At 71.0% G+C, this 43561-nt stretch carries 35 protein-coding genes and 2 pseudogenes (1 of these 37 only partly in view); 12 read left to right on the top strand and 25 right to left on the bottom strand.

What is annotated here, in order from left to right:
• Positions 1-188, bottom strand: a pseudogene (locus ABZY45_RS11970) (methylmalonyl-CoA carboxyltransferase); the annotation flags it as partial.
• Between the two features lie 657 nt (positions 189-845).
• On the opposite strand from ABZY45_RS11970, the gene ABZY45_RS11965 reads away from it, so the two are divergent.
• Together ABZY45_RS11965 and ABZY45_RS11960 are read left to right on the top strand one after the other, a co-directional pair.
• Complete coding sequence (locus ABZY45_RS11965) at positions 846-2057, top strand: glycoside hydrolase family 64 protein (protein ID WP_356738797.1); 1212 nt, start codon at positions 846-848, stop codon at positions 2055-2057.
• Between the two features lie 476 nt (positions 2058-2533).
• Positions 2534-4282 (top strand): amidohydrolase, encoded by a 1749-nt coding sequence (locus tag ABZY45_RS11960; protein ID WP_356738678.1) that lies wholly within the window; start codon positions 2534-2536, stop codon positions 4280-4282.
• Positions 4283-4369: 87 nt separating this feature from the next.
• Here the strand turns inward: ABZY45_RS11960 and ABZY45_RS11955 are convergent, their stop codons facing one another.
• Positions 4370-4894, bottom strand: a complete 525-nt coding sequence (locus ABZY45_RS11955) for a hypothetical protein (protein WP_356738676.1) — start codon at positions 4892-4894, stop codon at positions 4370-4372.
• A 240-nt stretch (positions 4895-5134) separates the two neighbouring features.
• Between ABZY45_RS11955 and ABZY45_RS11950 the strand changes: the two genes are divergently transcribed.
• Complete coding sequence (locus tag ABZY45_RS11950) at positions 5135-5749, top strand: YceI family protein (RefSeq protein WP_356738674.1); 615 nt, start codon at positions 5135-5137, stop codon at positions 5747-5749.
• Positions 5750-5884: 135 nt separating this feature from the next.
• Here ABZY45_RS11950 and ABZY45_RS11945 read toward each other — a convergent pair whose 3' ends face one another.
• From ABZY45_RS11945 to ABZY45_RS11935, 3 genes are read right to left on the bottom strand one after another with little or no spacing between them, the layout of a single operon-like run.
• The gene (locus tag ABZY45_RS11945; protein WP_356738672.1) at positions 5885-6520 is read right to left on the bottom strand and encodes a class I SAM-dependent methyltransferase; all 636 of its coding nucleotides are present in this window, start codon (positions 6518-6520) and stop codon (positions 5885-5887) included.
• A complete protein-coding gene (locus ABZY45_RS11940; RefSeq protein ID WP_356738670.1) occupies positions 6517-7554 on the bottom strand; it encodes an NAD(P)/FAD-dependent oxidoreductase in 1038 nt (345 codons plus the stop codon). Before ABZY45_RS11940 ends, ABZY45_RS11945 begins: the two co-directional genes overlap by 4 nt.
• Positions 7555-7569: 15 nt before the next feature.
• On the bottom strand, positions 7570-8016 hold the full coding sequence (locus ABZY45_RS11935) for an ATP-binding protein (RefSeq protein ID WP_356738668.1): 447 nt from the start codon (positions 8014-8016) through the stop codon (positions 7570-7572).
• A 112-nt stretch (positions 8017-8128) separates the two neighbouring features.
• Between ABZY45_RS11935 and ABZY45_RS11930 the strand changes: the two genes are divergently transcribed.
• From ABZY45_RS11930 to ABZY45_RS11905, 6 genes are all read left to right on the top strand, one after another.
• Positions 8129-8950 (top strand): helix-turn-helix transcriptional regulator, encoded by an 822-nt coding sequence (locus tag ABZY45_RS11930; protein ID WP_356738666.1) that lies wholly within the window; start codon positions 8129-8131, stop codon positions 8948-8950.
• Positions 8947-9198 carry a DUF397 domain-containing protein gene (locus ABZY45_RS11925; protein ID WP_356738664.1) on the top strand — a complete coding sequence of 84 codons (252 nt, stop codon included), beginning with the start codon at positions 8947-8949 and terminating at the stop codon, positions 9196-9198. Before ABZY45_RS11930 ends, ABZY45_RS11925 begins: the two co-directional genes overlap by 4 nt.
• 10 nt (positions 9199-9208) lie before the next feature.
• Positions 9209-10051 (top strand): SMI1/KNR4 family protein, encoded by an 843-nt coding sequence (locus ABZY45_RS11920; RefSeq protein WP_356738662.1) that lies wholly within the window; start codon positions 9209-9211, stop codon positions 10049-10051.
• 187 nt (positions 10052-10238) lie between these two features.
• A complete protein-coding gene (locus ABZY45_RS11915) occupies positions 10239-11612 on the top strand; it encodes a cellulase family glycosylhydrolase (RefSeq protein WP_356738660.1) in 1374 nt (457 codons plus the stop codon).
• 161 nt (positions 11613-11773) lie between these two features.
• Positions 11774-12904 (top strand): cellulose binding domain-containing protein, encoded by a 1131-nt coding sequence (locus ABZY45_RS11910; RefSeq protein ID WP_356738795.1) that lies wholly within the window; start codon positions 11774-11776, stop codon positions 12902-12904.
• Positions 12905-13259: 355 nt separating this feature from the next.
• Positions 13260-14018, top strand: coding sequence for a DUF4097 family beta strand repeat-containing protein (locus ABZY45_RS11905; RefSeq protein ID WP_356738658.1), 759 nt, complete (start codon positions 13260-13262; stop codon positions 14016-14018).
• Positions 14019-14024: 6 nt separating this feature from the next.
• Here ABZY45_RS11905 and ppk2 read toward each other — a convergent pair whose 3' ends face one another.
• The 5 genes from ppk2 to ABZY45_RS11880 form a co-directional block, all read right to left on the bottom strand.
• Complete coding sequence (gene ppk2, locus ABZY45_RS11900) at positions 14025-14975, bottom strand: polyphosphate kinase 2 (RefSeq protein WP_356738656.1); 951 nt, start codon at positions 14973-14975, stop codon at positions 14025-14027.
• A 71-nt stretch (positions 14976-15046) separates the two neighbouring features.
• Positions 15047-16069, bottom strand: coding sequence for an iron-siderophore ABC transporter substrate-binding protein (locus ABZY45_RS11895; protein ID WP_356738653.1), 1023 nt, complete (start codon positions 16067-16069; stop codon positions 15047-15049).
• 25 nt (positions 16070-16094) lie between these two features.
• Positions 16095-16922, bottom strand: coding sequence for an ABC transporter ATP-binding protein (locus ABZY45_RS11890; RefSeq protein ID WP_356738651.1), 828 nt, complete (start codon positions 16920-16922; stop codon positions 16095-16097).
• A gap of 58 nt (positions 16923-16980) precedes the next feature.
• Positions 16981-18057 carry an iron chelate uptake ABC transporter family permease subunit gene (locus tag ABZY45_RS11885; RefSeq protein ID WP_356738649.1) on the bottom strand — a complete coding sequence of 359 codons (1077 nt, stop codon included), beginning with the start codon at positions 18055-18057 and terminating at the stop codon, positions 16981-16983.
• Complete coding sequence (locus ABZY45_RS11880; protein ID WP_356738647.1) at positions 18054-19121, bottom strand: iron ABC transporter permease; 1068 nt, start codon at positions 19119-19121, stop codon at positions 18054-18056. The genes ABZY45_RS11885 and ABZY45_RS11880 overlap by 4 nt, the downstream gene beginning before the upstream one ends.
• 176 nt (positions 19122-19297) lie before the next feature.
• Between ABZY45_RS11880 and ABZY45_RS11875 the strand changes: the two genes are divergently transcribed.
• On the top strand, positions 19298-19885 hold the full coding sequence (locus ABZY45_RS11875; RefSeq protein WP_356738793.1) for an MSMEG_1061 family FMN-dependent PPOX-type flavoprotein: 588 nt from the start codon (positions 19298-19300) through the stop codon (positions 19883-19885).
• Here ABZY45_RS11875 and ABZY45_RS11870 read toward each other — a convergent pair.
• The 9 genes and pseudogenes from ABZY45_RS11870 to ABZY45_RS11830 form a co-directional block, all read right to left on the bottom strand.
• Positions 19882-21276, bottom strand: coding sequence for a hypothetical protein (locus tag ABZY45_RS11870; RefSeq protein ID WP_356738645.1), 1395 nt, complete (start codon positions 21274-21276; stop codon positions 19882-19884). The two genes, ABZY45_RS11875 and ABZY45_RS11870, sit on opposite strands and share 4 nt — an antisense overlap.
• Before the next feature lie 61 nt (positions 21277-21337).
• Positions 21338-24424: a glycoside hydrolase family 3 N-terminal domain-containing protein gene (locus ABZY45_RS11865; protein WP_356738643.1), complete on the bottom strand. Its 3087-nt coding sequence runs from the start codon at positions 24422-24424 to the stop codon at positions 21338-21340.
• 99 nt (positions 24425-24523) lie between these two features.
• Positions 24524-25945, bottom strand: a complete 1422-nt coding sequence (locus tag ABZY45_RS11860) for a GH1 family beta-glucosidase (protein ID WP_356738641.1) — start codon at positions 25943-25945, stop codon at positions 24524-24526.
• Positions 25946-25997: 52 nt separating this feature from the next.
• The gene (locus ABZY45_RS11855) at positions 25998-26993 is read right to left on the bottom strand and encodes an ABC transporter ATP-binding protein (protein ID WP_356738639.1); all 996 of its coding nucleotides are present in this window, start codon (positions 26991-26993) and stop codon (positions 25998-26000) included.
• Positions 26994-27172: 179 nt separating this feature from the next.
• Positions 27173-28111, bottom strand: a pseudogene (locus ABZY45_RS11850) (ABC transporter permease); the annotation flags it as partial.
• Between the two features lie 5 nt (positions 28112-28116).
• Complete coding sequence (locus tag ABZY45_RS11845; protein ID WP_356738637.1) at positions 28117-29097, bottom strand: ABC transporter permease; 981 nt, start codon at positions 29095-29097, stop codon at positions 28117-28119.
• Positions 29094-30149: an ABC transporter ATP-binding protein gene (locus tag ABZY45_RS11840; protein ID WP_356738635.1), complete on the bottom strand. Its 1056-nt coding sequence runs from the start codon at positions 30147-30149 to the stop codon at positions 29094-29096. Before ABZY45_RS11840 ends, ABZY45_RS11845 begins: the two co-directional genes overlap by 4 nt.
• Positions 30150-30168: 19 nt before the next feature.
• Positions 30169-31848, bottom strand: a complete 1680-nt coding sequence (locus ABZY45_RS11835) for an ABC transporter substrate-binding protein (RefSeq protein ID WP_356738633.1) — start codon at positions 31846-31848, stop codon at positions 30169-30171.
• A 290-nt stretch (positions 31849-32138) separates the two neighbouring features.
• Positions 32139-33113 (bottom strand): LacI family DNA-binding transcriptional regulator, encoded by a 975-nt coding sequence (locus ABZY45_RS11830; protein ID WP_356738631.1) that lies wholly within the window; start codon positions 33111-33113, stop codon positions 32139-32141.
• Positions 33114-33405: 292 nt separating this feature from the next.
• Between ABZY45_RS11830 and ABZY45_RS11825 the strand changes: the two genes are divergently transcribed.
• Together ABZY45_RS11825 and ABZY45_RS11820 are read left to right on the top strand one after the other, a co-directional pair.
• Positions 33406-35274 carry a ricin-type beta-trefoil lectin domain protein gene (locus ABZY45_RS11825; protein WP_356738629.1) on the top strand — a complete coding sequence of 623 codons (1869 nt, stop codon included), beginning with the start codon at positions 33406-33408 and terminating at the stop codon, positions 35272-35274.
• A gap of 264 nt (positions 35275-35538) precedes the next feature.
• The gene (locus tag ABZY45_RS11820) at positions 35539-36231 is read left to right on the top strand and encodes a hypothetical protein (RefSeq protein WP_356738627.1); all 693 of its coding nucleotides are present in this window, start codon (positions 35539-35541) and stop codon (positions 36229-36231) included.
• A 125-nt stretch (positions 36232-36356) separates the two neighbouring features.
• On the opposite strand, the gene cimA is transcribed toward ABZY45_RS11820, so the two are convergent.
• The 6 genes from cimA to ABZY45_RS11790 form a co-directional block, all read right to left on the bottom strand.
• The gene (gene cimA / locus ABZY45_RS11815; protein ID WP_356738625.1) at positions 36357-37964 is read right to left on the bottom strand and encodes a citramalate synthase; all 1608 of its coding nucleotides are present in this window, start codon (positions 37962-37964) and stop codon (positions 36357-36359) included.
• Positions 37965-38242: 278 nt separating this feature from the next.
• Entirely contained in the window at positions 38243-38923 is a 681-nt protein-coding gene (locus ABZY45_RS11810; RefSeq protein ID WP_356738623.1) for a TetR/AcrR family transcriptional regulator, read from the bottom strand.
• Positions 38924-38928: 5 nt separating this feature from the next.
• Complete coding sequence (locus ABZY45_RS11805) at positions 38929-39945, bottom strand: agmatine deiminase family protein (protein ID WP_356738621.1); 1017 nt, start codon at positions 39943-39945, stop codon at positions 38929-38931.
• A gap of 9 nt (positions 39946-39954) precedes the next feature.
• Positions 39955-41640, bottom strand: a complete 1686-nt coding sequence (locus tag ABZY45_RS11800) for an urease subunit alpha (RefSeq protein WP_356738619.1) — start codon at positions 41638-41640, stop codon at positions 39955-39957.
• Positions 41637-42323 (bottom strand): urease subunit gamma, encoded by a 687-nt coding sequence (ureA, locus tag ABZY45_RS11795; RefSeq protein WP_356738617.1) that lies wholly within the window; start codon positions 42321-42323, stop codon positions 41637-41639. Before ureA ends, ABZY45_RS11800 begins: the two co-directional genes overlap by 4 nt.
• A 266-nt stretch (positions 42324-42589) precedes the next feature.
• Positions 42590-43561 carry the 3' portion of a branched-chain amino acid aminotransferase gene (locus tag ABZY45_RS11790; RefSeq protein ID WP_356738615.1) on the bottom strand. 132 nt of this gene lie beyond the right edge of the window, so 972 of the gene's 1104 nt are visible here — the last part of the coding sequence; its start codon lies beyond the right edge, outside the window; its stop codon occupies positions 42590-42592.

Below are 43561 nucleotides of genomic sequence, written 5' to 3'. Positions count from 1 at the left end.
TCCTTGAACGAACCCGGATCCAGCAACAGCTCGATACGCTCCCGCGCCGTCAGCTTGCCCTTCGCATGCTGCGCCTCGGTCGCCCGGTCACTCGGTCCACGCCGGGCCTGCTCACGCAGAGCCAGCAGTTCGGCCACCCGCCCACGCGTGTCGCTGGGCTCGCCCGGGATTTCGTCCACAACGGTCATGCGTCGACCCTACGAACCCGACCGAGGAAACCTCGCCGTTCACTCCGGACAGTCTCCTGCCCGGTTTCCTGGTGGCACCCGACAGAACCGGGGCGCCGGGCATCCCATCTGCCAGCTCACGTGGCTTCCGCGTTGTAGAGCCCCCACAAAGGGCCCTCTGTGGCCTCGACCACACACAACGGCGCGCGCCACGCCGCGGAGCCACCGGGGCGGGGTATCCGGCAGGCCTCAATGGCGGGGGGCACACATGGGCGCTGCTCACGCGCCGGGCGTACGCCTTCACCGACGGCGAGCCACGGCCTGTCGGCGTCCGCGCGGTTGTGCGGGAGGCGCGCCCTTCCCTCCCCTCAGCATGCACACCCCGTCACGGACGGTTCGCACCGGCCCCCGCGGAGTCAGCCGGCACCTGCGCCCGGACTCGTTCACCCGGCGCACACGGCGTCCCACCACGCGTGGCCAAAAACCGTCCTGTGGCGTCGAGTTGTGAAGAACAGGGCCTCTTTGAGAGCGCTCTCAGTCATAACTCTTGACGGTCGCGGGAGGCATCGCGAGAGTGTTGCGCACCGCAGACGGCCCCACCGTTCCGCTTCCCCACGCCCCCCATGCCCCTGTCTGCGACCCCCACACTCCGGGAGTTCCTTCGTGATTTCGCGCAGAATGTTCCTGACGGGCGCCGCCGCCTCCGCGACCGCGCTCAGCTATCCCCTCTGGGGCAGCGCCCTGAGCCCGCGCACGTCGGCCGCCGCGGCCACGTGCGAACTGGCGCTGGAGAACAAGTCGCTGCCCGGCACCGTGCACGCCTACGTCACCGGCCACGAGCAGGGCACCGACCGCTGGGTGCTCCTCCGCGCCGACGGCAGCGTCTACCGCCCCGACTCCCCCGGCGCCCCGCAGACCCCGCTCCCGGTGGACTGCGCCATCCCGCTGAGGGGCGCGGGCGCCGGCCCCGTCGTGCTGACCCTGCCGCAGATGTACGGGGCCCGGGTCTACTTCGTACGCGACGACAAGCTGGACTTCTACCTCAACCCGGGCCCCTCGCTGGTCGAACCCGCCTTCGCGACCCCGGCCGACCCGAACTACGGCCGGACCTGGTCCTTCTGCGAGTTCACCTTCAACCCGCAGCAGCTGTACGCGAACATCAGCTACGTCGACCTCGTGACGGCGCTGCCGATCGGCCTGACCCTGGAGGGCGACGCCACGCACACGGTGGCACCGCTGCCGGACGGCGCGGTCCAGCGCATCGCGGACGACCTCACGGCCCAGGCCGCCGCGGACGGGCAGCCCTGGGACAAGCTGATCACCCGCGGGGCGGACGGGAAGGTCCTGAGGGTGGTCTCGCCGCAGAACCTGATGGCTCCGTTCTTCGACCGGCCGAACGAGATGCCGTTCCGGGACCTGTTCACGGCGCAGATCGACGAGGTCTGGGAGAAGTACCGCTCCACCGACCTGCGCATCGACCTTCAGGGCGGCCGGGGCACGCTGACGGGGCGCGTCAGCGGCGACACGCTGACCTTCGAGGGCGGCCACACATTCACCAAGCCGACGTCGAAGGACATCTTCACGTGCAATCACGGCCCCTTCACCAACAACCCGGCCGACTCCGACGACAAGAAGGCGCTGCTGGCCAGGATTGCGGCGGGCTTCAACCGCTCGATCATGCTCAGCCACCCGCAGCAGCCCAACGGCACCTCGGTCGCGGACTACTACAAGGGCGCGGTGACGAACCACTGGTCGCGCGTCGTCCACGCGAACTCCCCGATCGGTTACGCGTTCCCCTACGACGACGTGCGCCCGGACGGCGAGCCGGACGTCTCGGGGGCGGCCCACGACGGCAACCCGCGCCGCTTCACGGTGAGTGTGGGCTCCTGACGCCCGCATGACGCGGCAGGGCCGCCCGCCGCCCGGCCGGGGCGCGGGCGGCCCTGCCGCGTCCGGCGCCCGCGCGGCCCGGTCCGGCCCGCACCCCCGGCCCGCGGGACGGATCGTCGGCAGAGGTCCGCCCTCGGCGCGAGTCCCGTCGGCAGGCAGGACCGCCGTCGACCGCGCGGGGGTCCTCGGCGAGGGCGTCCTGCCCGCACTCTGCCCCTGAGCCGACGCTCCGGCCGTGGCGGATGTACGACCCGGCCGGTACGCGGCCCGTCCCTGCCGTGGCGGAGTGCGCCGCTCCCCCGGACGATGGCCCCTCCCGCCCGTAACGGAACAGGCGGCTCCGCCGGCGCGCGGCTCCTGGTCGGCCGTAGCGGAGTGCGTAACTCCGCGGACACGCAGACCTCTTGACTTCGCAACATCCGGAATGGAGAGTGCCGGGCACTGTACTTGTACACACCATCGGCCCGGAGGCGCCTGTGTGCGATCTGCACGACCCCAGCGACCACGACCACGCGGTACAGACAGGTGACGGGCTCAGCCGCCGCCGGATCATGCAGATGCTCGGAGCAGCCGGGATAGCCACCACGGCGATCACCGCGACGGCGGACCCGGCCATGGCGGCGGCCTCCGACGAGGCGGCCGGACTCGCCGCGGAGGACGCCGCCGCCTACACCGCGCCCGAAGGGCTCGCCGAGGACTCGGCGGCGAAGCGGACGGCGCTCGGCTGGATCGAGAAGAACGCGTCCCGGATCACCGGGCTGAACGACGAGATCTGGGAGCACGCGGAACTGAGCCTGCGGGAGTGGAACTCCTCCCTGGCCCAGGCCGACTTCCTGCGCAAGGCGGGCTTCGACGTCCGGTTCGGGACGGCGGGCTTCCCGACCGCCTTCACCGCCACGTACACCCGCGGCAAGGGCGGCCCGGTCATCGGATTCAGCGGTGAATACGACGCTCTGCCCGGCCTGTCCCAGAACAAGGGCGTGGGCGAGCACGACCCGAAGGAGTACATCCACGATCCGTTCGCCCCGGGCTACGGGAGCGGCCACGGCTGCGGTCACTGCGCGCTGGGGGCGGCTGCCGCGGCGGCTGCGGCAGCGGTCGCGGAGGCGTCCCGGCGCCACAAGCTCGATGTGACCGTGAAGTTCTTCGGCTCGACTGCCGAGGAGCAGCTGATCGGCAAGACGTACGCCGTCAGCAAGGGCGTCTACGACGGGCTCGACGCCTTCCTCGACTGGCACCCCTCGACCGGCAACGCCACCGGCTGGGGCACGTCCAACGCGATGACAGCCGTCACCTTCACCTTCCTCGGCGTCGCCGGCCACGGCGGCACCCCGCTGGGCAACAAGAGCGCGCTGGACGCGGCCGTGATGATGGCGACCATGTCGGAGTTCCTCCGCGAGGAGAGCATGGGCCCGTCCGCCCGGCTGCACTGGGTGATCAACAACGGCGGGGACATCCCCAATGTGACACCGGAGATCGCGGAGATCTCCTACTACGTCCGCGAGGGCAGCGTCGCGCGCGTCGCCTCGCTGCTGGACAAGGTCATCGCCGTGTCGGAGGCCGCGGCGACCGCGAGCCGCACCTCGGTCCGGCACCGGATCACCTCCGCGTGCTGGAACCAGCTCCCGTCGAAGGCGTTCGCCGAGCTGATGTACGACAACATGCGCCAGATCGGGCCGCCGGTGTTCTCGGCGGACGCCCAGCGTCTGGCCAAGGAGCTCCAGAGCTCGCTGGGGCTCCCGGAGAGCGGCCTGCACGACAAGATCGGCGCCCTGTCCCCGCCCAATCCGGTCTTCCTGGGCGGCGGTTCCACCGATGTGGCCGACATCAGCTGGCAGGTGCCGACCGTCTCGATGGGCGCCGCGCTCGCCCCCATCGGATCGAAGATGCACACCTGGTCGACCGCCTCGTGCGCGGGATCGGCGCCGGGCCACGCAGCGATCAGGGCCGCGGCCGCCTATCTGGCCGCCACCGCGGTGGACCTTCTGGTGAAGCCGGAGCTGCTGGCCGGGATCAAGGAGGAGTTCCGGAAGCGGACCGAGGGCCTGACCTGGAAGACCGCGCTGCCGGAGGGGTACGAGCCCCCGATGTACGAGCCGCCCGCCTGGTTCCTCAAGAAGACGGGCCAGAGCTGGCCGCCGGAGAACATCACCTGGCCGCCGCGCCGGGTGGTCAGCAAGGAGAAGTTCGCCTCGCTCGGACCCGCGCTGGAGCCGCAGGTCTGACGCGGCGCCCGCCATGACGAAGCGGTGCCCCCGCCCGGCCTCGGAGACGGCCGGACGGGGGCACCGCCATGTGTGCGGTGGACGCGGTCAGCAGCCGCCGCAGTTGTAGTACGTCACGTCCCAGTGGTTGCCCTCGTCGGCGTAGACGTTGCCCGAGCCCGACTTGTACTGCGGGGCGCCGTCGCCGCGCAGGCCGATGTAACTGAACACGCCCTTCACGTAGTTGGTGAGGCAGGTGCTCTTGCTGAAGTCGAGCTTGTAGCCGTTCCAGTGCGAGTACGTGCCACTGGCGTGCCCGGTCTCCGTGCCCCCGGTGATGTTGAGCGCGCAGCCCGTGGCGCTCTTGAGCGTCTGGGCCCCCTGGGCGCTGGTCAGGTTGAGCTGTTCGAAGGAGGTGCAGGTGGAGACGTTCCGGTTGGAACAGCCGCCGGAGGACGACCAGGTGATCCCGGACGAGGTGAAGCGGGAGGTCGCCTGGGAGTGGGTCAGCTTGGTGACGGCGTGCGCCTCGGTGGCTCCGCCCCCGAGGACTCCGATCCCGGGCGCGAAGAGCGCGCCGAGGACGAGAGCGAGGGCGGTGAGGGCGGAGCGGAGTCTGGGGCGGATCGGCATGGGGGGAGTCCTCCTGCTCATGACAATTACGGGCAGGGAGATAGTGCCGTAGTTCTACGCGCGTCCGCCAGAGGGTCGAGCGACGCGATCCGACGCCCGGCGCGATTTCCGGAAGGGCCTGGACCCTTGATGTTGAACTTTGAACAAAAGAGGTCTACAGTCAATCTCGTTGAAGGTTAAACCAAACGTTCGGCGGTCTGGTCCCCAGAGCGCGCCGGAACACGTCCCCGAGGAGGAGCCATGGCTCTGTTCAACCGCAAGAACACCGCCCCGTCCACCACCGCGACCCTCGCTGTGGACCCCGCGCTGGCGGCCCTGACCGGCACCTACACGATCGACCCGGCCCACAGCAGCATCGGTTTCACCGTGCGCCACGCCATGGTCACGAACGTCCGCGGCTCGTTCGGTGAGCACGAGGGCACCCTCACGCTGGACGGCACGAACCCCGGCGCCTCCACCGCCTCGATCGACGTCAAGATCGCCAGCGTCGACACCGGCATCGCCGACCGCGACGGCCACCTGGTCAGCGCCGACTTCTTCGACGCCGAGAAGTTCCCGAGGATGACGTTCCGCTCCACGCAGGCCGAGCAGCTCGGCGGCGACGCGTACCGCGTCACCGGCGACCTCACGATCAAGGACGTCACCCGCCCGCTCTCCATCGACCTGGAGTTCAACGGCTCCGCCACCGACGTGTACGGCAACGAGCGCGTGGGCTTCGAGGGCAGCGCCGACATCCTCCGCTCCGACTGGGGCCTGACCTGGAACGCCGCCCTGGAGACCGGCGGTGTGATGGTCAGCGACAAGGTCAAGCTGAACTTCGACATCTCCGCGATCAAGGCCGCCCCGCAGGCCTGACCACCACGGAGCGAGCGCGCCCGCCGGCTCTCCCCCTTCCGGGGAGGGCGGCGGGCGCTCGCCGTTTCCGGAGCGGCGAACCCGGCGGTCCGGCGCCGGACCGCCGGTGCGGCGCCCGCCCCGCGGCCCGGCCGGTCAGCCCTTGCGGCGCACCTTCAGCGCGTTGTCGGTGCGGGTGGTGGGACGGCCCTCGGGGTCGTTCTGGATCCGCTCGTGCTCCTCGCTGAGCAGCACCTCCCACTCCCCCTCGGGGAGTTCGAGGGACGCCAGCACCTCGTCCGGGGTCGGGAACACCATCTCGGGGTGCGGGTTCTCCTCCCAGGAGGGGAACCCGGCGTGCCCGACGACCAGGAGTACGCCGCCGGGGGCCACCGCCCGGGCCGCGCGGCGCAGGATCTGCTCGCGGGGCAGGTCGCCCATCGAGTGCAGGAACTGGGCGGAGACCAGGTCGTACTCCCCTTCGGGGAAGTCGGCCCCCAGATCGGTGCGCAACCAGTCGATCCGGTCCGCCACCCCGGCCTCGGCCGCGTGTCCGGCCGCCCGGTCCAGGGCGACCCGCGAGATGTCCGTGGCGGTGACCTTCCAGCCCTCCCGGGCGAGCCAGACGGCGTCGGCGCCCTCGCCGCACCCCAGGTCGAGCGCCCGCCCGGGCTTCAGCCCCTCCACCTCGCGGACCAGGACGACATTGGGGTTCCCGCTCCAGATCCGGTGGCTCTCGCGGTACCGGTCGTCCCACATCTCGGCGTCGGTCCGGCTGCTGTCGGTGGTCATCGTGCCTCCTGAAGTCCATGACGGCGGTCCCCGAGCACCCGCTCGGTCACCTGGCGCTCGGCCTCGGCCGAGAAGGGTGCGCGGCGTGCCTCGACCGCGCGGCGGGTGTCCTCGTCGACGAGGTCCATGTTGATCATCGACGCCGCCTTGAGTCCTGCGGCGGCGGCCCCGACGACCTGCTCCATGAGGTTGGCGACGTTACCGGCCACCCACACACCGGGCACCTCGGTCGCCCCGGCGGGGTCGGCCGCGATGTACGTACCGACCACGTGGCCGCCGACCTCCAGCTCGGTGGGCCGCAGGCCGAGGCCCTCCAGGACCGCGGAGCGGGCCGTGAAGCGCGGCTGGACGACGAGCGCCTCGCGCGGGATCACCCTGCCTCCGGCCAGCCGCACCCCGGTGAACCGGTCGTCGGCGATCTCCAGCCCGGCCACCTCTCCGTCCACCACGGCGATGCCCCGGGCGGCGAGCCGCTCGTAGTCCTCGTCGCCGAAGTCCGCCTGGCCGTGCCGGAACAGCACCACGTCGTCGGTCCACTGCCGCCAGAGCAGTGCCTGGTGCACGGCCATGGGGCTGACGGCCAGAATGCCCACCGCCCGGTCCCGTACCTCCCAGCCGTGGCAGTAGGGGCAGTGCAGCACCTCGCGGCCCCAGCGCTCGGCCAGGCCCTCCACCGCCGGCAGCTCGTCGACGAGTCCGGTGGTCACGAGGAGCCGGCGCGCCTCGACCGCGCTCCCGTCCTCCCGCACGACCCGGAAGCCGTCGGACAGCTTCTCCGCCTCGACGACCTCGCCCTGGACGATCTCGGCGCCGTACGCAGCGGCCTCGGCGCGGCCCACGGACAGCAGCTCCGAGGGCGGGGTGCCCTCGCGGCCCAGGTAGTTGTGCACGTGGGACGCGGGCGCGTTGCGCGGTCTGCCCCCGTCGATCACGAGCACGGAACGCCGGGCCCGGGACAGGGCGAGCGCCCCGCTCAGCCCGGCAGCCCCGCCGCCTATCACCACGGTGTCGTAACGCTGATTCATCTCGCTCATCCGGAACACCTCCAATTACGGGAGATGGTGCGCCCGTGAGTCCGATCCGACAAACTTGCTTGCCGAAGTGGCAAACTCGCACCAGACGGTCTTCCCCGGCTGCCGCTCCCCCACCCCCCACGCGTCGGCGAGCGCCCCGACGAGCACGAGCCCCCGCCCCCACTCCGCCTCGGGAGCGGGCCCCTCGACCTCCCGGACCCGGCCGTCGCCGCTGTCGTGCACCTCGATCCGCAGGACGTGCCCCCAGGTGACGTGGACCCGGAAACCCCGGCCGGGCGGGACGCCGTGGATCAGCGCGTTGGTGGCCAGCTCGCTCACGCAGAGCAGCACGTCGTCGACGTCCACCTCGCACGCCCAGTCGAGCAGCGCTTCCCGTACGAACTTCCGCACGAGGGGGACGGACCTGCGCTCACGGCGGTAGAACGCCTCACGGAAGGAGGCGAGTTGTGTTGTCTCATTCACGGGACGACTGTCACAGACCGTGACTACTGTGGGGCACCGCGTCAGGTCGTACACCGCGTTTGTACGAGTGCTGACGGGTCGCGCGGGGCTCGGGTACGGGGAAGGGCACGTCATGCACTCGGTGAAGAGGAACAAGCGGGTCACGTCCTGGCATGTCATCGGCGCGCAGCTCGCCGCGTTCCGGCGCTCGGCGGGGCTGACACAGACGGCACTGGCCGACCGGTTCTGCGTGGGCGAGGACACGATCGCGTCGATCGAGCAGGGCCGCCGGCCGCTCCAGGCGGACTTCGCGACACAGCTGGACGAACTGCTGGACACGAAGGGGGTGCTGGGGGTCGCAGTGGCGAAGGTGCCGCAGAAGGAGCGGTTCCCGGCGTTCGTGCAGGACTTCGTGGAGTACGAGCAGGAGGCGGTGACGCTGCTGTGGTACGAGAACCAGGTGGTCCCGGGCCTTTTGCAGACGGAGGAGTACGCCCGGGCCGTGTTCGCGAGCCTCTACCCGCCCCTGGAGGACGGCGAACTGGAGGAGCGCGTCGCAGCTCGCCTCGACCGGCAGCGGGTCTTCGAGCGCAAGCCCCGGCTGATGGCCAACTTCCTGATCGAGGAAAGCATTCTGACGCGGCCCCTCGGGGGCCGGACGGTGTTGCGCGAGCAGATCCTTCATCTGCGACGCTGCGCCGAACTTCCTTTCCTGGGGCTCCAGATCATGCCGACGAACCGAGAGACGCACGCCGCGCTCGACGGGCCGATGGTGCTGCTGGAGACCCCTGACCACGATCAGCTGGCCTACATCGAGGGGCAGCGCGTCAGCGTCCTGATCGACGACCTCGACGAGGTCAGTGTGCTGCACCAGAAATATGGGATGCTGCGTTCGCAGGCGATTTCCCCCGAGGAAAGCATGCGCCTACTGGACGACCTGCTGGGAGAGTCATGACGCGCGCAGCACACGACACAGACCGCACCTGGTTCAAGTCGAGCTACAGCGGCAGCGAAGGTGGCGCCTGTCTCGAAATCGCCTACGCCTGGCACAAGTCCAGCTACAGCGGCAGTGAGGGTGGCAACTGCGTCGAGGTCGCCTCCCACCCCGCCGCCGTGCACATCCGCGACTCCAAGGTCACCGACGGCCCGGTCCTCACCGTGCCCCCGGCCGCGTGGGCCGCCTTCGTCGCCTCCGCTGTCTGAAGGTGCGCCCGTGACCGACACCCTCGCCCGGATCGCCGAACGCGTGCGACCGCCCGCCGTGGTGGTCGACGGCCAGGGTGACTGGGCAGAGGCCGAGCGTGCGCTGGGCACCCGCCTGCCCGATGACTACAAGCAGCTGGTCGCGACCTACGGGCGCGGGGACTTCTGGGGCGCGCTGTGCCTCTGCACCCCTTTCGGCGAGGACAACCCCGTACCGCTCACGGCGGACCTGCTGGAGGACTACGGACCGTTGCGCGAGGACGCTCCCGAGAACTACCCCTACCCTCTCTTCCCGGAGCCCGGCGGCCTGCTCGCCTGGGCGGTGACGGAGAGCGCGGCGCACGTCTGCTGGCTGACCGAAGGGCCTCCCGAGGCCTGGCCCGTGGTGATCTGGTCACGGGACGACGACTACGAGCGGTTCGACTGCGGAGCCGGCGCGTTCCTCGACGGTCTGACGAGCCGCCGCATCACCTCTCACCTCCTGCACCACGCACCGGAGTTCACCCCCTGGTTCGACCCCGCGGTCGAGATGGACCACGTGTACGTGAAGCTGGGAGACGGAGCGCGCCCCTACTCCGAGCGGCTGGGAATCCTGCGCAAGGCGCTGGGCCCCACGTCGGACCGTGGCGGATACGAGCACCTCGGGCTGCGGCAGGACCATTTCGCCGTGGACGGCGCCGGCTGGCTCCTGACGTACGAGTCCGCCTACGGCCATCAGCTCCGGGTCGCGTTCCCGCCCTGCGACAGCGAGGCGGCCCGGCGGGCCGTGCTGGCGGCGTTGGAGCTCATCGGGTGCCCCGTGCTGTCGGCCGACACCGTGCACGGCACGTCGTCCTGGGCATCAGCCACTTGACCAGGCCATGACTGACGCGGCCCTCCGCGGGCCGCCTTTTCCCGGTACCGGCCTTCCGGTTCCGCTTTTCACCGAAGCCCGTCAGATGTCTGTACGCACATCGGCGTACCGGTGTACGGTCTCGGCCGGATGGGCGTTGGGAGCGCTCCCATCACGTTGTTTCCACCCCACATGAGGAGGAATCACCATGAAACGCCTGTTCGCCTTACTCGCCGCCTTCGCGACCGTCCTGGGTCTCACGGCCGCCTTCAGTTCTCCGGCGGCGGCCGCCACCGGCTGCAAGGTCGACTACACGGTCACCAGCCAGTGGACGGGCGGCTTCCAGGCCGGGGTGAAGATCACCAATCTGGGTGCCCCCGTCAACGGATGGACGCTCGCGTTCACCATGCCGGCATCGGGACAGAAGGTCACCCAGGGCTGGAACGCCACCTGGTCGCAGTCGGGTTCGGCGGTCACCGTCGTCGGTGTCGACTGGAACCGGTCGCTGGCCACCGGCGGCTCGGCGGACGTCGGATTCACGGGCACCTTCACGGGCGCCAACCCGAAGCCCACGGCTTTCACGCTGAACGGCGTGGCCTGTACGGGCTCGACCGGGGAGGAGCCCCCTCCCGGCCCGGTCGACGGCACCCCCGTGGACATCAACGGCCCGCTCCACGTCTGCGGCGTGAACCTGTGCAACCAGTACAACCGCCCCGTCCAGCTGCGAGGCATGAGCACGCACGGCATCCAGTGGTTCGACGCCTGCTACAACACCGCCTCCCTGGACGCGCTGGCCAACGACTGGAAGTCGGACCTGCTGCGCATCTCCATGTACGTGCAGGAGGACGGCTACGAGACCGATCCGGCGGGCTTCACCAACCGCGTGAACCGCCTCGTGGACATGGCCGAGGCACGCGGCATGTACGCGCTGATCGACTTCCACACCCTGACGCCCGGTGACCCGAACTACAACCTGGAGCGCGCCAAGACCTTCTTCGCCTCCGTCGCCGCACGTAACGCGGGCAAGAAGAACGTGATCTACGAGATCGCCAACGAGCCCAACGGCGTGAGCTGGTCCGGCATCAAGAACTACGCCGAACAGGTCATCCCGGTGGTCCGGGCCGCCGACCCGGACGCGGTCGTCATCGTCGGCACCCGTGGCTGGTCCTCGCTGGGCGTCTCGGACGGCTCCAGCGAGAGCGAGGTCGTCAACAACCCGGTGAACGCGACCAACATCATGTACGCGTTCCACTTCTACGCCGCGAGTCACAAGGACAACTACCGCGCCACTCTGAGCCGGGCGGCTTCCCGACTGCCGCTGTTCGTCACGGAGTTCGGCACGGTGAGCGCCACCGGCGGCGGGGCGATGGACCGGTCGAGCACCACAGCCTGGCTGGACCTGCTCGATCAGCTGAAGATCAGCTACGCGAACTGGACCTATTCCGACGCCGACGAGAGCAGCGCGGCGTTCCGGCCGGGCACCTGCGCGGGCAGCGACTACAGCAGCAGTGGTGTGCTGACCGAGTCCGGTGCACTGCTCAAGAGCCGGATCAGCACCGCGGACAGCTTCCCCACCAGCTGACGTGAGGCGGGGCTCCGGCCCGGCCGGGGCCCCGCCTTCCACGACGGGACCGCTCCCGTCCCCGTTCCGCACTCCCTCACTCCCCCACCTCGGAGGCACACGTGCGCGTCCTTCTCCCCCGATTACCGCGCCGGTCATGGACGGCGGTCCTCACCGCCCTCGTGCTGCTGGCGTCCGGCCTCGCCGCGCTGACCGGCCTCACGGCGACGTCCGCCGTCGGCGCGGCGGCCGGCTGCCGGGTCGATCACACGGTGAACAAGTGGACCGGCGGCTACGTCGCCCAGTTCAAGGTCACCAATCTCGGCCCGGCGATCGACGGCTGGCGCCTGACCTGGACGTACACCGGCGACCAGCAGGTGACGTCGGCGTGGAACGCGACCGTCACCCAGACCGGCGGCTCCGTGATCGCCGAACACACGAGCGCGAACCGCGCTCTCGCCAGTGGCGGCACCGTCGACTTCGGCCTGCAAGGGACCTGGCGGTCGGCCGACCCCGCTCCGGTCGGCTTCGCCCTGAACGGCGTTTCCTGCGGCGGTGACGGCACCACGCCGCCGACCACACCACCTCCGACCACACCACCCCCCACGACACCTCCGTCCGGTGCGGACTGCGGCGACGCGGTGATCTGCTCGGACTTCGAGGACCAGACAGGCCCCGCCCCTTCGGGCGCCTGGAGGTTCACCGCACCCGACTGCCAGGGAACCGGTACGGCCGCTGTGGACACCACGGTGGCGCACAGCGGCAGCAGATCGCTGCGGATCGACGGCGGGGCCGGTTACTGCAACCACGCCTTCGTCGCCTCCACCGCCGACCTGTCCTCGGTCGGTCCGGTGATGTACGTACGCATGTGGGTGCGGCACACCACCGCGCTCCCCTCCGCCCACGTCACCTTCGTCTCTCTGCCCGACACCTCACAGAGCGGCCGGAGCCTGCGCGTCGGGGGCCAGAACGGCGCCCTGCAGTGGAACCGGGAGATCGACGACGCCACCCTGCCGGCCCAGAGCCCGGCCGGAGTGGCGCTGAGCAGGCCGCTGCCCACGGACACCTGGCAGTGCCTGCGGTTCGCGATCGACACGACGGCCCCCGGCCTCGACACCTGGCTCGGCGGCGAGCAGATTCCCGGGCTGCACGCCGACGGCACTCCCACGCAGGACATCGACCAGCAGTGGCTGGCCCGGACCACCCCGCCCCGGCCCACCGCGCTGCGACTGGGCTGGGAGAGCTACGGGACGGGCGACGACACCCTGTGGTTCGACGATGTGACCGTCGGCTCGGCACCCCTCACCTGCTGACAGCTCGCCGGCCCCGCGGGCTCCGCCACATGCGCTCCCCCATCACACGGAGGAAGCCGGGCTCGCCCTCCGCCGGCCCGAACTGGTCCTCGGCCCGGGCAGCCGGCGGCCCTCGTCCTCGCGGGCGCCCTTCATCACGGACAGCGGACGCAGCACCTTCGTCCCCTCCAGTTGTGCCGAGCCGGAGTGGGACGAGGACTTCCCCGGCGACGTCAACCCGTTCCTGCCCAGGGAGCGTGGCCGTCGCCGGTGACGTGCGGACGGCGCCCCGGACCTGCCGGCCAACGCTTCGCGGAGCATGAGCAGTTCACCGCTAGCTGCCATGGCGCGGCCCGCGCGGGGAAGGCGAGCAAGCATGAACATCACGCTTCTCACGCGCGGACGGCGGTGGGCCGCACTGCTGGCGGCCGGGCCCCTCGTAGCGGCGTGCGGCGGGCATGCGGATCCCGGCGCACCCGCGGACGGGGCCCCGCCGGTGCTGCGGCCGGGTGCGCACCTGGTGATCACGACCGGCAACGGCGTGCGTCTGCGGCCGGCCGACGGCGAACGGGCGGTCACGGAGGCCCGGATCGGCAGCGGCTGGTCCCACCGCGACGGCGACTGGGTCCTCGACCTGTCCTGCCCGCCGGACGATGGTCACGAGGACGGACGGTGCCCCCGTATGCCCGCGGTCGGCGTTCCGGCCGGAGTCTCCGTCACGGTCACCGCCAGGAACGCGGGCATCGACGCGACGGGCATCGCGGCGGGGCTGGACCTGACCACCGTCAACGGGGACGTGACGGTCACCCGGTCCGGCGAGGCGGACGCCACCGTCCGCCTGGTGACCCGCAACGGCTCGGTGCGCACCGGCACTCTGCGTGCGGCGGGCGTGCACGCCCAGACCGTGAACGGGGACGTGACGCTCGCCAGCGCCACCTCGCCGGCCCGCGTCACCGCGGCCACGACCAACGGATCGGTGCGGGTGTCGCTGCCCCACGGCGCGCCCGCCTACGACGTCGCCGCCACCACCCGGAACGGCCGGACCTCCGTCGCCGTCCCCGCCGCCACGCGGAGGAACGGCCACGAGATGCGGCTGGCCACCTTCAACGGTGACGTCACCGCCGTGCGTGGCTGAGGCCTCTCAGGGGTGCTCACCCGGCCCCTCGGTGTACGGGGCGAGGCGGGTGGGCGAGAGGGCGGTGTCCTCCTCGCCCGGCTCCAGCAGGGTGGCCGCGGCGCCCACGATGAGCGGGTCGGGCTTGCCGACCGCCTCAGCACTCTTCGCCGTGTAGTCGACGCGGGCGAGCAGGCTGCGCATGGCTTCGAGGCGGGCCCGGCGCTTGTCGTTGCTCTTCACGACGGTCCACGGCGCGTGCTCGGTGTCGGTGGCGCGGAACATGTCGATCTTCGCCGTCGTGTAGGCGTCCCAGCGGTCGAGGGAGTCGATGTCCGTGGGCGAGAGCTTCCACTGACGTACGGGGTCGACCTGGCGGATGGCGAAACGCGTTCGCTGCTCGGCGCGGGAGACGGAGAACCAGAACTTGACGACGATGATGCCGTCGTCGACGAGCATCTGCTCGAAGGCAGGGCACTGCTGGAGGAAGAGTTCGTACTCGGGCTGGGTGCAGAAGCCCATGACGCGTTCGACGCCGGCCCGGTTGTACCAGGAGCGGTCGAAGAAGACGAGCTCGCCGGGCGCGGGGAGGTGGGCCACGTAACGCTGGAAGTACCACTGGCCCCGCTCGCGGTCCGTGGGCTTGTCGAGGGCCACGATCCGCGCGCCACGGGGGTTGAGCCGCTCGGTGAAGCGCTGGATGGTCCCGCCCTTGCCGGCGGCGTCACGCCCCTCGCACACCACGACGACCCGCGCACCGGTGTCCTTCGTCCACCGCTGCAGTTTGAGCATCTCGATCTGCAGGATGCGCTTGATCCGCTCGTACTCCTGGCGACGGATCTTGCGGTCGTACGGGTAGTTCTCCCGCCAGGTCTTGATCGGCCTGCCCGCCTCGTCGAGCAGAATCGGCTGCTCCGGCCTGCTGGTGTCCACGGTCAGACCGTCCAGCAGCTGCTTCTCCACCTCGTCGCGCTCCATCAGGCCTAGCGTGGCATCCGATCGGGCCCCGCGCCACCAGGTGGCGCGGAACCCGCGGTGGACGGCGCGTCCTACTTCATCTTCTCCGCGAAGAGCGGGACGACCTTCTCCAGCGCGTAGGAGGTCGACAGGATCGAGTCGGTGGCGAACGCCGTGCTGATGCCCTTGTCGTCGAAGACGAGGGAGTGGCCGGCCTTCACCGACGGCACCGCCTTGAAGAGCGGGTCGCCGCTGATGTCGCTCGCCGGGATGCCGATGGGCGCCATGACGGTCAGGTCGGCGTCGAGGAGGTCGAGGTTCTCCTTGGAGACGGAGATCGAGAAGCCCTCGCCGGCCTCGGCCTCCACGGCCGGGTTGTTCTCGAAGCCCAGGCGCTCGACGAAGTCGACGCGGCCGGTGCCGGAGACGTAGGCGCCGTATCCCTCGGAGGTGCGGGAGCCGAGCGTGATCGTGCTGCCCTCGAACTCGGGGTGCGCCTCGACGGCTTCGGCGAACTTCGCCTCGGTGTCGGCGATCAGCTTCTCGCCCTTCTCCGGGACGCCCATGGCGGCGGCGACCATCTCGGTCTGCTTCTCCCAGGAGAGCTTGTACTGGTCGCCTCCCTCAGGCACGCCGACGGTCGGGGCGATCTTGCTGAGGGTGTCGTAACGCGTCCGGTCGCCGCTGGACTTGGTGTCCAGGATGAGGTCGGGCTGGAGGGCCGCGATCTTCTCGAACTCAGGCTCCAGCGTGCCGATCATCTGCGGGCTCTTGTCGTACCTGCCCTTGGCCCACGGTCCGACGCCCTCGCCGCCGAAGGCCAGCCAGTCGCTCGCGCCGACGGGCTGACCGCCGAGCGCGAGAACAGTCTCCGCGTCGCCCCAGCCGAGCGCCACGATGCGCTTCGGTGCCTTGTCGACGGTGATCTCGCCGAACTTCGTCGCGACCTTCGCGGGAAAGGCACCCGTGGCCGCCCCGTCGGAGGCGGAGGCGGAGGCGGAGGTTTCGTCGGATGAGCCGCATGCGGCCAGGCCGACGAGGAGGGCCGCGACGGCGCCTGCCATCAGGACCGGGGTGCGTCGCGCACGGCGGACGCAGGGAGCGGAATCGTTCATGCCGCTTAGGCTAGCCTAACCTAAATCAGAATCGTGACGCGGGTATGCCCGCGCTGCCCCGCACGTGGTGGCGGCCCAGCGGCACCACCATCGGCGTCGCTGACGCGGGGTCGTCCATCACGGAGCAGCGCATCCCGAAGACCTCGCCGACCAGCTCCTCCGTCACGATGTCGGCCGGTCTCCCCTCCGCGACGATCCGCCCGTCCTTCATGGCGATCATGTGGTCCGCGTACCGGCAGGCGAGATTCAGATCGTGCAGCACGGCGACCATGGTGACCCCGTGCTCGTGGTTCAGATCGGTGAGGAGGTCGAGGACGTCCAGCTGGTGGCTGGCGTCCAGGAAGGTGGTGGGCTCGTCCAGGAGCAGGATGTCCGTGTGCTGCGAGAGCGCCATCGCGATCCACACGCGCTGGCGCTGTCCGCCGGAGAGCTCGTCCACCGGGCGCTCGGCGAGTTCCAGGGTGCCGGTCGAGAGCAGCGCCTGGGCGACCGCCTCGTCGTCCCCGGGCCCCCAGCGTCGGAACCAGCCCTGGTGCGGGTAACGGCCGCGCCCCACGAGGTCGGAGACGGTGATCCCCTCCGGCGCGGACGGGCTCTGCGGAAGGATGCCGAGCACGGCGGCGACCTCCTTCGTCGGCATCTCGTGGACGCTCCGCCCGTCCAGGAGCACCGCACCCCGCGAGGGTGCCAGCAGGCGCGCCATCGCCCGCAGCAGGGTGGACTTCCCGCAGGCGTTCGGGCCGACGATGACGGTGATCCGCCCCGGAGGGACGTCCACGCTCAGCCCGGAGACGATCTCCCGGTCGCCGTAGCCGAGACGGACGTCCTGGGCTCGAAGGGTGTGCTGGGCCACGGCGTGCTCACGCCTTTCCTCGTTGTCCGTATCGGATGAACGCGCGTCGGTCCCTGGCTCAGCCACCGCTGCCCCCACGATTGGCGCGGGCCAGGAGCAGCAGCAGGTAGGGGGCGCCGATGATGCTGGTCACCACACCCACCGGGAGCTGCACCGACGGCAGCAGGTGCTGGGCGCCGAAGTCGGCGACCAGGACGATCAGGGCCCCGGTCAGCGCGGCGTGCGGCAGCGCCGCACCCTGGCCCGGGACCAGTCGGCGGGCGATCGGCCCGGCCACGAAGGCCACGAAGTTGACCGGCCCCGCAGCGGCGGTCGCGACGCCCGCGAGGGCGGTGGCACAGCCCAGCAGCGCCAGCCGGCCGGGCTCGACACGGGCACCGAGACCTGCCGCTGTGTCGTCCCCCAGCTGGAGCGGGCCGAGCGCGCGGGCGGCGAGGACGGTGAGCGGCACGATGACGGCGAGGGCGGTCAGCAGCGGCCACACCTGCCCCCAGGAGCGTCCGTTGAGGGTGCCGGTCAGCCAGAGGAACGCCTCCTGCGCGTCCGCGGTGTCGGAGCGGGCCATGACGTACCAGACCACGCTGCTCAGCCCGGTGCCGAAGCCCACGCCGATCAGGACGAGGCGCTGGCCCACGACGCCCTGGCGCCAGGCGAGGAGGTAGATGGCCGCACCGGCGGCCACCGAGCCGATCAGGGCGCTCCCGGACAGGGCGAGTCCGCTGACCTGGAAGAGCAGCGAGGCGGTGACGGCGACCGCGCTCGCCCCGGCGCTGATGCCGATGACGTCCGGGCTGGCCAGCGGGTTGCGCAGCACGGACTGGAAGACGGCTCCGGAGAGCCCGAATCCGATGCCGACGAGGACCGCGAGCAGGGCCCGGGGCAACCGCAGCTCCAGGACCACGAACCGGGAGCCGCCGTCGCCGCCCCCGAACAGGGTCTCGACGACCTTGCCGAGCGGCATCACCATGTCGCCGTAGCTCAGCGAGACGGCGAACATCGCACAGACGCACACCAGCAGAGCGAGCGCCACCAGCACGGAGCGACGTCGTCCCCGGCTCCGCACCAGGGCGACGGTGCGTACGGCGTCCGGGAGACGGGCACCGGGTGTCTCCTCCAGGAGGTGGGTCCCGGTCACAGCTCGACCTGCTTCCTGCGGCGCACGAGCCAGATGAAGGGGACGCATCCGATCGCGGCGGTGACCACGCCCACCTGGACCTCGCCCGGCGGGGCGACGACCCGGCCCACGATGTCGGCGACGAGCAGCATGACCGGGGCGAGCACCATGCTGTACGGGAGCACCCAGCGGTAGTCGGGGCCGGTGATGAGCCGGGCGGCGTGCGGCACAGCGAGACCGACGAAGCCGATCGGGCCGGCGACGACCGTCGCCGCGCCGCACAGCAGCACCACGGCGAGTGCCGAGACCAGCCGGGCGATACCCACCCGCTGGCCGAGACCGCGGGCGAGGTCGTCGCCCAGCGACAGGGCGTTGAGTTGCGGGCCGAGCAGCAGCGCGAGCAGGGTGCCGGCCGCGACGAACGGGGAGACCTGCCACAGCACGTCGGCGTCCCGGGCGGTGAGCGCGCCGAGCTGCCAGAAGCGGAAGCGGTCGTAGCTGTCGCGGTCCTGGAGCAGGACCGCACTGGTCACGGAGGTGAGTACGGCGCTCGTCGCCGCGCCGGCCAGCGCGAGCTTCACCGGGGTGGCGCCCTCCCGGCCGAGCGAGCCGACGCCGTACACGAGGAGGGCGGCGAGCAGGGCGCCGAGGAAGCCGAACCAGATGTACTGCGTGGCGAGGGTGAATCCGAAGAAGCTGATCGAGCACACCACGGCCACGGAGGCGCCCGCGTTGACGCCGAGCAGCTGCGGATCGGCGAGCGGATTACGGGCGACGCCCTGCATCACCGTGCCCGCGAGGCCCAGTGCCGCGCCCGCCAGCAGCCCGGCCACCGTCCGGGGGATCCGGACCTCCTGGACGATCAACTGGCCCTTGACGTCGAGGTCCGGTTCGAGCACCCCGTCCACCACGTCGCGGAAGGACACGTCCCCCGATCCGACGGCGAGACTCGCCATCACGGTCAGCAGCAGGAGGGCCACGGCGCCGAGCAGACCGAGGGCGAGCACGGGCCGGCTGCGCGCGCGGCGCCGCTCGGTGGTGCCGGCCTTACGTTCCTGGACGTCCTGGAGGACCGGGCCGCTCACAGCCGGTACACCCGGGGCTGCGGCATGCGGTTGCGCACTGTTCCTCACCATCGCTCCGCGCCCCCGGGACGGGGAGCGCCCGCGAGCTTAAGTAAGGTGAGCCTAACAGTGCCAGTCAGCGATCCGCTGGTATGCCCCTCTGAGGTCCGGAGAACCCCTTGTCGAATGCCGCGCCCATGGCCCCGGGCACCCTCCCCGCCCCCGTCGGCGACCCTCTGGCCGGAGCCGTGCCGCTGGAGTCGGCCGAGCAGCTGCGCGAGATCCTGGGCGAACCGTGGCCGATCGTCATCGACAAGGTCCACGGCGAACTCACCGAGGCCGACCTGGACCTGCTGGCCAGGGCGCCGTTCTGCGCCGTCTCGACCTCCGACGCCGAAGGCAACTGCGACACCTCGCCGCGCGGGGGCGAGCCGGGCTTCACCCGGGTCCTGGACCCGCGCACCCTCGTGCTGCCCGACCTGCCGGGCAACCGGCGCGGCGACAGCTTCCACAACATCCTGTCCAACCCGCACGTGGGTCTGCTCTACCTGATACCCGGCGTCATGACGGTCCTGCGGATCAACGGGCGGGCGCGCATCCTCACCGACGCCCCCGTGTTCGACGAGATGACGGTCAAGGGCCGGCGCCCCGACCTCGCACTGGTCGTGGACATCGACGAGATATACCTGCACTGTCCGGCCTCGCTGAAGCGCTCCGGGGTCTGGGCCCCGGACACGTGGGAGGAGCAGCCGACGAAGACGCCGGGAGCGCGGACGGCGCGCTAGAACCCGCCGCCGTCGAACCCTCCGCCGCCTCCGAAGCCACCGCCGTCCCCGAACCCGCCTCCGTCGCCGAAGCCACCGAAACCGGAGGAGTCGAAGTCGGAGCCCGAGACGTCGCCCCCGCTCCAGTCACCGCCTCCGCCGCCGAAGTCACCGCCGCCGTACTCCGCCGCGTACGCCGGAGTGGAGAGCATCGAGCCGAGCATGGTGCCGACCAGCAGGCCGGGGAGCAGGCCGCCGCCGAAGTAGCCGCCGGCCCAGGGACCGTAGGCCGGGCCCGCCTCCCAGTAGGGACGCCGTCGGCCCTCGCCCACGTCGACCGTGCGGCTCATGGGGTCCTCGCCCTCGCGCAGCCGGACCTCGTCGGCGCCGCAGACCGGGACCTCGCGTGCGGCGCCGCCCGAGGGGGTCCACAGGACGTCGGCGACCGAGGGGCCGTGGCGCGGGTCGAAGAAGCAGGGCGGTCTGCGGGCGGGGAGCGGCCGGCCCTTGCGCCGGGCCTCCAGGACGGCGAGGGAGAAGCGGCCGTCCTCCAGAGCCTGGGTGACCCCTCGTACGTCGGAGGGGTGCTGGGCGCCGCCCATGCGGGACTTGGCGTCCTCGTAGGAGTCGAGCGCACGCTCGTACTCGATGCGCATCGCGTCGTCGGCGCCCTTCTCGGCGGGATGGAAGTCCAGCCGGTCCAGGGTCTCCCCGTACGCGGTGATGTCCTCGTCCACGACGACCCGGAGCTTCTCCAGAGCCGCCCGCTCCTCTTCCTCCTTGCGCTTCCTGTTGCGGCGGACGACCGCGAAAGCGGTACCTCCGCCCACCAGGACCACGCCGCCGAGGACGACCAGGCCGGCCACCGGGGCGCCGTTCCCGGCCCCGTCGTCCGCACCGCCACCGCCGGACCAGGAGGCGGGGGCGCTGCCCCTGGCCTCGTCGAGGGCCCGGTCGACGAAGGCGTTGAGCTGGGTCGCGGCGTCGGTGTCCGTGCCGGGCGCCTTCACGGCGCTGGTGAGGTTGTCCACGGCCCGGGTCGGCATCACCTGCGGGTCGGCGCCCGCGTCGAAGCCGTCGCCGAGGCGGACCGCGTAGACACCGGTGACTCCGGTGTCGGTGCGCAGATTCTGCAGGAGGTTCCGGGGCGGGTACTCGGACGTCGCGGGCAGGACGGCCACGAAGACGGGTTTGTCGGCGTCCTTGATCTTCTTCTCCAGGGCGGCCTCCTGGGCCGCCGAGAGCTGACCGGACGCCGCCGGGTCGACGTAGACGGGGCCCTGGCGCAGGGCGCTCGCCGCTTCGTCGATCGTGGAGGGGGCGGCCTGGGCAGCGGGGGTCATGGCCAGCACAGCCGCCGTGAGTATCAGCAGCAGGCAGGCCCACAGGGGAGCGAACAGCCTCTTCCGCATACTCCGAAAGTAACCCGAACGGGCGACAAACGCGTCGCCCGCCCGGGTTCCTTTCGTGCGCTTACGCGGCGCGGTACGCCGTGCGCAGCTTCGCCACCGCTCCGGTCAGGTCACCGGTGAGCAGCAGGTGGTCGGCCTCGGCGAACGGCTTGGACACCGCCGCTGTCAGCTTTCCGCCGGTCTTCTGCTGGACCAGGAGCCTCGCCCGGTCCACGATCTCCTTGCCCGCCGTGGTCTTCCCGAGGCCGGCCCGCTCGGCGAGCGAGGCGGCGACGGCGAGGCCGGTGAGGGTGGCTTCGCCGCCCGTGGGGGCCTTCTTCAGGGTGGTGAGACCCCAGCCGTACGGGAACTGCGGGTCGTACGCCGCGTCGCCCACGTTGACCGGCAGCTGCGACTCGGACCTGGGCCAGGTCACCGGAAGCTGTCCGGTGAAGGCCCGCTTGCCGTAGAGGACATCGGCGACGCCGTCGCCCTCGGTGCCCGGCAGCCAGGAGGCGACCACGGCGTCGATGCCGTCGAGCTGGTCGCCGACGAGCTGCGGACGGCCCGAGACGATCAGGACGGCGCACTTCATGGCGGCGCAGACCGTGTCGATCGCCTTCTTGTCGGCGGCGGTGAGCTCCAGGTCGTGGCCGTTGCCGACGTCCCCGATGCCCTCGGCGTACGGCTTCTCGCCGACGACCACGACTCCGACGTCGTATCCCTCGGTCGGGGCGGAGGCGTCCTGGGAGAAGGTGGCCGCCGAGGTGTTCTTCTCGATGCCCTTCAGGATCGTCGTGCCCGTGGTGGTGGCCCCGGAGGCGCCCTGCCAGCTGATGGTCCAGCCGCCGGCCTGGTTGCCGAGGTCGTCGGCGTTGGAGCCGGCGACGTAGACCTTCTGCGAGGCCTTGAGCGGGAGCACGGCGCCGTCGTTCTTCAGCAGCACCTGGGACTTGGCGGCTGCCTCGCGGGCGACCGCGCGGTGCCCGGCCGAGCCGACCTCGTCCAGGTTCGACGTGTCCGCGTACGGCTTCTCGAACAGGCCGAGGCGGAACTTCTGGGTCAGGATCCGGGCTACGGCGTCGTCGATCCGGGCCTCGCTGATCCGGCCTGCCGTGACCTCCGCCTGGAGCGTCCGCGTGAAGTCCTGGTAGGCGGTCGGGACCATGATCATGTCCAGCCCGGCGTTGACCGAGGTGCGCACGTCGCTCGCGTAGTCACCGGGGATCTGGTCGATGGCCTGCCAGTCGCTGATGACGAAGCCCTCGAAGCCCATACGGTCCTTGAGCACGCCGTTGATCATCTCGGCGTTGGCGTGCATCTTCACCGGGCCGGCGTCGTCGCCGATGATGTCCAGCGAGGAGTAGGAGGGCATGACCGTGCCCACGCCGCGCTTCACGGACTCGGTGAACGGCGCGAGGTGCACCGCTTCGAGCTCCTCGCGCGTGACCTTGGTGACGCCCTGGTCGATGGTGTACGCGCCGGTGGTGGACGAGCCGAACTCCGTGCCGCCGTCGCCGACGAAGTGCTTGGCGCTGGCCAGCACCTTGTCGTTGCGGTCGAGGTCCTTGCCGGAGGGGTGGCCCTGCATGCCGGTGATGACCGTCTCCATGGCCTCGACCAGCGCCGGGTCCTCGCCGTACGCCTCGTAGGACCGGCCCCAGCGCTCGTCACGGGTGACGCAGACGCAGGGGGCGAAGTCCCACGGGATGCCGGTGGCGCGGACCTCGGCGGCGGTCACGGCGCCGGTCTTCTCGGCGAGCTTCGGGTCGCGGCCCGCGCCGATGCCGATGTTGTGCGGCATGATCGTCGAGCCGATCACGTTGTTGTGGCCGTGCACCGCGTCCACGCCGTAGATCAGCGGGATCTGGAAGCGGGTCGCCTGCGCGCGCAGCTGGTAGGCGTCGGTCATCTTCGCCCAGGCCTCGGGCGTGTTCGGGGTGGGCACGGAGCCGCCGCCGGAGAGCAGCGAGCCGAGGTCGTAGGTGGCGATGTCGCCCTGTGACTTCAGCGCGTTGCGCTCGGCCTGGGTCATCTGTCCGGCCTTCTCGGCCGGGGACATCCGCGACAGCAGGTCGGCGACGCGCTTCTTCACCGGAAGCTTCGCGTTCTGGTACGGCAGTCCGTGGGCGTCGATGACGACCTGCGGGTTCTCCTTGGGCGCCTTGGCCCCGGTGACGGTGAGCTCCAGCGGGATCGTCTCCGCCGACTCGGCCCCCTTGTCCTTCGCCGTGGCCACGGAGACGGTGTGCGTGGTGCCGGATGCCGTACCCGCGGGGAAGGTGTGCGTGCCGGTGACCGCGGTGTAGTCCTTGCCGGACTCCGCGCTGCCGCCCTTGGTGGTGTACGCGACGGTGACGGGCTCCTCGGTGGGCACGGAGCCGGTGGTGGCGACGGAGATCTTGATGTCCGCCGTGCCGCCCTCCTTGACCGTGTGCACCGCGGAGTCGACGACGACGCTCGACTTCAGGGCCGGGTCGGCCTTGCCGTACAGCTCGACGGCGTCCATGGCGAAGGAGCCGGGGGCGCCGGTCGGCAGGGTGACGGCGTAGCCCCACATCTCGTTCAGGCCGAGGACCTGGTCGATGCCGCCGACGGGCTGGTAGTCGGCGCGGTAGACGAAGTCCGCGAAGGGGATCTCGACCTGGTGCCAGCCCTCCCAGTCGTCGGTGAAGGATGTGGTCCACAGTTCGGATGCGCCGCCGTTCGCGCCGCCGTCCTTGATCTCGAAGTTGATCCGCTTGCCCGAACCGGGCGGCAAGGGCGCGGTGTTCTGGCCGTACCACCAGAAGCGGATGCCCTTGTGCGCGGTCCAGTCCTTCGGCGGCTGGTCGACGGCGAACTCGTGGCTGAGTCCGCCCCAGGCGCTGATGTCGTAAGTGCCCTGGAGGACCTTGGAGCCCTCGGGTGCGTCGGCGCGCTCCGCGAAGGTGAGGGCGGGGTGGTCGTCCGCGTCGCCGCCCCAGGTGAACAGGGAGTCGGCGGGCGGGTTGCCGAGGGGGACCTCGCCCTCGAAGCGGTCGACGAGGACGGGCGCCGGCTCCTCCGCGCCGGCCGCCGCGCTGGGGACGGCGCCGGCGAGCAGCGAGGCGAGGACGGTGGCCGCGGCGAGTGCGGCGGTCGCCGGTCTCGCCCGGTGGCGGGCGCGGGCGTGTGGTGTACGGGGCATGTGCGGCTCTCTTCCGTGTGTCTGAGGTTCGGCTACTTCTGTTCGACCCGCGCCCAGTCGATCTGCGACGTCGCACGAGAGGGCATGTGGGGGGTGCTCCTAGACGGCTCGGTCGGTGGGGGCGTTCCGGGTGAGGCGGATCGTGTCGCGGTACCACTTGGCGCTGTCCTTGAGCGTCCGCAGCTGCGTGTCGTAGTCGACGCGGACGATGCCGAACCGCTTGTCGTAGCCGTAGGCCCACTCGAAGTTGTCCATGAGCGACCAGGCGAAGTAGCCCCGCACGTCGGCCCCCTGGCGGCGGGCCTCGGACACGGCGGCGATGTGGTCGGCGAGATAGGCGGTGCGGTCGGTGTCGGGCACGGAGCCGTCGGCGGTGACGGTGTCGTCGAAGGCGGCGCCGTTCTCGGTGATCACGGTCGGCAGCGCGTAGTCGCGCTGGAGCCGCAGCAGGAGGTCGGTGAGCTCGGTGGGGGTGATCTCCCAGTCCATGGCGGTACGCGGCAGGTCGCGCTCCACCCCGCGGACGACGGGGAGGCCGTCGGCGTCGGTCGGCGATCCGTCCTCGGTGACCCCGGAGAAGAGAGCGCCGCGGTAGAAGTTGACGCCGAGGATGTCGAGGGGCGTCGCGATGGCGGCCAGGTCGCCGTCCTCGACGGGGAGTTCGATGCCCTGGGCCGCAAGGTCCTCGACGACGTCCTGCGGGTAGCGGCCGTGCACGATCGGGTCGAGGTACAGCCGGGTGCCCATCCCGTCGGCGCGGCGGCAGGCCTCCCGGTCGGCCTCGCTGTCCGTCTCCGGGCTGGCGGTGCCGAGGTTGAGGGTGATGCCGAGTTCGAGCGGGCTGCTGCCTGCCGCCTCGCGCATCTGCCGGGCGGCGAGGCCGTGCCCCAGCAGCAGGTGGTGCACGGCGCTCATGGCGTCGCCCATGTCGGTGCGGCCGGGGGCGTGGGCTCCGTAGGCGTATCCGAGCATCGCCGAGCACCACGGCTCGTTCAGGGTGGTCCAGTGCTCGACACGGTCGCCGAGTGCCTCGTAGGCGAGCATGGCGTACTCCGCGAAGCGCAGGGCGGTGTCGCGGGCCGGCCAGCCGCCGGCGTCCTCCAGCTCCTGCGGCAGGTCCCAGTGGTAGAGGGTGATCCAGGGGGTGATGTCCCTGCCCTGGAGCTCGTCGACCAGCCGCTTGTAGAAGTCGAGGCCCTTGGCGTTGGCGGGACCCCGGCCGCCCGGCTGGATGCGCGGCCAGGCGAGCGAGAAGCGGTAGGTGTCGACGCCGAGACCGGCGATCAGCTCCACGTCCTCGGGCATCCGGTGGTAGTGGTCGCACGCCACGTCACCGTGCTCCGCGTTGTGCACGGCACCCGGGACGCGGCAGAAGGTGTCCCAGATGGAGGCGGTACGGCCGTCCTCCGATGCCGCGCCCTCGATCTGGTACGAGGATGTGGCCACGCCCCAGCGGAAGTCGGCAGGGAGTCCCTGGACGGCGGCGGGCTGCAGGCTGCTGCGGGGCGTGACGAGATTCATGGTTCTCCGTAACTCCGTTTGCGGGATGGGGGTTTTCTTCGGCCGGCCGGGCTCAGGCCGGCCGGGCGTGCAGCCAGCAGGCGACTTCCCGGTCCTGGCCGCCCTCCGGGGCGGTGAGCACCGGGACCCGGTCGTCACACGGTTCGAAGGCCTTGCCGCAGCGGGGGTGGAAGGCGCAGCCGGTGGGCATCGCGGACAGGTGGGGAGGCGATCCCGGGATGCCGGTGAGCTCGCGCCGGGGGCCGTGCAGCGCGGGGAAGGAGTGCAACAGGCCCTCGCTGTACGGGTGGTGCGGGTCGCGGTAGATCTCCGACGCGCCCGCCTGCTCCACGATCCTCCCGCCGTACATGATCGCGATGCGGTCGGAGAACTCGATCAGCAGCGAGATGTCGTGGGTGATGAACACGACGGAGAAGGAGAGGCGCTCCCGCAGCTCGACCAGCTTGCGCAGGATCTGCCGCTGCATCACCACGTCGAGCGCGGTGGTGGGCTCGTCCATGATGACGATCTCGGGTTCCAGGGCCAGCGCCATCGCGATCATCACGCGCTGGCGCATGCCGCCCGAGAGCTGGTGCGGGTAGGCGGCGAGCCGGTCGGCGGAGATGCCGACGAGGTGCAGCAGTTCCTCGGCCCGCGCGGTCCGTTCGGCGGCCCGCATGTCGGGGCGGTGCGCGGTGAGGACGTCGGTGAGCTGGCTGTGGACCGTGTGCACGGGGTTGAGCGAGTTCATCGCCCCCTGGAACACGATGGACAGCTCCTGCCAGCGGAAGGCGCGCAGCTCGTCGGGGCTCAGGGCGAGGATGTCGACGGCTTCGCCACCGGGCCGGTGGTAGTGGACGTCGCCCCCGGTGATCACCCCGGGCGGGGAGAGCAGCCGGGTGACGGCGTACGCCAGAGTGGACTTGCCGGAGCCCGACTCGCCCGCGAGGCCGAGGACTTCGCCGCGGTGCAGGGTGAGGTCGACGTCCCGCAGCGCGCGGACGCCGCTCGTACCGGTGCCGTAGTCGACGTTCAGGCCGCTGATGGTGAGGATCGGCTCGGCGGTCATGCGGTCTGCTCCTTGCTGGACGTACCGGCGGACTCGGAGGCACCGCGCTCGGAGGCACCGGCCTCGGACGTACCGGGCCCAGCAGGCGCTGCGGCGGGCTCGGAGGTACCGGGCTCCGCGGGCGCCGCGGTGCGGGCCACCGGGGTGAAGGCGGGCGCGGGTTCGGCCTGCGCGGCGACGCGGGCGACGGGCGTGAAGCCGACCCGCATCCGCACCTTCCGGGAGGCGCCCGTCGCCGTACGCAGGCGAGGGTTGACGAACTCGTCGATGCCGAAGTTGATGAGCGAGAGGGCCGTGCCGAGCAGGGCGATGCAGAGCCCGGCGGGGACGAACCACCACCAGGCGCCCTGGGCGAGAGCCTGGTTGGACTGGGCCCAGAAGAGCACCGTGCCCCAGTTCCAGTGGGAGATGTCGGCGACGCCGATGAAGGCGAGCGTGATCTCCGAGAGGACGGCGAAGATGACGGTGCCGACGAAACCGGACGCGATGACGGCGGTGAGGTTGGGCATGACCTCGAACAGGATGATCCGCCAGGTCGATTCGCCGGTCGCCCGCGCCGCCTCCACGTAGTCGCGCCGCCTGAGGGACAGGGTCTGGGCGCGCAGGACGCGCGCCCCCCAGGCCCAGGAGGTCAGGGCGATGACGGCCGCGATGAGCAGGTCCCCGGTGTCCTCGACGAAGCTCGCGATGATGATGATCAGCGGCAGACCCGGGATGACGAGGAAGATGTTGGAGAGCATCGAGAGGATCTCGTCGGCGGCTCCGCCGAGGAAGCCCGCGCTGACCCCGATGAGCACGGACAGCACGGTCGCCAGGATGCCGGCGAGGAATCCGACGAGCAGCACACCGCGGGTGCCGACGAGGATCTGCGAGAGGACGTCCTGCCCGGTCTGCGTCGTACCGAACCAGTGGTCGGCGGACGGGGGTTGCAGCAGCTGGTCGCTCATCGCGTCCGGGTCGTACGGGGCGAGCCAGGGACCCGCCACGGCCAGGATCACGAAGAAGGCGAGGATCAGCAGCCCGGTGCGGGTCTTCCCGCCGCGCAGGAAGCGGAACCTGGCCCGGGACGCGGCGGGCGCGGCGTCGGTGACGACTACGTCGGTGCCGGTGACGGCCATATCCGTCAGGCCTCCTTACGGGTGCGCGGGTCGAGGAGGGCGTAGGCCATGTCGGCCAGCAGGTTCGCGGCGAGCACGGAGAGCGTGATGATCAGGAAGACGCCCTGCATCAGCGGGTAGTCCTTGGCTCCGACGGCCTGGAAGAGCTGGTAGCCGATGCCCGGGTAGGAGAAGACCATCTCGACCAGCAGGGTGCCTCCGACGATGAAACCGAGGGAGAGGGCGAAGCCCGAGATGTTGGGCAGGACGGCGTTGCGGGCGGCGTAGGAGAACATCACGCGCCGCTCGGACAGCCCCTTGGCCTGCGCCACCATGACGTAGTCCTCGGACGAGACGGTCACCATCATGTTGCGCATGCCGAGGATCCAGCCGGCGATGGCGCTCAGCACGATCGTCACGCCGGGGAGCACCCCGTGGTACAGCGCGCTGGAGATGAACGGCCAGTCGAAGGCCGGTACCAGCGAGTTGTCGTAGCCTCCGGCGGCCGGGAAGATCTGCCACTTCACCGCGAACAGCGCGATGGCGATGAGGCCGAGCCAGAAGTACGGGATGGCCGAGATGAAGGTGGTCACGGGCAGCAGCCCGTCCAGCCAGGAGCCGCGCCGCCACCCGCTGTAGACGCCGATGCCGGTGCCGAGCAGGAAGCTGATCATGGTGGTGATGCCGACCAGCGCCAGCGTCCAGGGAAGAGACTGGGAGATCACCTCGCCGACCGGGGTCGGGAAGAAGGTGAAGGACAGGCCCAGGTCGCCGTCGAGCAGGTGGGACCAGTAATCGGTGTACTGCGCCCAGATCGACTTGTCCTCGTCGAGCCCGAACAGGGCCTTCAGGGAGGCGATGGCGCTGGTGTCGAGCTGCCCCTGGTAGCGGCTCATCAGAGCCTCGACGGGGTCGCCCGGCATCAGGCGCGGGATCAGGAAGTTGATGGTGATGGCGGCCCACGCGGTGACCGCGTAGAAGGCGAACCGCTGGAGGATGTACTTCACTTCGCTGCTCCCTCGGCGGTCGTGCCGTCGTACAGCCAGCAGGCGGCCCACTGGCCGTCCGCCAGGTCGAAGCGCGGCGGCAGTTCGGTGCGGCAGCGCTCCATGGCCTTCGGGCAGCGAGGGTGGAAGCGGCAGCCGTCCGGCGGGGCGATCAGTGAGGGCGGCTCGCCGCTTCCGGTCTCCTCCTGCGCCTCCTGGTCCGCCACCCGGTCGGGGTCGGGCGCGGAGGCGATCAGCAGCTGGGTGTACGGATGGGCGGGGCGCTGGGTGACGGTCTCGCTGTCACCGCCCTCGACGATCCGGCCGGCGTACATCACCAGGGTCGTGTCGGCGAAGTAGCGCGCGGAGGCGATGTCGTGGGTGATGTAGAGGATCGCCAGGCGCAGCCGCTCCTTGAGGTCACGCAGCAGGTTGAGGACGCCGAGCCGGATCGACACGTCGAGCATCGACACCGGCTCGTCGGCCAGCAGGACCTGCGGGTCGGCGCCGAGCGCGCGCGCGATCGCGACGCGCTGGCGCTGCCCGCCCGACAGCTCGTGCGGGAACTTGTCCAGGTACTGATGAGGAGGAGTCAGCTGGACGCGTTCCAGGAGGGCCGCCAGGTTCGTCTCCAGCTCCGCCTCCCCGCTCCCCGCCCGGCCGTGGATCTTGAGGGACCGGGTCAGGTGGTAGCGCACGGTGTGCACCGGGTTGAGCGAGGCGAAGGGGTCCTGGAAGATCAGCTGGACTTGTTTGACGTAGGTGCGGAAGGACCGGCCACGCCCGGCCTTCACCGCCGTGCCGCCCAGGTGTATCTCCCCGGAGGTGAGCGGGTACAGCTGGGCGAGCAGCCGTGCGACGGTGGACTTTCCGGAGCCCGACTCCCCCACCAGCGCCGTGACGGTGCCGCGCCGGAGCTTCAGCGAGACGTCGTCCACGGCGTGGACGGTGCGGCGTCTGCGGGCGACGAGGTCGCCTGCGGTGCGCCGTACGGGGAAGTGCTTGGTGACTCCGCGTGCTTCGAGCACCACGTCGTCCGTGGTGCGCACGTCTGCGGACTGTTCGGTGGTCATGGCCGGTTCTTCCCCGTACTTACTTGGCGGGCTTCAGGTTCAGCACGACTTCCAGCGCGTCCTGCTGGGTGTGCTGCGGTGCTGCGTACGGGTCCTTCTCGGTGGGCCAGCCCACCCAGTTCTTCGTGGAGTACTCGGCACCGATGGGGGCGGCGGCCGTCGGGATGACGGGGGCCTGCTCGACCATGATCTTCTGGAGCGTGTTCATGGCCTTGGTACGCGTGGGGTCGTCGGTGGCGTTGGCGTACTCCTTCAGCGCGGCGGTGGCCTCGGGGCTCTTGAAGCGGCCGAAGTTGCCGAGCTGGGCGCTCTTGCCGATGGGCTGGAGGATCGCGCCGTCCATGATGTTCTGGTACATGTCGTACGGCGTGGCACCGCTGTTGGTCCAGTGCAGGGTGGCGTCGAAGTTGCCGGTGCCGACGTCGTTGCCCCAGGCCTCGGCGGTCTGCGTCTTGACCTTGGCCTCGATGCCGAGCTGCTTGATGTTGTCCTTGATGATGGACAGCCCGGTGATGTAGTCGTTCCAGCCGGCCGGGTCGGTGAAGGTGAGCTCGACGGGCTTGCCGCTCGGGTCCTTCAGGACGCCGCCGCTGAGCTTGAACCCGGCCTCGTCGAGGACCTTCTTGGCGCCGGCCACGTCGGGCGCCGTGGTGGCGTTCTTGTACTCCGGGGCGAGGAAGGGCTCACCGGCGGGCAGCGGGATGCCGGTCGGGTTGCTGATCTCCGGGTAGAGGGTCGCCTGGGCCTGCACGTGGATCGCCTTGCGGTCGATGACCATGGCCATGGCCTTGCGCAGGGCCGGGTTGTCGAACGGCTTGCGGGCCGTGTTGAACCACAGGCCGTGGATGCCGAGCCCCGAGGGGAACCACAGCTTGTGGTTCTTCGGGTCCTTGGCGATGTACAGCTGCTTGTAGTTCGGCATGAAGACGAACGACCACTCGAGCTTGCCGTTCGCCAGGGCCGTGGTCGCGGCGCTGTTGTCGTTGTACGTGCTGTAGCGCAGCTCCTTGACCTTCGTCTCGCCCTTCCAGTAGGTGGGCGTGGCGGTCAGGGTGGTGGTCTGCGGGGTGAAGCTCTTCAGCTTGTACGGGCCCGAGCCGACCGGGGTGCGGTTGGGCCAGGTCTCGGGGTTCTCGACCTTCTCCCAGATGTGCTTGGGCACGACGTAGGTCGAGATGATCTTGTTCTGGTTGACGAACTGGGAGTCCTTGAAGGTCAGGACGACCTTCTCCCCGTCGACGGTGACGCCGTCGTACGGGATGCCGTTGCCGTTGAGCGCCGGGTGCTTCTTCAGCAGTTCGAAGGTGAAGGCGACGTCGGCGGCGGTCAGCGGCTTCCCGTCGGCCCACTTGGCCCGCTTGTCGAGGGTGAAGGTGAGCTTGGTGAAGTTGGACTCCCAGTCCCACGCGGTCGCGAGCCAGGGGTCCGCCTTGTCGGTGGGGCGGATCTGGTTGGTCATCGCCAGCGGCTCGTAGATCATGTAGCGGTAGCCGAGGGTGGCGCTCGCCGAGGTCGCGAGGAACGGGTTGCTGTTGTTCGTCTGCGGCCCGTCCGGCTTGCCGAGGGTCAGCACGCCCGTGGCGCCCGCACCTCCCCCCTTGTTGGCACCCGAGTTGGCGGACGAACAGCCTGCGGCGAGCGCGACCACGGCGGTGGCGACTGAGAGCGCTCTCAGAGTGTGACGGCGGCGTACGGACATGACGACTCCAGGAGGACTGCGGGTCTGGGAGATCCGGCGGTGTGGACAGCGCTCTGCGCGCCAGGTGCGGGTGCGTGTGACGGCGGTTGCGGGTGCGTCTACGGCGGTGGATGCCTGACGCGGGTGCGTGTACGGCGGTCGCGGATGCCTGACGCGGGTGCGGGCGTTCGGTGCGGGGGCGTGTGGGGCGGTGACGCGGACGCGGGGCCTGCGGGGCGGTTGCGCGGGGATCGGTGCGGTGCCTGTGGGCGGGTCGGGGATACGGACGGGAGGCCTCGCGGCCGGACCCGTTACGGCGCCGAGCGGCGCACGACCAGTTCGGTGGGCAGCACGACCGGTCCGTCCGGTACGGCGGTGCCGCCGAGGTGGGAGAGCAGCAGGCGGGCCGCCGCCTCGCCCATCTGCCGGGTGGGCTGATGCACGGTGGTCAGCGGCGGTTCTGTGTGTTCGGCCATCGGGATGTCGTCGAAGCCGACCACCGCGATGTCGTCGGGTACACGGCGGCCGGCGGCTCGCAGGGCCCGCAGGACACCGGCCGCGCTGATGTCGTTGTGCGCGAAGACGGAGTCGAACTCGTTTCCCAATGCGAGGAGTTGCTCGACGGCGAGCCGGCCCCCGCGTTCGGTGAAGTCTCCGTCCACGACCAGATCGGTGGGCAGGACGGAAAGGAATCCAGCGAGCCGGTCGCGTACGCAGCCGAAGTGCTTCGGCCCCGTGACGACCAGGGGTCTCGTGCGCCCCGCATCCCGCAGGTGGCGGGCGGCACAGGCACCTCCCTCGTGATTGGTGGTCACGACGGAGGGGAATTCCGGGTGGTGGCCCCTGTCGTCGATCAGGACGATCGGCAGACCGGACCGGTGCAGCGCGGTGAGCTGGTCGAGGGTGTTCTCCGGTTCGACGACGACGAGACCGTCGAAGGCGCGCGCCGACACCTGGGTGGTGAAGCGCTCGACGGACTCGGCACCCCGGTTGCAGGTGAAGAGCAGCAGCCCGTAGTCGGCGGCCTCGACGGTGTCGACGACCCCCTGGAGCACCTCGCCCATCCACGGCCAGGTCAGCGAGGGCACCAGCATCCCGACCGTGCGGCTGCTGCCACGGGCCAGTCCGACGGCGCCCGAGCTGGGCACGTAACCGAGGTCTGCGATCACTTCACGAACACGGGCGGCTGTGGAACCGTCCACTTCACCCTTGAGGTTGATGACCCGCGACACGGTCGTCTTGCTGACGCCGGCCTCACGGGCGACATCGGCGATGGTGACACGCATCGGGGCCTCCAGGGGCAAGGCAGGACAGGGTGGTTCGCAGGGCTTCGGTACCGGTTCCGCAACCGGTACCGGAACCGGTACCGGCGTTGCGGCTGGAGTTAACCCCGCTGGAACAGAGGCGTCAATACTTCACACCGAGATTGGTCCGTACCCATACCGAAAGGAGATCAGGCAGAGCCTGTGTTCACTTCTTGAAGGAACGAACCTATTGACGCGGACACGTAACACGCAGTTCACTCACGCTCGTTCGACGGCACCTCCCCCACGCCCCTGCCGAGAAAGGCAGCAGCCCATGATTCGGACCAGCAGAACGGCGAGAGCCCTCGTCGCGACGGCGCTCGCCACGGCGGGCCTCGCCGGGCTCTCCTCCGGTACCGCCCAGGCCGCCGGCGAGACCGTGAACATCGTGCTGACCACCACGGACGACGCGGGCGGGCGCCATGTCACGCGTGGCCTCCAGGCCCAGACCCCGGTCTCCTTCGTCGCCGGCAACGGGGGTTCGGGCACCGCGATCACCGTCGACGAGAACACCCGCTACCAGACCTTCACCGGCGGCGGGGCCTCGTTCACCGACACGGCCGCCTGGCTGATGAAGGGCAGCGGGGCGCTCAGCCAGGCCACCCGCGACCAGACGATGAAGAAGCTCTTCTCCCCCACGGAGGGCATCGGGCTGTCGTTCGTCCGCAATCCGATGGGCGGGTCCGACCTGGCGCGGTTCGGCTACACCTACGACGACATGCCGGCCGGCCAGACGGATCCGACGCTCGCCAACTTCTCGATCGCACACGATCTTCAGGACGTGCTGCCGCTCACGAAGCAGGCCAAGCAGCTCAACCCCGCGCTGACGACGGTCGCCTCACCGTGGACGGCGCCGGCCTGGATGAAGGACAGCGGGCAGCTCAACGGCGGCTGGCTGAAGGCCGAGCACTACGGGACGTACGCCGACTACTTCGTGAAGTACCTCCAGGCCTGGAGGGACCAGGGCGTCCCGGTCGACTACGTCACCGCGCAGAACGAGCCCACCTGCTGCTCCGGCTACCCCTCGATGAGCTGGAACGGCTCCGGCCTCGCCTACTTCACCAAGAGCGAGCTGCTGCCCGGTCTCCAGTCGGCCGGGCTGGCCACCAAGGTGCTGGCGCACGACTGGAACTGGGACACCTACGACGCGTACGCCGCCCAGACGGTCGACGACGCCGCGGTGCGCAGCCACCCGAACTTCGGCGGGGTCGCCTGGCACGGCTACGGGGGCGACGTCGCGAAGCAGACCGCCGTGCACGACCGGTACCCGCAGGTGGACGCCTTCCAGACGGAGCACTCCGGCGGTACCTGGATCGCCGACCAGCAGCGCGAGGACATGCTCAACATCATCGACTACACCCGTAACTGGGCGAAGTCGGTGACCAAGTGGTCGCTGGCCGTCGACCAGAACCGGGGCCCGCACAACGGCGGCTGCGGCACCTGCGACGGGCTGGTCACCGTGCACAACGGGGACAGCAGGCACGGCCAGGTGGACTACACGGTGGAGTACTACACGATGGGCCACCTGACGAAGTACGTCCGGCCCGGCGCGTCCCGGATCGCCTCCACCGCCAGCTCGGCCGTGCCCAACGTCGCCTGGCGCAACCCTGACGGTTCGAAGGCCCTGATCGCCTACAACGGCGGTACGTCGGCCCAGCAGGTCACCGTCAACTGGGGCGGCCAGAAGTTCGCCTACTCCCTGCCCGGCCGCACCTCGGCGACCTTCACCTGGTCGGGCACCCAGTCGGGCTCCTCGGGCAGCAGCGGCGCGTTCACCGGCATCGGCGGCAAGTGCCTGGACGCCACGGGCAACACCGCGGCCGACGGCACCCCCGTCCAGATCTGGGACTGCACCGGCGCGGGCAACCAGAGGTGGACGGTCGGCGCGGACGGCTCCGTCAAGGTGCTGGGCGCCTGTCTCGACGTCACCTCGGGCTCGACGGCCGACGGAGCAAAGGTCCAGCTGTACACATGCAACGGCTCCGGCGCACAGCGCTGGACGTACAACGCGTCGACCGGGGACGTGGTCAACACGGCGGCGGACAAGTGCCTCGACGTGACCGGGCAGTCCTCGGCGAACGGCGCCCGGTTGCAGATCTGGACCTGCACCGGCACCGCCAACCAGAAGTGGCGTCTCCAGTAGCGGCCCGGACGGGCGGCGGCCGGGCCGGGGTCTCCCCGCCCGGCCGCCGCCGCGTGCTGTGCCGCCGCCGCGTGCTGTGCCGCCGCCGCGCGCTGTGCCGGGTGCCCGGCCGCCGCCGCGCGGGGCGGACGGGCCGGACCTAGACTGGGAGCACCGGCACCCGGCTCAACGCGGCGCCGAGCGAGGCCGGTTGGGGCCGGTGCCCGCGAGGGCCGGTGAGCGTGCCGGGGGTGAGCCCATCGGGGGCGGAGGACGGAGGCAGCCATGCCGCGGACCAATCCCCATCTCGACGGCGGGAGCGAGAACGCCTTCGGCCCGTCGCACGAGGCGCGTGGCTGGCAGGCGGGTTACGACGCGGGGATCGGCTCCCCCGACGGTGTGCCCGCGACCCCTCTGGTCCGCGTCGGCGGCTTCATGGACGCGTTCGCCGAGGGCGCCGTGGCGGGCAACGCCGACGGCGGGACGGAGGGCTGGCGGCTGTGGGCCGTACGGGAGGAGGGCCCCGGCGCCCTGACCCGTCCGCCGGGCACGGAACCCGTGAGCAGCGGCGAGACCGGGGACCCCGCCACGGACTTCCCGCTCGCGTGGCGGAGCGTGGGGCCGTTGCCGCTGCTGCCGATGCTGACGCACAGCGCGCCCGAGGCGCACGCCGCGTGGACCACCCAGCTCGCGGGCCTGGCGCTGAGGCGGGCTCTCGCCGCGCTTGGCGGTCCCGAGGTGCTCTACCTGCCGGTCTGCCTCCAGCCCGAGCACGCACTCACCGGTGACTCCGTGCTCGACGCGGGCTACTGGCACGGCGCGGTGTCCGGCTCCTTCGACACCGCGGGCCGGGAGGCCGCCGAGCACGCGCTGGTGCGCGTCCCTCACTTCCCAGGGCTGGTCCGCTACCGTCCCGCCGACGACCACAACTTCTGGGAGTGGCTCCCGCTGGCACAAGGGGATCTGACGCTGCCGTGAGGGACACGGCCGCTCATGCTCTCCGCGCTCCCCGTGAGGGGTGCCGGGAGGCATGAGCGGCCGGGTGCGCTCCTGGGGTTTCTGTCCGGATCAGGCGGCGGCCCGGCGTGATCCCGACGCGCGTCCTAGTCCGTGGGCTCCACACCGGCCCGCAGCAGACCGAAGGTGTACGCGTCCTCCAGGGCCTGCCAGGACGCGGCGATGACGTTCTCGGCCACGCCGACCGTGGCCCAGTCACCCGATCCGTCGCCGGTGGTGATCAGCACCCGGGTGGTGGACTCGGTGCCGGTGCGGCCCTCCAGGATGCGGACCTTGTAGTCGATCAGCTCCAACTTGGCGAGCTGCGGATAGATCCGCTCCAGGCCCACCCGCAGGGCCCGGTCCAGGGCGTTGACAGGGCCGTTGCCCTCGGCCGTGGCGACGATCCGTTCGCCCTTGGCCCACAGCTTCACGGTCGCTTCGTTGGCGTGGGTGCCGTCGGGGCGGTCCTCGACGATCGCCCGCCAGGACTCCACTCGGAAGTAGCGGCGGGGCCTGCCGTCGACCTCGGCGCGCAGCAGCAGCTCGAAGGAGGCGTCGGCCGCCTCGTAGGTGTAGCCCTTGAGCTCGCGCTCCTTGACGCGCTCCACGACCCGGCCGACCAGGGCCCGGTCGTCCCCGAGGTCGATGCCGAGCTCCTTGCCCTTGAGCTCGATGGAGGCACGGCCGGCCATGTCGGACACGAGCATCCGCATGGTGTTGCCGACGAGTTCGGGGTCGATGTGCTGGTACAGGTCCGGATCGACCTTGATCGCGGAGGCGTGCAGTCCGGCCTTGTGCGCGAAGGCGGAGACCCCCACGTAGGGCTGATGGGTGGAGGGCGTGAGGTTGACGACCTCGGCGATGGCGTGGGAGATCCGGGTGGTCTCGGCGAGCGCGCCCTCGGGGAGGACGGTCTTGCCGTACTTGAGCTCCAGGGCGGCGACGACGGGGAAGAGGTTGGCGTTGCCGACCCGCTCGCCGTAGCCGTTGGCGGTGCATTGCACGTGCGTGGCACCGGCGTCCACGGCGGCCAGGGTGTTGGCGACGGCACAGCCGGTGTCGTCCTGGGCGTGGATGCCGAGCCGGGCGCCGGTGTCGGCGAGGACGGTGGAGACGACGGCCTGGATCTGGGCCGGGAGCATGCCTCCGTTGGTGTCGCAGAGGATGACCACGTCGGCGCCGGCCTCGTGGGCGGTGCGTACGACCTGCTTGGCGTACTCGGCGTCGGCGCGGTAGCCGTCGAAGAAGTGCTCGCAGTCGACGAAGACCCGGCGGCCCTGCTCCCGGAGGTGGGAGACGGTGTCGCGGACCATCTCCAGGTTCTCCTCCAGCGTGGTGCGCAGCGCGAGTTCCACATGGCGGTCGTGGGACTTGGCGACCAGCGTGATCACCGGTGCGCCGGAGTCGAGCAGCGCCTGGACCTGCGGGTCCTCGGCGGCCTTGCCCCCCGCCCTGCGGGTGGCCCCGAAGGCGACGAGCTGGGCGTGCCGGAAGTCGATCTCCTGGCGGGCACGGGCGAAGAACTCGGTGTCGCGGGGATTGGCTCCCGGCCAGCCGCCCTCGATGAAGCCCACACCGAAGTCGTCCAGATGCCGTGCAATGGTCAGCTTGTCCGCGACCGTCAGGTTGATGCCTTCACGCTGCGCTCCGTCGCGCAGCGTGGTGTCGAAGACATGGAACGTGTCGTCGGGGGCCGAGGCCTTGGTGGTCATACTGATCTGACTCCTGTCGGGTGAGCGGATCCGGACGAATCGGCTCCACTTGCCCCCATCATCTCGCGTGCCTCGCACCGGCCGTGGTGTGGGCCGGAAAACGAAAAAACCCCTCGCGGGTGCGAGAGGTCTGCGCGCGGGTCTGGGGCACGATGTCCGTGCCGTACGTGGTGGTACGGGACGGTCACTGCGGACCGGCGCGCCTGCTGCCGATAATCATGGCGAACGAGGACACGGCAGCAGTCTGGCACAGCGACACTCCCGGGTCTCGGGGCGTCTCAGGATGCGGGCGTGACGTCCGTCGCACCGCCGGACGCGGGCCCAGGGGCGGCGTCCGCACCGCCGCCGGAGGCGGGCCCCGTCATCAGCGTCTCGTCCACGTACCGGCGCACCTCGTCCAGGACCTGGTCCCGCCCGGTCCCGGGGATGCCGACGGTGACGTGGACGCTGAACCCGTCGAGCAGGGCGCGGAGCCGGGTCGCGGCCCGGCCGGTGTCGACGGCACGGAACTCCCCGCACGCGATCCCGTCGGCCAGCAGTTCCACGAGATCCCGGTGCCAGGCGTCCTCGATGGCGGCCTGCCGCGCGCGGGCGTCGTCGTCGGCGTCCTGCGAGCGGTTCCAGACCTCCAGCCAGAGCGTCCAGTGCGGGTCGCGGTGGCCCTCGGGGACGTACAGCGCGATGTAGGCGTCGAGCCGTTCGCGCGCGCCGCCCGGGGCGGTGAGCAGGGCCCGGCGCTCGGTGCCGAGGCGCGCCTCGCTCCACTCCAGGGTCTGGAGCAGCAGTTCGTCCTTGGTGCGGAAGTAGTAGAGGAGATGACCGCTGCTCATGTGGACCTCGCGGCCGAGCCCCGCCATGGTGAGCCCGTCGAGTCCGCGCTCGGCGACGGTGGTCATGACGGCGGCGAGCACGTCCTCCCGGGGCGGGGCGATGTTGCGGCGGCGCGGGGTACCGGTCACGGGTTTCAGATCCTGGGCTGTTGCTGCGTGATGCAGTGGATGCCTCCACCACCGGCAAAGATCGTACGGGCGTCGACGCGTGTCACCGTACGGTCCGGGAACAGGTCGGCGAAGACGGCCGCCGCCTCTTCGTCCCTGGGGTCGTCGAAGGCGCAGAGGATCACGCCGTCGTTGCAGAGGTAGTGGTTGATGTACGAGTAGTCGTTCCACTCCCCGTCGGCGTCCCGCAGCACCGTGGGGGCGGGGATCTCCACCACCTCCAGAGGGCGGCCCCGCGCGTCGGTGGCGGCGCGCAGGACGCGGACCGTCTCCCGGGTGACCTCGTGGTCAGGGTGCGAGGGGTCGGGCTGGACGTGGGCGACCACGACGCCCGGGCGGGCGAAGGCGGCGACGATGTCCACATGGCCGAGAGTGCCGTACGTGCCGTAGTCCCCCGTCAGGCCACGCGGCAGCCAGAGGGCCTTCTCGGTGCCGAGCCGGGCGTGGATCTCCTCCTCCACGGCCCGCCGCGTCCAGCCGGGGTTGCGTTCCGCGCCCAGCTGGACCGTCTCGGTGAGCAGCACGGTGCCCTCGCCGTCGACGTGGATCGCGCCGCCCTCGTTGACCAGCGGCGAGCTGTGGACGGGGACCCCGGCCAGCTCGGCGACACCGCGCGCGATGTGCCGGTCGTGCTCCCAGCGCGCCCAGCCCTGCGCCCCCCAACCGTTGAACGTCCAGTCCACCGCCGCGAGCCGACGGCCGTCGGTGACGAACGTGGGGCCGATGTCACGCATCCAGGCGTCGTCGAGAGGACGCGTGGCGATCTCGATGTCCGGGCCGAGCAGCTCACGCGCGCCGTCCTCCTGCCCCGGCCCCACGATCACCGTGACCGGTTCGAAGCGGCGCACAGCGCGGGCGACCGCGGCCCAGGCACGACGGGCCTCGTCCAGCTCCGCGGCGGTGGCGAAGGTGGGGTTGGGGCCGGGCCAGGCCATCCAGGTGCGCTCGTGCGGGGCCCACTCGGGCGGCATACGGAAGGTCATGGCGGGTTCCTAGAGGAAGTAGAGGCGGTTGAGGGCGACGGAGTCGGCGGCCGGTGAACGCAGGGGCTCCCCGTCCAGGGTGACCAGCCCGGTCTCGCCGTCGACACCGACCTGCCCGGTACGGGAGTTGAGGCGCAGGTCGGCGGGTCCGATGCCACGCGTGCCCCGGACGGCGACGCGGCGACGGCGGGTGGGCATCAGGTCGGCGCCGAGCTGGGTGGCGGCCTCCGCGACGAAGGCGACGGAGAGATCTGCGGCGGTGGCCCCGTACGCACCGAACTGCGGTCCCAGGACCAGGGGTTCGCAGGTGTCCGTGGCGGCGTTGGGGTCGCCGGTGACGCCGTAGGCGGGAAAGCCGGACTTCAGGACCAGCTGGGGCTTCGCGCCGAAGAACTCCGGGCGCCACAGGACGATGTCGGCGAGCTTGCCCGTCTCGACGGAGCCGATCTCGTGGGAGAGCCCGTGGGCGATGGCGGGGTTGATGGTGAGCTTGGCGATGTAGCGCAGCACGCGGGCGTTGTCGTCGGCCGGGCCGTCACCCTCCATGGGGCCGAGCTCCGCCTTCATCTTCGCCGCCATGGCGAAGGTGCGGCGCACGGTCTCCCCGGCCCGCCCCATGCCCTGGGCGTCGGACGAGGTGATCCCGATGGCCCCGAGGTCGTGCAGCACGTCCTCCGCCCCCATCGTCCCCGCCCTGATCCGGTCCCGCGCCATGGCGGCGTCGCCGGGGAGGTCGGTCTTGAGGTCGTGGACGGAGACGATCATCCCGTAGTGCTCGGCGACCGCGTCGCGGCCGAAGGGGAGCGTCGGGTTCGTGGAGGAGCCGATGACGTTCGGGACCCCCGCCATCTTCAGGACGTTGGGGACGTGCCCGCCACCGCAGCCCTCGATGTGGAACGCGTGGATCGTGCGGCCTTCGAGCACGCTCAGGGTGTCCTCGACGGACAGGCACTCGTTCAGCCCGTCGCTGTGCAGGGCGACCTGGACGTCGTACTCCTCGGCGACCCTCAGCGCGGTGTCCAGGGCGCGGGTGTGCGCGCCCATGTCCTCGTGGACCTTGAAGCCGCAGGCCCCGCCCTCGGCGAGGGCCTCGACGAGCGGCGCCTGGTGGGAGGAGGAACCTCGGCCGAGGAAGCCGATGTTGACCGGCCAGGCGTCGAAGGCGTTGAACGCGTGCCGCAGGGCCCACGGCGAGTTGACGCCGACGCCCCACACCGGGCCGAACTCCTGGCCGATGATCGTGGTGACGCCGGAGGCCAGCGAGGCCTCCATGATGCGCGGGGAGAGCAGGTGGACGTGCGGGTCCACGGCTCCGGCCGTCGCGATCAGGCCCTCGCCGGAGACGATCGTCGTGCCGGTACCGACGACCACGTCGACCCCGTCCAGGGTGTCCGGGTTGCCGGCCCGTCCGATCGCGCTGATGCGGCCCTCGCGGATGCCGACCGAGACCTTGCGGATGCCCAGCACGGCGTCGATGACCAGGACGTTGCTGATGACGACGTCACAGGTCTCCCGGACGGCGGCGGCCTTGAGGTGCAGACCGTCGCGGGCTGTCTTGCCGAAACCGGCGAGGAACTCGTCCCCCGGCTTCTGGGAGTCGGACTCCACCCGTACGGTCAGCCCGGAGTCGCCGAGCCTGACCCGGTCCCCGGCGCGCGGACCGTGCACGGACGCGTATGCGTACGGATCCGTCATTCGCCCTCCTCCGCTCCGAGGTAACCGCAGGCCGCCGCTCTGCGCAGGGCCTCCTCCTTGGCTCCCGGGGCGTCCAGCGGGCCGTCGACGAGCCCGGCGAAGCCGATCGCGACCCGGTCGCCGCCGATGGGGACGAGCGCGGCACGCACGGACTCCCCCGGGCCGAAGCGGACGGAGGAGCCGGCGGCCACGCTCAGCCGCATCCCGTACGCCGCTGCGCGGTCGAAGTGGAGCCGGGGGTTGGCCTCGAAGAAGTGGAAGTGGCTGGTCACGCTGACCGGGACGGCCGCGGTGTTGCGGACGGTGAGCCGTACCGACGGCTCGGGCTCGGGGGCCCCGGGGCCCGGGAGGAGCGCGCCGGGGGCGTCGGCTCCGAGCGAGCCGTCGAGGGGGTTGCTGACGACCGCGAGCCGGGAGCCGTCGTCGAAGACGGCCTCCACCTGGACCTCGGTGACCACGTCGGCCACACCGGGCAGCACGTCGTCGGGCCCCAGGACGGCGCGGGCGGCCTCGATCGCCTCGGCGAGTCTGCGCCCGTCCCTGGCCGCCTCGCAGACGGTGTCGGCGATCAGGGCCGTCGCCTCGGGCACGTTGAGCCGCAGGCCACGGGCGCGCCGGGCCCTGGCCAGCTCGGCTGCGCCGAAGAGCAGCAGCCGGTCGCGTTCGGTCGGGGTCAGTCGCACGTCACCGCACCTCCTGGTTTTGAGCAGCACTCTAACCAGTTTTGAGCGGCGCTCAAAACGCGGGGCGGGAAAGCCCACAGGCACGGGGCGGCGGCAGGGCAAGGACGCGGCGAAAGACAGCGGGGAAAGGCTCGGACGAAGGGCTGGGACGAAGGGCTCCGGGGACGCACGTAGGCCGCGCCCCTCGCGAGGGGCGCGGCCTACGTGTCACGAGCGGCGCGTACGGCCCGGGATCAGCCGAGCCGGTGCATCCGTACGGCCCGGGATCAGCCGAGCCGGTGCATCCAGCCGTGGGTGTCCTCGGCGATGCCCCGCTGGATGTCCAGCAGGCGCTCGCGCAGCTTGAGGGTCACCTCGCCGGGGGTGCCGTCGCCCTGCGTCCACTCGCCGTCCGCGCACTTCACGGTGCCGACGGGCGTGATGACGGCCGCGGTGCCGCAGGCGAAGACCTCGGTGAGCGTGCCGTTCTCCGTGTCGGCGCGCCACTGGTCGATGGAGACGCGGCCCTCCTCGGCGGTGTAGCCGAGGTCCTGGGCGACCGTGAGCAGGGAGTCACGGGTGACGCCGGCGAGCAGCGAGCCGGTGAGCGACGGGGTGACGATCCGCTTGCCGCCGTCCTCCTGGTCGTACACGAAGTAGAGGTTCATGCCGCCCAGTTCCTCGACCCACTTGTGCTCGACGGCGTCGAGGTAGGCGACCTGGTCACAGCCCTTGGCGGCGGCCTCGGCCTGGGCGAGCAGGGACGCGGCGTAGTTGCCGCCGGTCTTGGCGTCGCCCATGCCGCCGGGGACGGCGCGGACCCGGTCCTGCGAGAGCCAGATGGAGACCGGCTTCACCCCGCCGGAGAAGTAGGCACCGGCGGGCGAGGCGATGACGAGGAAGAGGTACTCGTTGGCGGGGCGGACACCCAGACCGACCTCGGAGGCGATCATGAAGGGGCGCAGGTAGAGGGACTCCTCGCCGCCGTGCGCCGGGACCCATGCCTGGTCCTGCCGGACCAGCACGTCACAGGCCTCGATGAAGGTCTCGACGGGGAGCTCGGGCATCGCGAGACGGACCGCTGAGCGCTGGAAGCGGGCGGCGTTGGCCTCCGGGCGGAAGCTGGCGACGGAGCCGTCGGGCTGCCGGTAGGCCTTGAGCCCCTCGAAGATCTCCTGGGCGTAGTGCAGCGTCATGTTCGCCGGGTCGATGGACAGCGGACCGTACGGGACGAGCTGGGCGTCGTGCCAGCCGCGCCC

The sequence above is a fragment of the Streptomyces sp. NPDC006516 genome, assembly GCF_040611875.1.
GTDB lineage: Bacteria > Actinomycetota > Actinomycetes > Streptomycetales > Streptomycetaceae > Streptomyces.
Note: the sequence above shows the minus strand (reverse complement) of the source record. Positions and strands in the feature narration are given on the sequence as shown.

Bases quoted from the DNA above. Each gene is read 5' to 3' on its own strand.
- ABZY45_RS11930 (WP_356738666.1), top strand. From the start codon at position 8,129: ATGCACTCGGTGAAGAGGAACAAGCGGGTCACGTCCTGGCATGTCATC.
- ABZY45_RS11855 (WP_356738639.1), bottom strand. From the start codon at position 26,993: ATGACCGCCGAGCCGATCCTCACCATCAGCGGCCTGAACGTCGACTAC.
- ABZY45_RS11945 (WP_356738672.1), bottom strand. From the start codon at position 6,520: ATGACCACCGACAGCAGCCGGACCGACGCCGAGATGTGGGACGACCGG.
- ABZY45_RS11865 (WP_356738643.1), bottom strand. From the start codon at position 24,424: ATGCCCCGTACACCACACGCCCGCGCCCGCCACCGGGCGAGACCGGCG.
- cimA (WP_356738625.1), bottom strand. From the start codon at position 37,964: ATGACCACCAAGGCCTCGGCCCCCGACGACACGTTCCATGTCTTCGAC.
- ABZY45_RS11830 (WP_356738631.1), bottom strand. From the start codon at position 33,113: ATGCGTGTCACCATCGCCGATGTCGCCCGTGAGGCCGGCGTCAGCAAG.
- ABZY45_RS11835 (WP_356738633.1), bottom strand. From the start codon at position 31,848: ATGTCCGTACGCCGCCGTCACACTCTGAGAGCGCTCTCAGTCGCCACC.
- ABZY45_RS11905 (WP_356738658.1), top strand. From the start codon at position 13,260: ATGAACATCACGCTTCTCACGCGCGGACGGCGGTGGGCCGCACTGCTG.
- ABZY45_RS11965 (WP_356738797.1), top strand. From the start codon at position 846: ATGTTCCTGACGGGCGCCGCCGCCTCCGCGACCGCGCTCAGCTATCCC.
- ABZY45_RS11915 (WP_356738660.1), top strand. From the start codon at position 10,239: ATGAAACGCCTGTTCGCCTTACTCGCCGCCTTCGCGACCGTCCTGGGT.
- ABZY45_RS11800 (WP_356738619.1), bottom strand. From the start codon at position 41,640: ATGACGGATCCGTACGCATACGCGTCCGTGCACGGTCCGCGCGCCGGG.
- ABZY45_RS11840 (WP_356738635.1), bottom strand. From the start codon at position 30,149: ATGACCACCGAACAGTCCGCAGACGTGCGCACCACGGACGACGTGGTG.
- ABZY45_RS11870 (WP_356738645.1), bottom strand. From the start codon at position 21,276: ATGCGGAAGAGGCTGTTCGCTCCCCTGTGGGCCTGCCTGCTGCTGATA.
- ABZY45_RS11875 (WP_356738793.1), top strand. From the start codon at position 19,298: ATGGCCCCGGGCACCCTCCCCGCCCCCGTCGGCGACCCTCTGGCCGGA.
- ABZY45_RS11805 (WP_356738621.1), bottom strand. From the start codon at position 39,945: ATGACCTTCCGTATGCCGCCCGAGTGGGCCCCGCACGAGCGCACCTGG.
- ppk2 (WP_356738656.1), bottom strand. From the start codon at position 14,975: ATGGAGCGCGACGAGGTGGAGAAGCAGCTGCTGGACGGTCTGACCGTG.
- ABZY45_RS11940 (WP_356738670.1), bottom strand. From the start codon at position 7,554: ATGAGCGAGATGAATCAGCGTTACGACACCGTGGTGATAGGCGGCGGG.
- ABZY45_RS11950 (WP_356738674.1), top strand. From the start codon at position 5,135: ATGGCTCTGTTCAACCGCAAGAACACCGCCCCGTCCACCACCGCGACC.
- ABZY45_RS11820 (WP_356738627.1), top strand. From the start codon at position 35,539: ATGCCGCGGACCAATCCCCATCTCGACGGCGGGAGCGAGAACGCCTTC.
- ABZY45_RS11825 (WP_356738629.1), top strand. From the start codon at position 33,406: ATGATTCGGACCAGCAGAACGGCGAGAGCCCTCGTCGCGACGGCGCTC.
- ABZY45_RS11895 (WP_356738653.1), bottom strand. From the start codon at position 16,069: ATGAACGATTCCGCTCCCTGCGTCCGCCGTGCGCGACGCACCCCGGTC.
- ABZY45_RS11860 (WP_356738641.1), bottom strand. From the start codon at position 25,945: ATGAATCTCGTCACGCCCCGCAGCAGCCTGCAGCCCGCCGCCGTCCAG.
- ABZY45_RS11925 (WP_356738664.1), top strand. From the start codon at position 8,947: ATGACGCGCGCAGCACACGACACAGACCGCACCTGGTTCAAGTCGAGC.
- ABZY45_RS11955 (WP_356738676.1), bottom strand. From the start codon at position 4,894: ATGCCGATCCGCCCCAGACTCCGCTCCGCCCTCACCGCCCTCGCTCTC.